General features: G+C 74.2%; 45 protein-coding genes and 1 pseudogene (1 of these 46 cut by a window edge). 22 read left to right on the top strand and 24 right to left on the bottom strand.

The window, feature by feature from the left end:
• Positions 1–208: 208 nt before the first annotated feature.
• Positions 209–1,054, bottom strand: a complete 846-nt coding sequence (locus ACZ5OX_RS28610) for a hypothetical protein (protein WP_465634072.1) — start codon at positions 1,052–1,054, stop codon at positions 209–211.
• Positions 1,041–1,565 carry a SigE family RNA polymerase sigma factor gene (locus tag ACZ5OX_RS28615; RefSeq protein WP_465634074.1) on the bottom strand — a complete coding sequence of 175 codons (525 nt, stop codon included), beginning with the start codon at positions 1,563–1,565 and terminating at the stop codon, positions 1,041–1,043. The genes ACZ5OX_RS28610 and ACZ5OX_RS28615 overlap by 14 nt, the downstream gene beginning before the upstream one ends.
• A gap of 292 nt (positions 1,566–1,857) precedes the next feature.
• On the opposite strand from ACZ5OX_RS28615, the gene ACZ5OX_RS28620 reads away from it, so the two are divergent.
• Together ACZ5OX_RS28620 and ACZ5OX_RS28625 are read left to right on the top strand one after the other, a co-directional pair.
• On the top strand, positions 1,858–2,670 hold the full coding sequence (locus ACZ5OX_RS28620; RefSeq protein ID WP_465634076.1) for a maleylpyruvate isomerase family mycothiol-dependent enzyme: 813 nt from the start codon (positions 1,858–1,860) through the stop codon (positions 2,668–2,670).
• 218 nt (positions 2,671–2,888) lie between these two features.
• Positions 2,889–3,653, top strand: a complete 765-nt coding sequence (locus ACZ5OX_RS28625) for an aspartate/glutamate racemase family protein (protein WP_465634077.1) — start codon at positions 2,889–2,891, stop codon at positions 3,651–3,653.
• Positions 3,654–3,833: 180 nt separating this feature from the next.
• On the opposite strand, the gene ACZ5OX_RS28630 is transcribed toward ACZ5OX_RS28625, so the two are convergent.
• Positions 3,834–5,444, bottom strand: coding sequence for an FG-GAP-like repeat-containing protein (locus ACZ5OX_RS28630; RefSeq protein WP_465634079.1), 1,611 nt, complete (start codon positions 5,442–5,444; stop codon positions 3,834–3,836).
• Between the two features lie 159 nt (positions 5,445–5,603).
• A complete protein-coding gene (locus ACZ5OX_RS28635) occupies positions 5,604–7,577 on the bottom strand; it encodes an FG-GAP-like repeat-containing protein (RefSeq protein ID WP_465634081.1) in 1,974 nt (657 codons plus the stop codon).
• 440 nt (positions 7,578–8,017) lie between these two features.
• Between ACZ5OX_RS28635 and ACZ5OX_RS28640 the strand changes: the two genes are divergently transcribed.
• From ACZ5OX_RS28640 to ACZ5OX_RS28670, 7 genes are all read left to right on the top strand, one after another.
• Positions 8,018–11,521: a hypothetical protein gene (locus ACZ5OX_RS28640; protein ID WP_465634083.1), complete on the top strand. Its 3,504-nt coding sequence runs from the start codon at positions 8,018–8,020 to the stop codon at positions 11,519–11,521.
• Positions 11,522–11,710: 189 nt separating this feature from the next.
• Positions 11,711–12,322 carry a hypothetical protein gene (locus ACZ5OX_RS28645; protein WP_465634085.1) on the top strand — a complete coding sequence of 204 codons (612 nt, stop codon included), beginning with the start codon at positions 11,711–11,713 and terminating at the stop codon, positions 12,320–12,322.
• Between the two features lie 171 nt (positions 12,323–12,493).
• Entirely contained in the window at positions 12,494–13,894 is a 1,401-nt protein-coding gene (locus ACZ5OX_RS28650; RefSeq protein ID WP_465634086.1) for an eCIS core domain-containing protein, read from the top strand.
• Between the two features lie 119 nt (positions 13,895–14,013).
• Positions 14,014–15,129, top strand: coding sequence for a winged helix DNA-binding domain-containing protein (locus tag ACZ5OX_RS28655; RefSeq protein ID WP_465634088.1), 1,116 nt, complete (start codon positions 14,014–14,016; stop codon positions 15,127–15,129).
• Between the two features lie 218 nt (positions 15,130–15,347).
• Positions 15,348–15,509 carry a hypothetical protein gene (locus tag ACZ5OX_RS28660; protein WP_465634089.1) on the top strand — a complete coding sequence of 54 codons (162 nt, stop codon included), beginning with the start codon at positions 15,348–15,350 and terminating at the stop codon, positions 15,507–15,509.
• Between the two features lie 98 nt (positions 15,510–15,607).
• A complete protein-coding gene (locus tag ACZ5OX_RS28665) occupies positions 15,608–16,060 on the top strand; it encodes a hypothetical protein (protein WP_465634091.1) in 453 nt (150 codons plus the stop codon).
• Positions 16,061–16,301: 241 nt separating this feature from the next.
• A complete protein-coding gene (locus ACZ5OX_RS28670) occupies positions 16,302–16,874 on the top strand; it encodes a hypothetical protein (RefSeq protein WP_465634093.1) in 573 nt (190 codons plus the stop codon).
• A 131-nt stretch (positions 16,875–17,005) separates the two neighbouring features.
• Here ACZ5OX_RS28670 and ACZ5OX_RS28675 read toward each other — a convergent pair whose 3' ends face one another.
• Positions 17,006–17,371: a hypothetical protein gene (locus ACZ5OX_RS28675; RefSeq protein WP_465634094.1), complete on the bottom strand. Its 366-nt coding sequence runs from the start codon at positions 17,369–17,371 to the stop codon at positions 17,006–17,008.
• A gap of 230 nt (positions 17,372–17,601) precedes the next feature.
• Between ACZ5OX_RS28675 and ACZ5OX_RS28680 the strand changes: the two genes are divergently transcribed.
• Positions 17,602–18,171, top strand: coding sequence for an RNA polymerase sigma factor (locus tag ACZ5OX_RS28680; RefSeq protein ID WP_392883261.1), 570 nt, complete (start codon positions 17,602–17,604; stop codon positions 18,169–18,171).
• Positions 18,168–19,145, top strand: a complete 978-nt coding sequence (locus ACZ5OX_RS28685) for an Ada metal-binding domain-containing protein (RefSeq protein ID WP_465634096.1) — start codon at positions 18,168–18,170, stop codon at positions 19,143–19,145. The genes ACZ5OX_RS28680 and ACZ5OX_RS28685 overlap by 4 nt, the downstream gene beginning before the upstream one ends.
• A 47-nt stretch (positions 19,146–19,192) precedes the next feature.
• On the opposite strand, the gene ACZ5OX_RS28690 is transcribed toward ACZ5OX_RS28685, so the two are convergent.
• The 7 genes from ACZ5OX_RS28690 to ACZ5OX_RS28720 all read right to left on the bottom strand — a co-directional run bounded on the left by ACZ5OX_RS28690 (position 19,193) and on the right by ACZ5OX_RS28720 (position 27,305).
• Positions 19,193–20,656 (bottom strand): FAD-binding oxidoreductase, encoded by a 1,464-nt coding sequence (locus ACZ5OX_RS28690; protein ID WP_465634098.1) that lies wholly within the window; start codon positions 20,654–20,656, stop codon positions 19,193–19,195.
• Between the two features lie 165 nt (positions 20,657–20,821).
• Positions 20,822–21,493: a LysE family translocator gene (locus ACZ5OX_RS28695; RefSeq protein ID WP_465634099.1), complete on the bottom strand. Its 672-nt coding sequence runs from the start codon at positions 21,491–21,493 to the stop codon at positions 20,822–20,824.
• A complete protein-coding gene (locus ACZ5OX_RS28700; protein ID WP_465634101.1) occupies positions 21,490–22,887 on the bottom strand; it encodes an ATP-grasp domain-containing protein in 1,398 nt (465 codons plus the stop codon). Before ACZ5OX_RS28700 ends, ACZ5OX_RS28695 begins: the two co-directional genes overlap by 4 nt.
• 39 nt (positions 22,888–22,926) lie before the next feature.
• On the bottom strand, positions 22,927–23,262 hold the full coding sequence (locus ACZ5OX_RS28705; protein WP_392883254.1) for a Rieske 2Fe-2S domain-containing protein: 336 nt from the start codon (positions 23,260–23,262) through the stop codon (positions 22,927–22,929).
• Positions 23,250–24,671, bottom strand: a complete 1,422-nt coding sequence (locus ACZ5OX_RS28710) for an iron-containing redox enzyme family protein (protein WP_465634102.1) — start codon at positions 24,669–24,671, stop codon at positions 23,250–23,252. The genes ACZ5OX_RS28705 and ACZ5OX_RS28710 overlap by 13 nt, the downstream gene beginning before the upstream one ends.
• Before the next feature lie 117 nt (positions 24,672–24,788).
• Entirely contained in the window at positions 24,789–25,826 is a 1,038-nt protein-coding gene (locus tag ACZ5OX_RS28715) for a methyltransferase domain-containing protein (RefSeq protein WP_465634104.1), read from the bottom strand.
• A gap of 339 nt (positions 25,827–26,165) precedes the next feature.
• The gene (locus ACZ5OX_RS28720) at positions 26,166–27,305 is read right to left on the bottom strand and encodes an IS701 family transposase (RefSeq protein ID WP_465634106.1); all 1,140 of its coding nucleotides are present in this window, start codon (positions 27,303–27,305) and stop codon (positions 26,166–26,168) included.
• 287 nt (positions 27,306–27,592) lie between these two features.
• Here ACZ5OX_RS28720 and ACZ5OX_RS28725 point away from each other — a divergent pair, with 287 nt between their 5' ends.
• From ACZ5OX_RS28725 to ACZ5OX_RS28740, 4 genes are all read left to right on the top strand, one after another.
• On the top strand, positions 27,593–29,068 hold the full coding sequence (locus ACZ5OX_RS28725) for an amidase (RefSeq protein WP_465634107.1): 1,476 nt from the start codon (positions 27,593–27,595) through the stop codon (positions 29,066–29,068).
• A 137-nt stretch (positions 29,069–29,205) separates the two neighbouring features.
• Positions 29,206–30,738, top strand: coding sequence for an MFS transporter (locus ACZ5OX_RS28730; protein ID WP_465634109.1), 1,533 nt, complete (start codon positions 29,206–29,208; stop codon positions 30,736–30,738).
• A 53-nt stretch (positions 30,739–30,791) separates the two neighbouring features.
• Positions 30,792–31,457, top strand: coding sequence for an HAD family hydrolase (locus ACZ5OX_RS28735; RefSeq protein WP_465634111.1), 666 nt, complete (start codon positions 30,792–30,794; stop codon positions 31,455–31,457).
• A gap of 75 nt (positions 31,458–31,532) precedes the next feature.
• On the top strand, positions 31,533–32,735 hold the full coding sequence (locus tag ACZ5OX_RS28740; RefSeq protein WP_465634112.1) for a glycosyltransferase family 2 protein: 1,203 nt from the start codon (positions 31,533–31,535) through the stop codon (positions 32,733–32,735).
• A 100-nt stretch (positions 32,736–32,835) separates the two neighbouring features.
• On the opposite strand, the gene ACZ5OX_RS28745 is transcribed toward ACZ5OX_RS28740, so the two are convergent.
• Complete coding sequence (locus tag ACZ5OX_RS28745) at positions 32,836–34,314, bottom strand: purine-cytosine permease family protein (RefSeq protein ID WP_449791238.1); 1,479 nt, start codon at positions 34,312–34,314, stop codon at positions 32,836–32,838.
• A 208-nt stretch (positions 34,315–34,522) separates the two neighbouring features.
• Positions 34,523–36,046: a S8 family serine peptidase gene (locus ACZ5OX_RS28750; protein ID WP_465634114.1), complete on the bottom strand. Its 1,524-nt coding sequence runs from the start codon at positions 36,044–36,046 to the stop codon at positions 34,523–34,525.
• A 460-nt stretch (positions 36,047–36,506) separates the two neighbouring features.
• On the opposite strand from ACZ5OX_RS28750, the gene ACZ5OX_RS28755 reads away from it, so the two are divergent.
• Positions 36,507–36,827, top strand: a complete 321-nt coding sequence (locus tag ACZ5OX_RS28755) for a hypothetical protein (RefSeq protein WP_465634115.1) — start codon at positions 36,507–36,509, stop codon at positions 36,825–36,827.
• Between the two features lie 203 nt (positions 36,828–37,030).
• Here the strand turns inward: ACZ5OX_RS28755 and ACZ5OX_RS28760 are convergent, their stop codons facing one another.
• From ACZ5OX_RS28760 to ACZ5OX_RS28770, 3 genes are all read right to left on the bottom strand, one after another.
• Entirely contained in the window at positions 37,031–37,528 is a 498-nt protein-coding gene (locus ACZ5OX_RS28760) for a phosphoribosyltransferase (RefSeq protein ID WP_465634116.1), read from the bottom strand.
• A gap of 234 nt (positions 37,529–37,762) precedes the next feature.
• Positions 37,763–38,497 carry an alpha/beta fold hydrolase gene (locus ACZ5OX_RS28765; protein WP_465634118.1) on the bottom strand — a complete coding sequence of 245 codons (735 nt, stop codon included), beginning with the start codon at positions 38,495–38,497 and terminating at the stop codon, positions 37,763–37,765.
• A 162-nt stretch (positions 38,498–38,659) separates the two neighbouring features.
• Complete coding sequence (locus tag ACZ5OX_RS28770; protein WP_465634119.1) at positions 38,660–39,424, bottom strand: sporulation protein; 765 nt, start codon at positions 39,422–39,424, stop codon at positions 38,660–38,662.
• 1,035 nt (positions 39,425–40,459) lie between these two features.
• Between ACZ5OX_RS28770 and ACZ5OX_RS28775 the strand changes: the two genes are divergently transcribed.
• Positions 40,460–42,439, top strand: coding sequence for an eCIS core domain-containing protein (locus tag ACZ5OX_RS28775; protein WP_465634120.1), 1,980 nt, complete (start codon positions 40,460–40,462; stop codon positions 42,437–42,439).
• 587 nt (positions 42,440–43,026) lie between these two features.
• Here ACZ5OX_RS28775 and ACZ5OX_RS28780 read toward each other — a convergent pair.
• Positions 43,027–43,641 (bottom strand): annotated as a pseudogene (locus ACZ5OX_RS28780) (TnsA-like heteromeric transposase endonuclease subunit); the annotation flags it as partial.
• A gap of 361 nt (positions 43,642–44,002) precedes the next feature.
• Here ACZ5OX_RS28780 and ACZ5OX_RS28785 point away from each other — a divergent pair.
• The 5 genes from ACZ5OX_RS28785 to ACZ5OX_RS28805 are packed head-to-tail and all read left to right on the top strand — an operon-like array spanning position 44,003 to position 50,109.
• Positions 44,003–44,338: a helix-turn-helix domain-containing protein gene (locus ACZ5OX_RS28785; protein WP_465634122.1), complete on the top strand. Its 336-nt coding sequence runs from the start codon at positions 44,003–44,005 to the stop codon at positions 44,336–44,338.
• A gap of 7 nt (positions 44,339–44,345) precedes the next feature.
• The gene (locus ACZ5OX_RS28790) at positions 44,346–46,562 is read left to right on the top strand and encodes a hypothetical protein (protein ID WP_465634123.1); all 2,217 of its coding nucleotides are present in this window, start codon (positions 44,346–44,348) and stop codon (positions 46,560–46,562) included.
• A complete protein-coding gene (locus ACZ5OX_RS28795; RefSeq protein ID WP_465634125.1) occupies positions 46,559–47,266 on the top strand; it encodes a helix-turn-helix domain containing protein in 708 nt (235 codons plus the stop codon). The genes ACZ5OX_RS28790 and ACZ5OX_RS28795 overlap by 4 nt, the downstream gene beginning before the upstream one ends.
• Positions 47,263–47,700, top strand: a complete 438-nt coding sequence (locus ACZ5OX_RS28800) for a helix-turn-helix domain-containing protein (RefSeq protein ID WP_465634127.1) — start codon at positions 47,263–47,265, stop codon at positions 47,698–47,700. Before ACZ5OX_RS28795 ends, ACZ5OX_RS28800 begins: the two co-directional genes overlap by 4 nt.
• Positions 47,701–47,739: 39 nt before the next feature.
• Positions 47,740–50,109, top strand: a complete 2,370-nt coding sequence (locus tag ACZ5OX_RS28805) for a helicase associated domain-containing protein (RefSeq protein WP_465634129.1) — start codon at positions 47,740–47,742, stop codon at positions 50,107–50,109.
• 206 nt (positions 50,110–50,315) lie between these two features.
• On the opposite strand, the gene ACZ5OX_RS28810 is transcribed toward ACZ5OX_RS28805, so the two are convergent.
• The 6 genes from ACZ5OX_RS28810 to ACZ5OX_RS28835 all read right to left on the bottom strand — a co-directional run.
• Positions 50,316–50,696: a hypothetical protein gene (locus ACZ5OX_RS28810; RefSeq protein WP_465634131.1), complete on the bottom strand. Its 381-nt coding sequence runs from the start codon at positions 50,694–50,696 to the stop codon at positions 50,316–50,318.
• Positions 50,697–51,000: 304 nt separating this feature from the next.
• Positions 51,001–52,629 (bottom strand): thiopeptide-type bacteriocin biosynthesis protein, encoded by a 1,629-nt coding sequence (locus ACZ5OX_RS28815; protein WP_465634133.1) that lies wholly within the window; start codon positions 52,627–52,629, stop codon positions 51,001–51,003.
• Positions 52,630–52,685: 56 nt separating this feature from the next.
• On the bottom strand, positions 52,686–54,614 hold the full coding sequence (locus ACZ5OX_RS28820; RefSeq protein WP_465634135.1) for a TOMM precursor leader peptide-binding protein: 1,929 nt from the start codon (positions 54,612–54,614) through the stop codon (positions 52,686–52,688).
• Positions 54,611–56,305, bottom strand: a complete 1,695-nt coding sequence (locus ACZ5OX_RS28825; RefSeq protein WP_465634136.1) for a hypothetical protein — start codon at positions 56,303–56,305, stop codon at positions 54,611–54,613. The genes ACZ5OX_RS28820 and ACZ5OX_RS28825 overlap by 4 nt, the downstream gene beginning before the upstream one ends.
• Entirely contained in the window at positions 56,302–57,480 is a 1,179-nt protein-coding gene (locus tag ACZ5OX_RS28830; RefSeq protein WP_465634138.1) for a lantibiotic dehydratase C-terminal domain-containing protein, read from the bottom strand. Before ACZ5OX_RS28830 ends, ACZ5OX_RS28825 begins: the two co-directional genes overlap by 4 nt.
• Positions 57,473–57,671, bottom strand: the 3' end of a protein-coding gene (locus ACZ5OX_RS28835; protein ID WP_465634139.1) for a lantibiotic dehydratase. 2,438 nt of this gene lie beyond the right edge of the window; only the last 199 of its 2,637 coding nucleotides appear in the window; the start codon falls outside the window, past its right edge — the gene reads right to left on this strand; it ends in the stop codon at positions 57,473–57,475. The genes ACZ5OX_RS28830 and ACZ5OX_RS28835 overlap by 8 nt, the downstream gene beginning before the upstream one ends.

Genomic DNA, 57,671 nt, shown 5'->3' on the forward strand with positions numbered 1-57,671 from the left:
GTTGGGGTTGGGATGGTATGCCGAGCGGCGGGGGGGGGGGGGGGGGGGGGGGGTTGGGCCCCCCCCCCCCCCCCCCGCAGCCATGCCCGCTGTGCCCACCGGGGCCCCGGGACGGGCACCCGCCCGCCCGCACCGGCGGTTGTCAGGCCGGCCCGGCGCCCCGCGTCCGTGCGCGAGGGGCCGGGCCGTCCTGCCGCGGGTCCGCCCCCTACGGCGTCGGCGCCGGGCTCACGGCGGTGGCGGTCGGGGGCCGGCCGGCCGGAGCGGACCGGATGGTGTCGAACACCTGCCGCACCTGCCGCAGCGTCGACTCGGACGGCTGCCGCAGACAGGCCGTCACCTCGACCACGACCGGGGAGCCGGCGCGGTCGACGGCGCGCAGGCCGCCCAGCTCGCGGGTGCCGCCGAGCGCGGCGCACTCCTGCTCGAGGTAGCCCGACTCGTTGAGCCCGGACGGGCTCGGGCCGAGCTTCTCGGCCAGCCCCCGGTCGTCCTCCCTCAGCCGGAACCCGACGACCGCGCCATCCACGGGCAGCAGCCAGGGGATCGGACAGTAGGTGGCGCCCGGGGTGCACGACGGCCCCAGCGGCTGGGTGCCGAGGTAGCCGAACTTGTCCTGCGGCGCGGCGGCCGGCAGGGCCAGGACGTGCCAGTTCACCGGCAGGGCGACGACCATCTCCGGCAACCGCGGGAAGTAGAACGTCGGCCCGGGAAGGACGGACGGAGTCCCCGTCGGCGCCTGGACGGGCGGCACCGCGGGCGCCGGGGCGGACACGGAGCCCGCGGGCCCCAGCCCCACCCCCCGCACCGGGCCCGGCGCGAGCGCGGGCGCCGCGGCCAGGACGGCCGCGGCCAGGCCGACGGTGAGACCGGCCGCGAGCCCGGCCGCCCGCCGGCGGCGCCTGGACCGCTCGACCCGGGCGAGCACACGCTCCACCCGGTCCTGCGGAGAGGCCAGGGCCGGGACGGCCCGGTGGAGCATGACCCGCAGCTCCTCCTCGTCGTGCCCGCCGTCGCCCGGCCCGAACGGGTCGAGCAGCTCAGTTCCGGTCACGAGGTCCCCCGTCCAGCAGGAGTTCCCGGGCAGGCAGCCGTCCGCGCAGGGCGGCGAGCGCCCGGTGCGTCTGGCTCTTGACGGTGCCCGTGCTGCAGCGCAGCACCTCGGCGGTCTCCTCGACGCTCAGGTCCTCGAAGAAACGGAGCACCACCACGGCCCGCTGGCGCGGCGGCAGCGACCGTACCGCCTCGGCCACCACCTGGCCGAGCACCACCCCCTCGTACGGGTCCTCCTCCGGCTGCGGCTCGGGCATCTCCCCGTGCGGCAGCTCCCCGGTCCAGCGACGCCGCCACCAGGAGACGTGACAGTTCACCAGGACCTTCCGCAGGTACGCCTCGGGCCGGTCGGGCGCGATGCGCGCCCACTTGGGCCACACCTTGGCGAGCGCCGTCTGCAGCAGGTCCTCGGCCTGGTGCGGGTCGCCGGTCAGCAACCAGGCCGTCCGCAGCAGCTTCGGCCCGCAGGCGGCGACGAACTCCTCGAAGTCCGGAGGTATCGCGTTCGTCATCCTGCCGTCGTCCCCGCCATGGTGCCCGTGCCGTCCCCGTCTGCCGTGGCGGCCGGTCCGGCCGCAGTGTCGTTCTTCCTCTCACGGCAGCTCGACGCGATGGGAGGCCGTTCGGGTTGCCTGCGGACGCGGACTCGCGAACCGGCCCGGCCCTCCGCCCCCGGAACCGGCCCGGCCCTCCGCCCCGGAACCGCCCGCTCCCCGCCCGGGCAGGAGCCGCCGGAACGCATGTCCTCCAGGCCCTGTCAACATCACTGGACACCGGTGCGCAACTCGACCAGTCTTCACCACCATGACGTTCCCCCAGCACTCTCCCGGTGCCGTGCGCACCACGCTGCTCGAGGCGGTCACCGCGGTCGGCGACGAGGCCGTCCCCCTGCTCGCCGGCTGCCGCGGCGACACCCGGATCCCCGGCGCCCAGTGGACGGTCGCCGAGGCGGCCGCCCACCTGGCGATGGCCAACGAACTGATGGCCGCCCTGGCCGCCGGCGAGGAACGGCCGTACGGCGACGGCACCCCGGGCGCGCTGGCCGCGGCGAACGCCGCCTCACTGGCCGAGCGGACCGAACGCGACCCCGCCGTACTCGCGGAACAGATCGCCCGGCAGGCAGGGGAGTTCGCCACGGCGGCCGGCCCGCGCACCGGCACCGAACCGATGCTCACCCCACTCGGCCCGATGGACCTCGACACCCTCGGCGCCTACCTGCTGACCCACATGCTGGCCCACCTCTACGACATCGCCGTCGCCCTCGGCCGGCCACACCCGATCGACCGGCGGCGCGTCGCCCTGACGATGCCGTTCCTGCGCACGGCCATGCCCCTGGTGACGGACGCCCGCACCGCCGCCGGCCACAGCGCCTGCTACCGGCTGCGGCTGCGCGGCCAGGGCGGGTTCACGGTGACCTTCACCGACGGCACCGTCGTGGTGGGCCAGGAACCGCCGCGCCGCCCGGACTGCACGATCCTCATCGAACCGGTGGCGTTCTTCCTGCTCGCCCTGGGCCGCTGCTCCACCACCGGCGCCATCGCCCGCGGCAAGGTGCTCGCCTGGGGCCGCCGACCCTGGCTGGCCCCGTCCTTCCCCGGCCTCTTCACCGCCCCCTGAGCCGCCGCCCCGACGGCGTCCCGGGCTGCTCCCTGCCCCCGCTCTTCCCGTACGTCCCCGGGCCGTCCTCGCGGCCCCTCCCGCAGGTGCTCCAGCAGGGCCGGCCAGTAGGGGGGAGCGGTGGAGGCGAGGGCCGTGCCGCGGGTGCGCAGCCCGCACCCGCACACCACCTCACCCGGCCGGTCGGGCGTTCGACCGTGGCCGTTAGCATCGCGCGCATGCTGGCGCTGCTCCACACCTCGTCCGTCCACGTCCCGGTCTTCGACGCGCTGCGCGACCGCGACCACCCCGGGCTGCCCCTGCGGCACGTCGTGTCCGAGGAACTGCTGGCCGGGGCCCGGGCCGGCGGGCCCGAGTCCGTCGCGGGGGACATCGACCGGGTGCTCGCCGCGGCGGTCGCCGAGGGGGCGGCGGCGGTGTTGTGCACCTGCTCGACGATCGGCGGGGTCGCGGAGGCCCGGGCCGAGGTGTTGGGGGTGCCCGTGCTGCGCGTCGACCGCCCGATGGCGGCGGCCGCCGTCGCCGCCGCGCCCGGCGGGGGCGGGACCACGACGCGCGTCGTGGTGATCGCCGCCCTGGCCGGCACCGTGGGCCCGACGGTGGCTCTCGTCGAGGAGGAGGCCGCCCGGTCCGGCCGGCCGGTCACGGTGACGGCCACGGTGGTCGAGGGCGCCTGGGACCGGTTCGAGAGCGGTGACAACGCCGGCTACCTGTCCGCGATCGCCGCCGCCGTCGACGCCGTGGACGGGGCGGACGTCATCGTCCTCGCCCAGGCGTCCATGGCGGCGGCCGCGCAGCGGACCACGACCGCCACACCGGTCCTGTCGAGCCCGGCCCCGGGCCTGCGCGCCGCTGCTGCTGTCGCCGCGTCACGCCGCCGGCCGGGTCAGCCGGCGGTCCGCTCGGCGGTGGCCGGCAGCGCGGTCGCGACGTCGACGACCGCGTCGGCCGGGGGAGGGGTGAAGGTGAGCGCCTTCCCGTAGTCGCGGTAGGTGAAGTCGAACGGCTCCGCGTTCCGGCCCGAGCGGAGCCGGGTGACGTACGGCGTCCCGGTCCCGCTGACCTCGGCCTGGGCGCCGCCGAGAGCCGCCGGTGGCTCCGAGCCGGCATCCGTCACGTTCGCCGCCCGGGGCCCGGGCGGCGAACGGTGTGGCGGAGCGCCGTTACGCGCCGCCGGCGATCCGGCCGAGGTCGGCCCAGCCGCCGGCGCTGTCGCCCCCGCGGTAGGCGTAGGCGGTGACGGCGCCGCCGGCGTCCGTCAGGAGGTAGTCGGCGTGGGTGTCGCCGTCGAAGTCGACGAGGGCGACCTGCTCCTGGCGGTCGGTGACGCCGGTGGCGATCCGGCCGGTGGGCAGCCAGCCGCCGTGGCGGTCGCCGCCGTGGTTGAGCCAGGCGCCGACGGAGCCGTCGGGGTTGATCAGGAGGTAGTCGGCCTTGCCGTCGCCGTCGAGGTCGGCGAGCCGCACCCGGCTGCGGTCGGTGGTGACGCCGGTGGCGACCTGGCCGATGCCGTACCAGCCGCCCGCGCCGGCCGGGTCGCCGCCGCGGTTCAGCCAGACCTTGACGGCGCCGCTGTCCTCGATGACCAGGTAGTCGGTGCGGCCGTCGCCGTCGAAGTCGGCGAAGCGGACCTGGTCCTGGCGGTTGGTGACGCCGGTGGCGACCCGTCCGAGGGGTTCCCAGGGGGCGACCTGGTCGCCGCCGTGGTTGAGCCAGACGTTCACGGAGCCGTCGGGGTTGATCAGGAGGTAGTCGGCCTTGCCGTCGCCGTTGAAGTCGGCGAGCCGCACCCGGCTGCGGTCGGTGGTGACGCCGGTGGCGACCTGGCCGATGCCCTGCCAGCCGCCCGCGCCGGCCGGGTCGCCGCCGTGGTTCAGCCAGACCTTGACGGCGCCGTTGTCCTCGACCGTCACGTAGTCGGGCTTGCCGTCGCCGTCGAAGTCCGCCCACCGCACGCGCCCGCTGCCGCCCACCTCGTTGCCGGCCCGGGGGGCCGCGGGGCGGGACGCCCAGCCGTCGGCGACGGCCTGGTCCAGCGCCCGGTGGAAGACCTCGGCCATCTTGCGGTAGCCGCCGTCGTTGGGGTGCAGCCGGTCCGGGAGGTCGGTCGCGGCGTCGAGGTCCGCCGGGTCCACGTACCGGAAGTGCCGGCCGGCGGCCCCGCCGGCCGGGCTCTGGCCCCGGTCCTGGAGCGCGGCGAACTCGCGGTTGAACACGGCGGTCTTCTGCTCCAGACCGGGGGTGGCGGTCAGCAGGCCCTGCACGACGACGGTCACGCCCGGCCTGTCGGCGAAGATGCGGTCGACCAGGTCGGACAGCCGCTGGGCGGCCTGCACCGGGTCGGCGTTCGCGTCCCACTTCAGGTCGTTGATGCCGAGGTGCAGGAGGACGACGTCGGGGTCGGCGGCGGACAGCCAGCGGTCGATGTCCGCGCGGACCTGGGCGATCCGGTAGCCGCTGTGCCCCTCGTGGTCGGGATCCGCGACGGCGCCGGAGGAGGAGGTGCCGACCAGGTCGACGGTGTACGGGGACTGCTGGGCGGTCAGGTCCCACAGGGGTGCGCGGTAGCCCGCGCCGGTGGTGCTGCCCGCCCCGTCGGTGATCGAGTCACCGAGCGGCATGACCTTGATCGGGGTCGGGGCCGGAGCCGGGGTCGCAGCGGTGGCGGAGGCCACGGCGGCAGGCGCGGCCGGGGTCCCGGCCGAGGCCGAGGCCGCGGTCGGAGTCAGGGCGGCGGTGAGGGCGGCCAGGGCGATCAGGGAGGCACGTTTCACGTGGGTGTCCGTTCTTGGGGAGGCGAGGGGAACACGGGACGGGCCCGAGCGGCCGCCGCGCACGGCGGTCGCTCGGGCCCGTCCACGCGGATGGTGGATCCGGTGGCGGAACGGCCGGGGATCCGGGGCCCGGGCCCGGGTTCAGCCCCGGGCCGGGGCTCAGGCGCCGGAGGCGATCCGGCCGAGGAAGTCCCAGCCGCCGTGCCCGTCGCCGCCCTTGTTGGCGTACGCGCTGGTGCTGCCGTCGCCGGCGTTCCAGAGGTAGTCGGCGCGGCCGTCACCGGTGAAGTCCGTCAGGAAGACGGCGTTGTTGTCCGTCGTCAGACCGGCGGCGACGCGGCCGACGGGCTCCCAGGGGGCGACCTGGTCGCCGCCGCGGTTGAGCCAGACGTTCACGGAGCCGTCGGCGCCCACGACGATGTAGTCGGCCTTGCCGTCGCCGTTGAAGTCGGCGAGCCGCACCCGGGAGCGGTCGGCGGTGACGCCGGTGGCGACCTGGCCGATGCCCTGCCAGCCGTTGGGGCCGGCGAGGTCGCCGCCGCGGTTCAGCCAGACCTTGACGGCGCCGCTGTCCTCGATGACCAGGTAGTCGGCGCGGCCGTCGCCGTCGAAGTCGGCGAAGCGGACCTGGTCCTGGCGGTTGGTGACACCGGTGGCGACGCGGCCGACGGGCTCCCAGGCGCGGACCTGGTCGCCGCCGTGGTTGAGCCAGACGTTCACGGAGCCGTCGGGGTTGACGACGATGTAGTCGGCCTTGCCGTCGCCGTTGAAGTCGGCGAGCCGCACCCGGGAGCGATCGGTGGTGACGCCGGTGGCGACCTGGCCGATGCCCTGCCAGCCGCCCGCGCCGGCCGGGTCGCCGCCGCGGTTCAGCCAGACCTTGACGGCGCCGTTGTCCTCGACCGTCACGTAGTCGGGCTTGCCGTCGCCGTCGAAGTCCGTGAAGCGCAGACGGCCGGTGCCGGCCTCGTTCACGGCGGCGGAACGCCGGTCCCGCAGGGCCGTGATCCACGGTCCGAGGTCGTCCACCCGGGTCTCGTAGGCGCCGGTGCGGGTCTCGGCGGAGGTGAGGCAACCACCCTGCCAGGAGCGGCTGGTGACGGCGACGACCTCGGCCTTGCCGGCCGACTCGCGGACGGCGGGACCGCCGGCGTCGCCCAGGCAGACGGTGGCGTCGGCGGGGGCCTTGGCCGCCACGTCGATGCCGGTGGCCTCGACGGTGCCGACGCCGAACGCCGCCGTGTGGGGAGCGGCGGGGACCCACTCCGTGCGGGTGCGGCCGTAGCCGGTGACCTTCAGCTCCTCGCCCTGGACCGGGGCGATGGCGGCCACGGCGACCGGGGTGATGCCGTAGGCGGGCAGGTCCAGACGGGCCATCACCAGGTCGCGGTCGGCGCGCGGCACCAGCTCGACGACGTCGGTGGTGTGGCCGCCGGTGCCGTTGAGGTCCCCGCGCCCGACCGTCACGGTGGTGCGCTTCTTCGGGGCGCCCGCCGGGACGGCGAGGGACTGGGCGGGGTCGTCGGCGAAGCAGCTCGCGGCGGTGAGCACCCAGCGCGGGTCGACCAGCGTGCCGGTGCAGCCGCGGCCGCCGATGTCGAGCTTGGCCACGTAAGGGCGGTCCGACAGGCCGGAGTTGGACGAGACCGGCCCGGTGGCGGTGATGTCCAGCAGGGTGTGGGGGCGGCTCTGGGGGTCGGCGGCCTCGCCGACCGCCGTCCACAGGCTCTTGTCGACCTTGAACGAGGTGGTGGTGCCGTCGACGGACATCGACACGGACACGTCGCGCACGCCGTCGCTCTGGATGCCGTGCACCCGCGGCACCTCGAGGCTGAGGCGCCCGACGGTGCCGGTCATCCGGAAGCAGATGTCGTCCCGGGTGCGCGCCATGATCCGCAGCAGGCCGCCGCCACCGGCCGAGCAGGTGGTGAGCGTGATGTTGCCGTTGCCGGACTTCAGGCGGATGCCCGACTCGGCCAGGATGCGGTCCGCGCCCGGGTAGGAGTAGTCCTCGACGGTGAACGGTGCGGTACCGGTGGTCGACGCGTGGGCGACCGGGACGCCGGCGGTTCCGGCGAGAAGCGTGAGACCGGCCGTCGCGGCGGCGGCCAGGATTCGAGAAGAGGCCCTCATTCGGGCTCCTCACCCCCCATGGATGTGGTCTTTTCCGTCATGAAGTGTCCCGCCGGTGCGAAGACCCGCGGGAACCCGGACGGACGCCGTGCACGGGCACACGCATTCCAGGACCTGCCATCCCCCCACCGAACTGACGGGGACATTGATATCACCATCGGAGGCGGCCGCCGACCCCGAGATGTCCACGATGCAATGAATTGCGAACCAGGAGCGGAAAGTAATGCCCTGATCTCCCGTCAGCCAAGGAGCGGTATCCAAAGTTTCCGTCCGACGTGCCATCATGTGCGGTCGGACGGGCCGAACCGATCGGTCCTTCTACCGAACTGACGTGTTTTCGAGGGGATATGACACAGCAGATACCTGGGGGGCGCTGGAAGGCCGCATCCCCCCTACGGCCACGCAAGGGACTGGCGGCCCGCCTCCTGGCGGCCGCCACCGTGATCGTTCTCACCACCGGATCGCTCTCCGGCACCGCCACCGCGACGGACGGCACACCCGGCCCGAGCCCGCGGGCCCAGGCCGTCGCCGCGTGGAGGACCGGCGGCGACTCCGTACGGGCCGCCGCCGAGATCGCCCTGGCCGGCACCGACGGCGACATCGCCGCCTTCCTGGACACCGGGCGCAGGATCGCCACCGAGCAGGACGAGCGGCTCGCCGTCCTCCAGCTGCTGAACGTCAGCGGGCCCGGCGTGCGCGAGGCCGCGCAGACCGCGCTCGCCGGAACGCCGCAGGACGTGCACGCCTTCCTGGCGACCGGCTGGAACGCGCCGCTGGCCGACGACCGCAAGGTCAGCGTGCTGCGCGCGATGAACACCGGCGGCACCGCGGTGCAGGAGGCCGGGCAGAAGGCCCTCAACGACGGCTCACCCGAGGCCGTCGCCCAGTTCCTCTCCGTCGACCTGCAGAAGGCGCAGGAGGAGGACAACCGGGTCCAGACCCTGCGGCTGATGAACTTCGGCGGCCCGCAGGTGAAGAGCGCGGGCAGCGCCGCCCTGAGCGCCGGCGCCGGCGCCGTACGGGAGTTCCTGCGGGAGGGCCAGTACGCGGCCCGCGCCCAGGACCAGGAGGCCATGACGGTCGGCCAGCTCGTCGAGACCGCCCGCCAGGCCGGCCAGGAGGCCGCCAAGGAGACCGCCGCCGCGAAGGAGGCCTCGGGCCGCGCGGTCGACGCCGCGCGCCTGGCCAAGGAGGCGGCCCAGAAGGCGGCCGCCGAGACCGCCGCCGCCCAGGGCTCCGCCCAGAAGGCGACCGCCGCCGCCCACCGCGCCGCCGACGCCGCCGAGAGCGCGGCGAACGCCGCCCGCACCGCGATCAACGCCGCCAACGCGGCCAGCAGCGCGGCCCGCACCGCCTCCGCCGCGGCGTCCGCCGCCGCGTCCGCCGCGGCCGCCGCCGGGCGGGCGGCGGCCCGCGCCTACGAGGCCGCCTCCGCCGCCGCGAAGGACGAGTCGCAGGCCGCCGCCGCCCGGGACGCCGCGAAGACCGCCCGGGACGCCGCGCAGGGCGCCACCACGGCCGCCGAGTCCGTGTACCGGGCCGTCGGCGCCCTGACCGAGGCCCTCACCTCGGTCGGCCAGGCCGTCGACGCCGGCCTCCACGCCGCCGCCGCCGCCCAGGCCGCCGCCGACGCGGGCGGCAACAGCGCGGTGGCCCAGGCCGAGGCCCAGCGGGCGAACGCGGCCGCCGCCAAGGCCCGCCGCCTGTCCGCCACCGCCAGCGCCGCCGCCGGCACCGCCAAGACGATGGCGACGCAGGCCCTGACGGCGGCCCAGCAGGCGCGCGCCGCCGCCACCGAGTCCGCCGGACACGCCACCGCCGCCGCCCAGGCCGCCGAGGACGCGGCCAACCACGCCGGTCAGGCCGGCAACTGGGCCAACCTCGCCACCGAGCACGCCAACGCTGCCGTCAAGGCCGCGGAGCGGGCCACCAGCGCCGCCAACCAGGCCGACCAGGTGGAGAAGACCGCCCGGGAGGCCGAGAAGGCCGCCCTGGAGAGCAACCGCGACCTCGCCATCGTGGCCGCCGAGGAGCTCAAGCAGCAGTACACCGAGCAGCAGGCCGCCCAGGCGACCGAGCGCGCCGAGGCCCAGCGCCAGGACGAGGAGACCAAGCAGCTCCTGGCCGAGGCCGCCGCGCCCGGCACCGAGCCCGCGACCGCCCTCGCCAAGGCCCGCAAGGCCGCCGTCCACCTGATGGCGACCGGCTCGCCGTGGACCGAGCGCACCGCCGAGGCCGCCCTGTCCGGCACCGACGCCGACGTCCGGCAGTGGCTCGCCACCGGACGCCAGGAGGCGGCGGCCCAGGACGACTACACGAAGATCGCCAACCTCGCCACGACCGGCACCCCCGCCCTCAAGGCGGCCGCCCTCGCCGCCCTCGACACCCCCGCGGACCAGCGGGCGGCGTTCCTGGAGACCGGCCAGCACACCGTGCTCAAGGACGACTACCGGGTCCAGGTCCTCGCCCTGATGAACGCCGGCGGCAAGGCCGTCAAGGAGGCCGGCTCGGCCGCCCTCGACGCCGGCACCACCGAGGCCCTGCGCGCCTTCGTCGCCACCGGCCAGTACCGGGCGCGCGAGGAGGACGACAAGGTCGAGGCGCTGCGGCTCAGCGTCCAGGGCGGACCGCGGGTCCGCGCCGCGGCCCAGGTCGCGCTCTCCGGTCCCGCCCCGCTGCTGCGCGGCTTCGTCGCCGTCACCCAGTACGTGGCGGCCCAGCGCGACCAGACCGACGCCGTCCACGTCGCCAGCGTCCAGCGCCTGGTCGCCGAGGGCAAGGCGATCGCCGCGACCGCCAGCCGCAACGCCGCCGAGGCCGCCGCCGCCGCGGCCACCGCGCGCGGCGCCGCCGCCGAGGCCGCGGGCTACGCCCGGCAGGCCAGCGACTCCGCGGCCGCCGCCCAGACCGCCGCCGGCCAGGCCTCGGCCGCGGCCTCCGCCGCCGACGCCTCGGCCCGCCAGGCCGCCGCCTCGGCCGCCACGGCGAAGAACGCGGCCGCCTCGGCCGGCACCTCGGCCGCCCAGGCGACCCAGTCCGCCCACCGCGCCGCCAACTCCGCCACCGCGGCCGCCGCTTCGGCCCGCGCCGCCTACGCGTCGGCCGACCAGGCGTACAACTCGGCCGTCGCCGCCGGCCAGAGCGCCGCCGAGGCGCTCGCCGCCGCCGGCCAGGCGCTGTCCCACGCCATGGACCTGGCCCGGCAGGAGGCCCAGGCGAACGCCACCGCCCCGGCCGAGCCCGGCGACCCGGGCGGCTCGGACGACGGGTACGAGCCGGAGCACCCGGACGAGGAACTGGTCATGGAGGGCGGCATCTCCGCCGCCGACGCCGCCACCCTCGCGCTGGACATCGCCGGCATCTTCGACCCCACCCCGATCAGCGACGGGGCCTCGGGCGTCCTCAGCCTCTTCCGCGGCGACTGGACCGGCGCGGGCCTGTCCGCCGTCGGCTTCATCCCGTACCTGGGTGACGCCGCGAGCAAGCCCGCGAAGATCGCCAAGCTGCTGGCCAAGAACGAGAAGATCGCCAAGCGGGCGACCGACATGAAGTGGGTGGAATGGGCCGCCCAGAGCCTCAAGCACATGTCGGTGACCAAGCTCGGCGACGGCGTGGCCACGCTCAACTCCCTCGCCCGCGACGCCGAGAAGGCGTACAAGACGAACACCAAGCTGCGGGCCGCGGCGATCAAGCACAACCTGCCGACCGACCTCGAGGGCCCCGTGCCGTTCGTCCCGCCGAAGGGCTGGATGGGCAAGCCGGAACGCGGCGGCGGTTTCAAGGACGCCTACGGCAACCTCTGGAAGAAGGCGACGGACGGCAAGGACGAATGGGACGTCCAGGTGAAGAAGGGAACGAAGTTCTCCATCTTCTCCAGCGGCAAGAACCAGGGGAAGGACTTCGAGCACGCCAACATCGCCCCGGACGGATACGTGACGCACTGAATACGGTGAACCGCCCCGGGCGGTAACGCCTTTCGGCCCGGCCCCGATGGAGAAAACGACCATCGGGGCCGGCGCCGCCCCTGATCCCGCGAAATCCCTCAACAATGCCCCGCCGTCAGTGAATTGACCGGAACAACCGGCCGAATTCCCCGCCACCACCGACCGCACCACCCTGGAGACGACCTCGCCATGGCCCTGGCCCCCCACCGCCTCGTCTGGATGAACCTCTGGCTGGAGGCCCCCGCCGAGCGGGACGCCGCGCTCACCCGCGAAGTCGCCGCCGCCCTGGCCCCGTTCGGCCGCGTCACGGTCACCTCCCGGGGCCCGTACCCGCGCACCCCCGAACTGCTCGGCTACGACGTCGAGCTGGTGCCCACCTCCGCCACCGCCGACTGCCTGCGCGCCCTGGGCCTGAGCCCCGACGAGGACGGCGACTGGCCCGCCTGGGAACGCACCGGCGCCGACACCTTCCTGCACCCCGCCGTCCGCGGCGCCCAGGTCGGCGAGGAGGAGGCCGCGACACCACCGCCGTTCGAGAACGGCGACGTGGTGACCGTCCTCGACAGCCCGACCGCCCGCGAGGAGGGCCTGGTGGGCGTCCAGGCCGTCGTCCACAACTCCTTCTACCTCCCCGACGAGCCCGACCCGCTGCTGCGCCGCTGGCACCACCAGGTGATGCCCGAGGGCCGGGAGACCCTGGAGCCCTTCGAGAGCACCGACCTGCGCCCCACCGGCCGCCGCACCGCCGTCTCGGACGTCCCCGACCCCGTGCACATCGCCCACGCCGGCCCGCAGGCCTGAACCGGCCCCCGCTCGACCGGCCCCCGCTCGACCGGCCCGCGGCCCGGACCGGCCCGGGCGCGCTGCCTGGACGGGCAGCGCATCGTGCCCGTCCACCCCCTTACCCGCGAGCGCCGCCCCGGGTATGCAGGGAGGGCACAGCGAAACGGCCACTCCTACGAGCGGAGTCCCATGCACGCGCACGAGCCGGCGAAGCAGGACAGGCAGCCGCAACCCGCCACCAGGGCCGCGGCCACGCGGGCGGGACGGACCCCGGACGGGCGGGCACCCGGGGAACTCCTCGAACTGCAGCGCACCGCCGGCAACGCGGCCGTCGTCCGGATGCTCCAGCGCAACCGCCACCGGCAGGGCGACGCCGAGCCGGTGCAACTGTCCGCGGTGCACGACGTGCTGCGCGCGCCGGGCAAGCCGCTGGACGGGACGCTGCGCCGGGAGATGGAGTCCCGCCTCGGCGCCGACTTCTCCGACGTCCGCCTGCACACCGGCTCCGCGGCCCGCGCCTCCGCCGCCGAGGTGGGCGCCCGCGCCTACACCTCCGGCAGCCATGTCGTCATCGGCGACGGCGGCGGCGACAAGCACACCCTCGCCCACGAACTGACGCACGTCATCCAGCAGCGCCAGGGCCCGGTGGCCGGTACCGACAACGGGTCGGGACTGAGCATCTCCCACCCCGGGGACCGCTTCGAGCGCGAGGCCGAGGCCAACGCGCACCGGGTGATGAGCCGCAGACCCGAACCGGGCGACCGGGACACCCGCGGCGACCGGGACACCCACGGCGCGGCGCGCGGCAACGGCGCGACGGCCGTCCAGCGCTTCGCCGAGGTCGACACCGAGGAACTGGGGCCCGTACGGGTCTCGCAGAGCGGCCTCTACCTCATGACCGTCGAAGCCGGCGCGGACACCACCGTCCTCTGGGTCGCGGAGGGCGCCCCGGCGCCCCGGTACTGCAAGCCGACCGGGCAGAGCGGGCAGATCGCGGGGCGCACGTACGCGCAGTACGAGCCGTCGACGGCCTTCCTCGCGGACTGCGCCCACACCGCCGAGGAGATCATGCACCAGCAGCGGCTGGCCCTGGGGCAGGACGCCAGCGAATTCGCCCGGGGCGGCCACCAGTTCGGCCTGGGCGACCAGGAGAACGCCCAGGGCGCCACGGCCTACGCGAACGCCCGGCCCGGCGGCCCGAACGCGAACGGCGAGGAACGGCCCAACCCCGGCCAGGCGTTCGCCATCGTGGAGACCGCGTGGCACGGGGACCACGAGCAGCCCGCCAACACCAGCGGCTGGCCCTACCACGTGGCCGCCGTCGTCGCCGTCGACGGCGACGACCACATCACCGTGGAACAGGCCGCCGACGGCAACGACGCCAAGGCCCGCCAGGGACACGAGGGCATCATCGACATGTACACCGCCGGCACCGACCCGACCACCGGACAGGCACTGCCGCACAGCTTCCACGGACGGAACACCGGCGGCCCGGTGCAGCACTTCTCGGCCGGCGCGATCACCGTCATCCTCCAGCCGATCAACGTGGGCGGCCTCAGGGGCGAGACCGGCCACCGCAAGCTCGTCTGAAACCCGACCGACTCCTCCGACCCCGAACACCCCTTTCCCACCAGGCCACTTGCCCCCGAAGGCGCCCCGCCCGGCGCGGTGTAGGGTGAGGAACCCGTTGGCTGGGAAAGGGGGGCGACATGAAGGTCGACCGGGAGCAGGTGACCGCCTGGCGGATGCGGCGCCAGTACCTCGACCCGCGGACCGGCGCCAGCGCGGGCGAGATCGTCAGCAGGCTCGCCGGCGTCCAGGCCCAGGTCCGGAGCGCGGCCGAACTCGCCGTCGCCCTACGGCAGTCCACCCCCGACCCCACCGGCGTCGACCAGGCCGTCACCGACCGCACCCTCCTGAAGACCTGGGCCGTACGCGGCACCCTCCACCTGCTGCGCCCCGCCGAGGCCGGCGCCTACCTGTCGCTCATGGCGGACCTGGGCACCTGGCTCAAGCCCTCCTGGCAGAAGGCCTCCGGCGTCAGCCCGGAGCAGATCGACGCGCTGACCGACGAGGTCTCCGGCATCCTCGACGGGGGAGCGGCCCTCACCCGCGACGAACTGGTCACCCGCCTCGTCGCCGACCGGCGCTTCAGGAGCATGGAGGAACGGCTGCGCTCCGGCTGGGGCTCCGTCCTCAAGCCGCTCGCCTGGCGCGGCGTGCTGTGCCACGGCCCCAGCCGGGGCAACAAGGTCACCTTCGTCAAGCCGGCCAGCCGGTTCGCCGACTGGAAGGGCGTGCCCGCGCCCGAGGAGGCCGCGCCCGTGGTGATCGCCTCCTATCTCGGCGCCCACGGCCCCGCCACGCCCGAGGTGTTCGACCGCTGGCTGTGCCTCAACAGCACCAGCAAGCCGAAGCTGCGCCGGTGGTTCGAGGGCATGGGCGAGCGGCTGACCGAGGTCGAGTTCGAGGGCCGCAAGGCGTTCATCCTCACCGAGCACGCGGAGGAACTCGCCGCCACCACCCCGTCCGAGGGGGTGCGCCTGCTCGGCGGCTTCGACCAGTACGTCCTGGGCCCCGGCACCAAGGACGAACTGCTCCTCGCGCCGCGGCACCGCGCCCTGGTGAGCCGCCAGTCCGGGTGGATCTCCCCGACCGTCGTGGTCGACGGCCGGATCGTCGGCGTCTGGGAGACCACCGGCCAGGACCTGGTGGTCACCCCGTTCCCGGACAGCGCGGCCCTTCCCCTGAAGGCGCTCGAAGAGGAAGCGGCCCACCTCGCCCACGCGAGCGGCACGGGCCCGCTGACGGTCCGCATCGCCTGACCGCACCGGCGTCGACGACCACCTCGTAGGCCTCGTCCACGACCTGGCGCACCGCGTACCCGGCACCCCCGCCCACATCGCAGCCTCGCGCCCCCCTGCGATGGCACCCGAGAGCGCCCAGGCGGCATCCCCGAACACACATGTCGGCGAACGTGCTTGCGCGGACTGCTTTTTGATGCCGTACCGGTGGCTTCCAGCTCGATTCTTCGACGCGCTGGGTGGAGCGTCGACGGGCCCCGTCCTTCTTCAGCCCGCGAAGCTGGATCCTCCAGAAGAAGAAGGGGTCACTGATCGAACCGGCACCGGTGTTCGTCGGGGAGACGATAGCTGTCATCGTTCCGGCGGTGCTGAATTTCGTCTTCAAGCCGTTCAGCTTCTAGATTGATCCGACGGTGGATTCCGATCCACTGAACCAACCCGTCGGGGCGCCGTCCGAATCGGGCGGCGCCCCGACGCACCAGACACGTGGAAATGGAAAATGCACAAGAGGCACAATCCCTGGGCGCTCGTCTACTTCCTGATCGGGCTCGTGCTCTTGCTGGTCGCTGTCGCGGGAGCGGCCAATGTCACCAGGGCCGACGACCTCATCGTCATCCTCGGTTTCGCCGTTCCAGGCCTGGTGTTGACGGTCCGTGCCCCGATCTACGGCGTCGCCTTCGGGGACGCCGGTGTGAAGTACTCCGGACTGCTCAAGTCACGCTCCTACACCTGGCCCGAGATCCAGGAGGTGAGGCCCGCCGTCGTCACCGGAACACTGTTCTCCTCCGACGTCCCGGAACTGCTCCTGGCCTCGGGAAAGATCGACCAGCTGCCGATGCTGGCGGGCTACGGGTGGGGGAACACGCCCAATCAGCGGGTGGAAAAGCTCGTGGCCGAACTGGAGAAGGCGCGTTCGTCCGCCGCCTCCCGCCACGGTGACCACACCCCGTAGCGGGCCGGCCGGAAGCCCTCGGCCACCGTGAAGCCCCGACCCGCCCGGGTCGGGGCTTCACGGCTTGCGGTCGCTCTGCGTCCGCCCGGCGGTCGCCGGGCCGCGAAGCGAGATGACGCGGACATGTCCTAGATTTCTCGGATACCCCGCCCCGAACGCCTCGCACAGAATCGGCGAAGAGCGCCCCCGGCGAGCACGGGTGCTCGACAACTCGCCCATCTGAGCCAGGAGTTGATCACGCATGGCACGCTCCTTCAAGCGCACCGGAACCGCCCTCGCGGCGGCGGCGATCGCGCTGTCCCTGTCCGGCGCGGCCACGGCCGTCGCCCAGCCCGCGGCGTCCGGAACCTCGAACCGGCACTGCGTGGTGAACGCGGACGGCGCCCAGACGAAGTGTTTCGGCACCTACCGCGAGGCCATCGGCTACGCCACCGGCGGGCACGTCACCGACGCCCCGCTGAGCGCCGCCGCGGCCGCCCGTGACAGCGCGTTCGCCGAGGAGCTGAACAGCTCGGCCGGCCTGTCCAACCTGGTCGTCCTGGGAACGATCTACCAGGACTTCTTCTTCGAGGGCCAGTCGGTGACCTACACCGGCCCGCACGCCTGCTACAACGGCAACAGCGCCGACTACTCCTTCGACATCGCCGCCCCGCTCCAGGACCACGTCTACTCGCTGCGCCCGTACGCCAACTGCTGGTTCAACCTGTTCACCGGCACCCAGGCCGGCGGCTACGCCAGCCCCAGCTACAAGGGCGAGACCGTGTCGGTGGACGAGGCCTGGCGCACGCACTCCAAGTCGCTGACCCTCGGCTGAACCACGCTCTGACACCCGCCCACCCGGCGGGATCCGCCGGCGGGCGGCCGGCCACGTGCCGGCCGCCCGCCGCCGTGAGGCCGACCCGTGAGGCCGACCCGGGCGGCAGACCCGATCCGCCACGCCGGCGCCTACGGCTGGATCACGAAGTACGCCACCATGCCCGCCGTCAGGCACAGGAACAGCTGCACCAGCAGACCCGCGGGGATCGGCACCTCGTCCGGGTCACCCGCCTTCTGCGCCGCGAGGTGCCGGCGCGACAGCTTCCCGAGGTGCCCGGCCGTCCCCAGCGCCAGCGACAGCACGGCCAGCGCGTACATGGACAGCGCCGAGGCCAGGCCCGTGCCCCTGAGGTGACCGATCAGGAAGAGCGCTCCGGACAGCGGCGCCAGGGACACCATGATCCGGTACTTCCGGATCGGCTGCGGCGGCACCGCCAGCGCCCAGAACAGCACCGTCACCAGCGCGACGATCCACCACCAGGTGGACACGCTCAACCCCAATGGTGTCATCGCCCCACACCCCATCCCACGTCACGGACGTTCGCGCACGCCCACCCCGGCCACGCTAGCCACCCCCGCCCCCGCACCGCGCCGACAGGACCCGGCAAGATCCACACCGGTTCCCTGCACGCTCCCGGCAAGGCGCGGCGAGGCCCCGGCCGGACGGCCCGCCCCCCGGTGCAACCGCCGCGCCGCCGGCGGTGTTCTCAGAGACGATGGACGAGATGCCTCCTCCGCTCACCGAGCTGCTCGCGGCAGACCTCGACCGTGGGTTCGCCGAACTCGTGCGCACCCACGGCGGCGCCGTGTACTCGGTGCTGCTGCGCCTGAACGGGGCGTCGCGCGACGTGGAAGACCTGGTGCAGGACACCTTCCTGCGGGCGTACACGGCGCTGCGCGACTACCCGCCGGCGCGGCGGCAGGCCCTGCAGCCGAAGGCCTGGCTGCTGGCGATCGGCACGAACGTGTGGCGCAACCACGTCCGCACCCTGACCCGGCGGCCCGCCGCCGCGGAAGGGGTGGACGTCCGGGAACTGCCCCTGGTGGACGGCAAACCCGGACCCGAACAGCGGGCGGAGCACGCGGACGAACGGGGGAGATTGGTGGCCGCGCTCGCCGAACTGCCCGAACACCACCGGCTGCCGGTGGTCCTGCGGCACGTCGGAGAGCTGAGCTACGCGGAGATCGCGGAGCTGGTGGAATGCCCGGTAGGCACCGTCAAGGCCCAGGTGTCACGGGGGCTGGCCGCACTGCGCAGCCAACCCCGGCTGGCGGTAGAGGAGGTGAGAGGATGAGCGGACACCCGCACGCGGCCCCGAACGGCCGGGACCCGTACGGCCGGGACCCGTACGGCCGGGACCCGCACGACGCGGCACCCGACGCGGTACGGCGCACGGTCAACGGCACGGCCACGCCCAAGGCGTCCACCGCACGGACCACGGACATCCCACCGCCCGGCGGCCACACCGTGCCCGACAACGACGGCGACAGCCACACCGTGCCCGGCCTCGACGCCCTGCACGTACCGATGCCCGCCGACCTGGCGATCCGGATCCTGCAACGCGCCGGCGTCGCCGACCGCGAGTACGACCGGTACACCGTGGTCGACGGCCCGGTCACCGCCCTGTTCGTCGCCCACGGACGCGGCGCCGTCGTCGCGGCCGCACCCGTCGACTGGTACCCCGGCGCGGAGGCCTTCGAGGAAGCCCACCTGCGCCGCACCGGCCGCACCGCGCTGCCCGCCGGCAAACCGCTGCCCGGCGTCGTCGGCGCGCTGCGCACCGGGCGGGACCGCATGCTGCGCTACGACTACGGCTCCCTGCCGCAGGCGCAGCGCAGCGTCCTGGAGGCGGTGCGCGCCATCCCGCGCGGTCAACTGCGGCCCCCGCGCTGGCTGGGCCGCGAGGCGGGGCTGCCGGAGGCGGACGAGGCGGACCTGCTGGCGGCGGTGCGCGCCAACCCCGTTCCGGTGCTGATCCCGGTGCACCGGCTCGGCGACGAGGACGGCCGGCCCCTCGACTGCGGCCTGCCCGCCGACCTGGTCGAGCGGCTGCGCGCGCACGAGGGCATCGACGGGGAGCGCCTGCACCGGTTCGCCGCGGACGGCACCCACTTCCTGGGCAGCGACACCACCCGGATCTTCTGCTACCCGACCTGCGCCGACGCCCGCCGCATCACCGACCGGCACCGGGTGCCGTTCGGCTCGGCCGCCGACGCCCGGGCGGCCGGCTACCGGGCCTGCCGCAGCTGCCGACCCCTGCCGGCCTGACCTCCCCTCACCTTCGCGAAGGCCCCCGGGGAGCCGGTGCCGCCCGTTCACAGGGCCTGCGGGAAGTCCAGCAGCCGGTCCGGGTCGTAGCGCGCCCGCAGCCGTTCCAGCCGGGGCAGGTTGGCGCCGTAGTACGCCCGCCGCCAGTCGGCCAGCCGCGGGTCGCGGTAGTTCTGGTAGGCGTGGCCGGAGGCGTACGGGCGCAGCGCCTCGCGGGCCTCGCCGACCCAGCGGACGGCGGCGTCGGCGGCGTCCGCGGTGGCCTTGGCGTCCTTGGCGGCCTCGGCGGCGTCGGAGGGGCCGCTGGCGGGCCACCAGGCGTAGCACTGGGCCAGGAAGCGCGCGTCGCGGTGCACGAAGGCGGTGGCGTCGGCGGGCACCCGGTTGACGGCGCCGCCCAGGACGTTGAAGGAGATCGAGGCGCACACGCCGTCGGGCACGCGCCGTAGCACCGCGAGGGTCTCCCGGACGGTCTGCGGGCCGAGCCCGCGGTCGAAGAAGTGCGAGGCCGCGGCGAAGGCGACGCGCTGCTCGTCCGGGCGCCCGATGACGGCCTCGCCGCCGGCGTTCGCCCGTACGGCGGCCAGGTACGACCGGCGGACGGCCTGCCGTTCGCGGGCGGGTCCGGCGGCGGCGACCAGCCCGTCCAGCCACCGCTCGGCCTCCTCCTCCCCGCCGCCGCCGAGCAGGAACCCGGCGACCTCGGCGACCGGGCCGCCCGGGCGGGTCTCCAGCAGGAAGTGCGACCAGAGGCGGTCGGGGGCGGTGAACGCCCGGTCCTGCCAGTGCTCCAGGACGGTGCCCGCCTCCCGGTAGGGCCAGGAAGCCCGGAACGCGGTCAGGTCGGCGGCCGGGTGGGTGCGCATCCGCAGCGAGGTGACCACGCCGAAGTTGCCGTTGCCCGCGCCGCGCAGGGCCCACAGCAGGTCGGGTTCGGTCCGCTCGTCGCAGCGCACCGTCCGGCCGTCGGGGAGCACCACCTCGGCGCCGACCAGGCTGTCGCAGGTCAGCCCGTACGCGCGGCTGACCACCCCGTGGCCGCCGCCGAGGGCCAGCCCGGCCAGGGCGACGGTCGGGCAGCTGCCGGCGGGCACCGTCACGCCGTGCCGGGCCAGTTCCTCGTAGACGGTGATCAGCGGGGTGCCCGCGCCGATCTCGGCGTGGCCGCCGTCCTCCACCCGGACGCCGGACAGCCGGGACACGTCGACCACCAGCGGCATCCGGCTGGACCAGGCCCCGTAGCAGTGGCCGCCGCCGCGCACCGTGAGCCGCAGGCCGTACCGGCGGGCGAACCGCACGCACCGGGCGACGTCCTCGGGCCCGGCGCAGTACGCGACCGCCCCGGGGCGGGCCCGGTCGGCGTACCGCAGGTTGCGCGGCAGCCGCGCCGCCTCGTACCCGGCGTCGCCGGGCAGCACCAACTCGCCGTCCAGGCTTGCCCCGAGGGCCCGCCACCGCGGCCCGGAGGCCGGCCCCGGCCGCCGATCCGCGCCGCCGCCCTGGCTGTCCATCTCCACCTGCCCCTCGGAAGCCGGCCCGTCCTCAGCCCGCCGGCCTGCCCGTCCTCGCCGCGGTCCTTCGCCACCGTCCGTCGTGACCGTCCGTCATGACCGGAAGCCGCGCGGACGCCCGGAAAACACCCTCCCGGACACCTACCCGGACATCCTCCCGGCAGGTCATCGAAGGAGCAGCCCGGCGGCGAGGCCCAGCAGGACCAGCCCCACCACCGCGCCGCCGACCCGCTCCGCGAGCGGCGGGAACGCGGCCCGGCCGTTCGCCCCGCGCGCCGTCACGAGCCGCACGCCCACCTCGGTGAGCAGCAGCAGCCACAGCGCCCCGATCGACAGGTACACCGCCGCCAGCAGCGGCAGCGCCCCGGCCGACGGGCTGCCGCCCGGCAGGAACTGCGGGAGGAACACCGTCAGGAACAGGCCGACCTTCGGGTTGCCCGCCGTGGAGAGGAAGCCGAGCAGCAGGTGCCGCGGCAGCCGGTCGACGCCCGCCCCCTCAGCCTCCTCCGTCCGCGCCCCGGCCGGGCGGGCGCGCAGGGCCTCCCACAGGGCGCGGCCGCCCGTCACGGCCAGCACGAGCGCGCCCGCCGCCTGCCAGGCGTGGAGCAGTCCGGGCCGAAGCGCCACGACCGCCATGGCGCCGGTGACCGCCAGCACCGCGTACCCGGCGCCGGCGAGCAGCATGCCCGCGGCGGCGGCCAGCACCGGCGGGCGGCGGCGGGTGCGGCTGACCAGGCGCAGCACCAGCATGCTGTCCGGGCCCGGGCTGCACACCACCGCCGCGCAGCTGGCCAGGAAGGCCGGGCTGGCGGCGACGGCGAGGGCGCCCGGGGTCATCGGGCGGCGTGGCCCGGTGCCGCCGCCGGCGCGGCGCCGGCGGATCCGCCAGAGCCCGAGGAGCCCGAGGAGCCGGGCGAGCCCGAGGAGCCAGGCGAGCCCGGGGAGCCCGAGGAACCGGGCGAGTCGGCGGAGTCCGGCGTGACGACGAGGGCGGCCTCCATGGCCCGGACGGCGGCCACGTCCCGTTCGACCTGCGCGGGATCCGGGTGCGCGAGCACCGCGAAGCCGAGGGTGAGGGTGCCCAGCAGGTCGCGGGTGACCTCCAGGTGGTCGCCGTCCCGGAGCCTGACCGCCGAGTGGTGGTACGACGCCAGCTCCGCGATCCCGTCCAGGACGGCGGTGTTGGACACCGTGCCGGAGCGGCGGGCGATCAGGAAGACCACGGTCATGTGCCGCAGCAGCCGGTAGCCCTTGGGGGCGCTCTCCTCGCGGGCGAACCAGCGCACCGCGCGGTGCACCTGGCTGTCGCCGGTGGCGGTCAGGTTGAACGCGGGGTGGCCGCCGCCGTGCGGGCGGGAGTTGATCTCGATGAGGCGCGGGCCCTCGTCGGTCAGCATGATCTCGATGTGCGCGGCGCCGTGCCGCAGGCCCACCGCGTCGAGCACGGCCTCGGCGTAGCGGGTCAGCGCGGGCACCGCGGGGTCGTCGGGGGAGACCCAGGTGAGGCTGTCGTAGACGGCCATCTGCTCGCCGTTGTCGATCTTGCTGTAGCGGCAGATGTCGGCCACGGTGTGCCGGCCCCGGTGGCTGAAGGTGTCGACCACGAACTCGGTGCCCCGGGCGTACTCCTGCACCACCATCCGGTCGTTGAGGTTGTGCCACTGGTTGATCCGGCCCAGCTGGGCGTCGAACGGCACCCGCCAGTCCGCGCCGGCCGGCACCCGGGTGACCCCGTCGGTGCTGCCGCTCTTGGGCGGCTTGACCACCAGGTCGCGGCCGGCCAAGCCCTCCCGGTCGATCCAGGCCCGGACGGCCGCCGGGTCGTCGGTGCAGATCTGGCGGATCGTCGGGACCCCGGCGGCGCGCAGCGCCTGCGCCATGGCGCCCTTGTCGCGGCGCGCCGCCGACAGCTGCGGGGTGTTGGCCTGTTCCGGGAGCAGCCGCTCGGTGAGCCGGTCGGTGAGCTCGACGCCGCTCTCGGCTCCCGCCAGCACGCAGCGCGGTGACAGCGGACGCAGCTGCGCCACCAGCCGTTCGAGGTCGCCGTCGAAGGCGAGCAGCTGCCGGTAGCGGGTGGCGTCCCAGGAGTCCGCGTAGGCCGCGGGCACCTCGGGCAGCGAGCTGACCGCGACCGAGGGGATGCCGAACTCGGCGAACCGGGGCGCGTACTGGGCGCCGGAGGAGAACGGGTCGACGATGACGGCGACCTGGGGGGAGGACGGGGCGTTCACGGGAGCGTCCTGTCTCCGGGGGCGGCCCCCGGGGGTGGTTCAGGCTCCGGCGGCGAGGGCCGGGGACAGCGGAAGGTGACAGAGTTCGGCGGCGGCGTCCGCCGGTCCCGGCAGCACCGCGGTGACGGTGTCGCCGGAGCGGACGGCCGGCACCTGGCGGCGCAGCCGGCTGAGCGAGGAGCCCCGCTCGTGCCACGGGCACACCAGCCGCCGTCCGGTGGGGTCGGGGGTGCCCAGGTTCAGCGGGCCGCCCCGGTGCGGGCAGGAGGCGGGCAGCACCGATCCGCCCGCCTCGGTGCGGATGTACACGTAGGGCAGGCCGGCGACGCGGGCGCAGTTGTCCGCGCCGCCGGCCTTGAACGTCACGACAGGCATGCGCGGTAGTCCCCGACGGAGAAGATCTGGTAGACGCACTCCTCGGACTCGATGATCGCGCCGTGCAGGCGGTTGCGCTGGATCACGGTGCCCTCGCCGGCCTCCAGGATCCGGTAGGAGTTGAAGCCGCTGACGAAGCGCATCGTGCCGCTGACGATGTGGCAGAGCTCGTCGCCCTCGTGGCTGTGGGTGTTGGACAGCTCGCCGAAGGGCTCGACGATGTCCGCGACCGGCGGGGTGATCCGGCCCTCGGTGATGGCCGCGTAGACGGGCTCGTGCAGGTCCTTGTAGCGGTCCGCGTCGTCCATCCAGGCGATCTGGGTGGCGAAGTCGTCGTCGGCGATGGCGCTCAGCAGGCGGAACTCCTCGATGCCGCGCACGATTTCGGGGATGATCTGCTCGCCGTGGCGCTCGACGAGGGGCTTGACCAGCTTCTCCAGCGCCATCCGGCCGTGGTGCTGGTCGATGTGGACGTGCTCGGAGAAGTAGCGGGCGTCCGCGGTGCCCTCGAACACGTCGGCGAGCAGGTTCTCCGCGCGGCGGCAGAAGTCCACCAGGGTGCTCTCGGTGTAGAACAGTGCGCCGACGTAGCGGAAGAAGTGCTCGTGGTTCTTTCCGAGGTAGTGGAAGTAGTTGTTCAGGGCGAGGCTGGAGACCAGGTAGTACTGCCAGTAGCGGTGTACGTCGGAGCCGAGTCCGACGGATTCCAGGGTGGCCTCGAAAAGGGTGCTGTGCTTGGTGTCGTGAACGCCGTAGCCGTATTCGTCGATGAGGATCTTGAACCATTCCGACTGCTCGGCGCCGTAATATCCGAGGACGTTCCGGGCCATCGGCGAGGCCTCGGACAGGAAGTCCGGGGCGAACTGGATCAGCCACATCCTGGCCGCGCGCTTCGGGTCGGAGGAATCGCGGACGGCCTTCTCGGCGGGGGAGGCCCCGCCCTGGGCGTGGACGTCGAGGTCCTCCAGGTAGGCGAGCAGGCTCTCGGTGGTCCAGTCGCCGCTGACCTCCACCTCCTGGTCGAGGAAGCCGAAGGCGAAGCGTTCCAGCGCGGGGCGGATCAGCTCGCCGCGGGCCCGGTTGCCGGGGCTGTAGTAGTGGCGCAGGTCCTCCGCCTGGTCGCCGAGGCCGGCCTTGGGGAAGAACACCAGGTCGGCCTCGTAGATGCTGGTCAGCAGGCGCTGGGCGGCGAGGCTGCTGTACTCCAGGATCCGGTCGCGGCCCGCCACCCGGTCGAAGTCCAGGTAGGGCAGCACCTGTGGGCGCAGCTGGCGGCGGTAGGGGCGGTCGGAGTTCTCCCACTCCTCGTTGTCCTTGTAGAGCGGATTGGCGGCGTAGGCCAGGACCGCCTCGCGCAGCGCGTCGCCGTGCAGCTCGAACGGTTCGTAGGGGACGGGTGTGTGCGACATGTCTGGTCTGCCTTCCGCGGGTGGTGTGGGGGCGGGCCGGGCGGGGTCGTGCACGGGTGCGGGGGAGCGCGGGTGCGGCGGAGCGTCAGGCGGGGGAGCGCGGTGGGGGGGGGTGGGTCAGGTGAGGAAGAGGCGGGTGTCGCTCCAGGCGAGGTCGAGCTCCAGCGTGGAGCCGGCCTGCGCCTCGACGGGGTGGGCCAGCGGCAGCAGCGCCTGCATCCAGTGCGAGCCGACGTTGTCGGGCGAGTTGCGCAGGGTCACGCCGCCGCCGAGTTCCAGCTCGAACCAGGCGACCAGGGCGTGCACGGTGCCCGACTCGCGCACCGGGAGGGCGAGTTTGCCGCCGCCGGGGCCGAGCGGGTCCGCGGCGAAGTCGAAGGAGGCCAGTTCGACCGTCTCCGACAGGACGCGGTGGGGCCAGGTGTGCAGCCGGATCGGGAAGTGCCCCGGTGTGGCGAAGGCGTTCAGCCGGGACACGTCGAAGCCGCCGGCCCGGTTCACCCGGTTCAGGTTCACCGCGTTCTCGCTCTGCACCAGCGCCCCCAGCAGGCGGGCCCGCTCGGGGAGCATCACCCCGTCCGGGGCGAGCAGTTCGCGGCGCGCGTGCCGGATCGAGGGCAGGATGCCCTCGCCGATCAGGCCGCAGTCCACGATCTCGGAGATCACCGCGTCGACCCGGCGCGGCAGTTCCCGGCCGACCGCCAGCTCGTCGGAGCGGCAGGCGAGCACGGTCACCCGGTCGGCGAAGCCCTCGTCGGCCAGGACCTGCCGGGCCACCTCCGCCATCAGCGGGTTCGCCTCGCAGCTGTAGACGTGGGCGGCGCCGGCCCGGACGGCCATCATGGCCAGCAGGCCGGTGCCCGCGCCGATGTCCAGCACGGTGCCGTCCTGCGGGACGATCCGCTCCAGGGCGGTGGCCAGCGCGTCGTTGCGCTCGTGGTCGTTGAGCATGGCGAAGTGCCAGCGCGGCACCGCCTCCCGGGCGAACTCCCGGAACTCGGGGAACTCCGGGGACAGGGCGTCGGGGGAGGCCAGCAGCCGGGCCGTGGCCTCCGCGATCCGGTTCAGCTCCTGGGCCCGGGCACGCAGGCCCGCCAGGGCCAGCCGGACCTCTCCCTCAGCCGTCTGGCTGGTGACACTCGTCAAATGGGGCATGTCGTTCCGCAGGCTCCCCGGTAGGAATGGCTTATCGAAACACGGTGCATGCACGGATGAACGGCAACACGGGTGAACGGCAACACGGATGAACGGCAACACGGGTGAACGGCAACGCGGATGAACGGACGGTGCGGGCCGATGGGAAACGCCCGTTTCCTCGGCGAATTCGCGGGGGAATTCGCCGGGGCTCCGCGGCGTCCGAGCGGAATTGCGCTCCCGGCATCGGATGTGTTCTGCTGACGGAAAACGAGGGCGGGCCCGCGATTTCTTGCGTGCGCACATCGCCCTCGGCCGAAACGATTAGAACACCACCTGAGTCGGAGCGGCAAGCAGGTGTTAAAAGGAGCGGTACTTGCGCTTCCGGTCGGCCCTTTCGGGCTGGTGGGCCGTCACCGCCTCCAGGTGCAGGACGGCCGCCGTCATCGCCAGCGTGGTGTGCCGGTACCAGGCCACCCAGGTGCGCACCTGGTGGCTGCTCAACCCGGCCCGGGTGTCGGCCTCGTGGACCGCCCGGGCGGCCGCCGCGCCCGCCGCCGCCATCGCCCGCGCGGCGGGGACGTCCGGCGCCGTGGTCGGCGCGTGCAGCAGGAAGCGCGAGGTGTGCCCGGACGGCAGCCGGCGGGCCAGCAGGGTCAGCCGGAAACCCGGTGCCGGATGGCCGTACACCGGGCCCAGGGTACGGCCCAGCAGTTGCCAGGCCTCCTCCCTGCCCGGCTCCGCGCGCACCGCCGAGGCGTCCGACTCGCTCTGCGGATAGGGGAGTTGGGGAAGCTCGACGCAGAACGGCAGCCGCCGCCGGCACAGCCACTGGCGCAGCTGCGGATCGGCGAAGTCCGGGCCGCCGAACACCCAGCCGATCGGCATCGCCGCCGCCAGGGCGCGTTCCAGCATCTCCTGGCCGAGGTCGGCCATGCTGCGCGGGTGCACCCGTTCCGGCGGCACGCCGGCCCGGGCGCAGCGCGCGGGGTCGGCGGTCCACTGCGAGGGCAGGTACAGCTCGCGGTCGATCACCGCGGCCCGGTTGCGCGACACGTAGCACAGCAGCGCCGCGGCCTGGATGTTGCGGTCCCGGTTGGCGGCCCGCGCCCCGGCCGGGGCGACCGCGACCGCGCCGGTGCCCGCCCGGGCCGTCTCGTGCCGGCTCAGCACCGCGCACGGGCCCGACGCCCCGAGCAGCGGCACCACGTGCGCGCGGATGCTGTCGCGCAGCCGGTCGGCGTCCCACACCGTGCGGGTGAGCAGCCGCTGGGTGCTCCAGGCGCTGTCGGCGCCGGACCGGGCGGCGATCTGCGCGGCGCTGCCCCGGCCGGGGGAGGTCAGCAGCGCGTGGACGTACGCCAGCGCCCGGTCCCGCGCCTCGGCCCGGGTGAAGTGCTCGCCCAGCAGCCGCAGCAGGTCCGGGTCCGGGTCCGGGTACGGGTACGGGGTGGCGGGGCCACCGGGGCGGGCGAGGGGGGAACGGGACATGACGGCCATACCGGATCTCCGATAGGTCTAGACCTGTCTATTCCGTGGCGAGACTAGCCGAGCATCGGGCGCGGGGTAAGTGGTTGATCGTGTACCCGACACCGGGGTACACGCGCGCGACGGCCCGCCGGCCCCACCGACCCCACCGAACCCACCCGCCCCGCACCCCGCACCACCGCCTCCCACCCCGCCCCGCACCCCGCCGCGGACGCCGTGCAACCCGGACGCCCGGCCCGGTGTTCCCCCTCACGCCCGGCTCCTGGAGCCCAACCGACGAACCCCGTGCGAGGCGTGAGATGACCGAAAGCACCGAACTGAGCGCCACCCGACTCGCCGAGGCGATCCGCCGACGGGAGATCTCCCCGGTCGAGGCGGTCCAGGCGGCACTGGAACGGATCGAGAAGACCAACCCCGCCGTCAACGCCTTCGTGACCGTCTGCGGCGAACGCGCCCTCGAACAGGCCGCCGCCGCCGAACGCGCCGTCACCTCCGGCGCCGAACTCGGCCCGCTGCACGGCGTCCCCATCGGCGTGAAGGACCTCGACCCCGTCGCCGGCGTCCGCATGGCCCGCGGCTCCCTGGTCTTCGCCGAGGACGTCCCGCAGGAGACCATCCTCTGCGTTGAACGCCTCGAACAGGCCGGCGCGATCGTCGTCGGCAAGACCAACACCCCCGAGTTCGGCTTCAAGGCCACCACCGACAGCGCCCTGTTCGGCCCCGCCTCCACGCCCTTCAACCGCGCCATGAACGCCGGCGGCTCCTCCGGCGGCAGCGCCGCCGCCGTCGCCTCCGGCATGGTCCCGCTCGCCCAGGGCTCCGACGCCGGCGGCTCGCTGCGCGTACCCGCCGCCTTCTGCGGCGTCTTCACCCTGATGCCCACCTTCGGCCGGGTCGCCGTCCCCGCCAAGCCCAACGCCTTCCGCCGCTACAACCCGATGGTCTGCTACGCCACCCTCGCCCGCACCGTCGCCGACGCCGCCCTCGGCGTCGACCTGATGTCCGGCGAGCACCCGTACGACCCGTACTCCTACCCCGCCCCCGACAAGCTCGTCGACGCCCTCCACGGCGACCTCACCGGCCTCACCGTCGCCTACAGCCCCGACCTCGGCGGCTACCCCGTCGAACCCGAGGTCGAAGCCCTCGTCCGCGCCGCCCTGCCCGCCCTGCGCGACGCCGGCGCCACCGTCGAGGAGATCGACTTCACCCTGCCGCTGCCGCACGCCGACCTCACCGCCATGTGGCGCCGCTACCTGTCCGTCGCCCACGCCGAATCCGCCGCCATCTCCCGCGACAACGGCCTCGACCTGCTCGGCACCTACGCCGGCTCCATCGACCAGGCCTACCTGGACTCCGTACGCGTCGGCGAATCCCTCAGCGCCGTCGACTTCCGCCTCGAAGACCTCGACCGCACCCGCGTCCTCTACGCCTTCGAGAACCTCTTCGACCGCTACGACCTGATCGTCAGCCCCGTCAACGCCGTCACCGGCATCCCCAACTCCGCCGGCCGCGACACCGTCGGCCCCGACACCGTCCACGGGCAGCGCGTCGACCCGTTCGTCGGCTGGTCCCTCACCAGCCCGTTCAACCTGATCGCCAGCCCCGCCGCCTCCGTCCCCGTCGGCCGCGCCCGCAACGGCGTTCCCGTCGGCCTGCAACTCGCCGCCCGCCGCCGCAACGACGCCCTCGTCATCCGCGCCGCCGCCGCCCTGGAAGACCGCCTCCCCTGGGCCGCCACCTACCAGGACCTCGACCTGGACGCCACCACCGCCTGACCCGAGGCCACCACCCCCCGCCACCACCGGCCGGACCGGACGCAACCCGACCGGCCCGGCCGGTGTTCCACCACCAGGACCACCCCCCGGCCGACGAACCGGCCCACCCGCCGGGGGAGCGACGAAGGGGAGACACCGTGCAAGCCACCACCCGGCAACCCGCCGGCCGGCGGACCGGACCCAGCGGCACCGCGCTGCTGGTCCTGCTGATCGGACAGTCGATGGCCAACATCGACCTGGCCATCGTCAACCTGGCCGTACCCGCCGTCAGCGCCGACCTCCACGTCAGCGGCTCCGCACTCACCCTGATGGTCACCGCCTACGCGCTGTGCTCCGCCGTCCTCCTCGCCCCCGCCGCCCGACTCGGCGAACGCCTCGGCGTACGCCGCGTCTACCTCTCCGGCCTCGCCCTGTTCACCCTCGCCTCCCTCGCCTGCGGACTCGCCACCAGCGCCCCCGTCCTCATCGCCGGACGCTGCCTGCAAGGCGCCGCCTGCTCCCTGATGATCTCCCAGGTCCTCATGGGCATCCACCGCTGGTACACCGGCCCCGCCCGCGCCCGCGCCCTCGGCTGGAACGCCGTCACCCTCTCCGGCGGCGCCGCCCTCGGCCAGATCCTCGGCGGCACCATCGTCTCCGCCGACATCCTCGGCACCGGCTGGCGCGCCGTCTTCCTGCTCAACGTGCCCATCGGCGCCCTCATCCTGCTGCTCGGCGTCGTCCTGCTCCCGCACGACCGACCCGCCACCACCCCCCGCCGCGGCGACAACGACATCCCCGGCACCCTGCTGCTCGCCGCCGCCTCCCTCACCGTCCTCATCCCGCTCAGCCTCACCCGACCCGCCTGGATCTGGCTCCTGTTGCCCGCCGCCCTCCCGCTCGCCGTCCGACTGGTCCGCACCGAACAGCGCGTCATCGCCCGCGGCGCCACCCCCGCGCTCGACCTGCGCCCCCTGTCCACCCCCACCGTCCGCTGGGCCCTCACCACCTCCTCCGGCTGCACCCTCACCTACATCTCCATGCTCTACCTGCTCTCCCTCCACCTCCAGGACCACCTGCACCTGCCGGCCTGGCAGGCCGGACTCGTCCCGCTCGGCTGGGTCCTCGCCTTCGGCCTCGCCGGCCCCGTCATCGGCCGCGCCCCACACCGCCTCACCCGGCGACTGCCCTTCATCGGCTGCACCCTGCTCACCACCGCCTACGCCCTCGCCCCCGTCGTCCCCGCCGGCGAGGGCACCGCCATCTGGCCGCTCACCGCCGTCCTGTGCATCGGCGGCTTCGGCCTCGGCCTCACCAACACCTCCGTGCTCAACCTGCTCACCACCGCCGTCCCGCCCCGCCACGCCGCGACGCTCAGCGGCACCGTCAACACCCTCTCCACCGTCGTCGGCGTCACCGGCGTCGCCCTCTTCGGCGCCCTCTACCCCTGGCTCAGCCGCAGCACCTGGGCCGGACCCACCACCGCCTACACCCTCGCCAGCGCCGGACTCGCCCTCATCACCGCGTTCTGCGGCTACGCCGCCCTGCGCGCCGTCGCCGCCGCACCCGACCCGGCCGACACACCCGACACACCGGAGCCTGCCGCCGCACCCGACCCGGCCGACGCAACCGACCCGGCCGCCCCGGTGTTCACCACCGGGGAACGCCCCGGCGCGCCCACCACCGGCTGAACCCCGCACACCACCACCGCACCACGAACACCCGACCCAGAGGACGACCCGCCATGACCGAACTCCACCACCTCCACGCCAAGGCCGCCCTGTTCGACCTCGACGGCACCCTGGTGGCCACCGAACACCGCAGCCGCGCCGCCTGGACCCGCCTGTTCACCACCCACCACGTGCCCTGCGACGACACCGTCCTCGCCACCTTCGTCGGCCGGCGCGGCAAGGAAGCCCTCGCCGACCACGTCCACCACTTCCCCGGCCACAGCGTCGACGAACTCTTCGACGAGGCCTGCGGCTACCTCATGGGCCCCGACAGCCCGCCGCCCTTCGCCGTCCCCGGCGCCGCCGAACTCCTCGCCGACCTCCACACCCGCGGCGTCCCCCTCGCCGTCGTCACCTCCGGCCTGCGCGCCCACGCCACCGAGATGCTCGACCACGTCGGCGGCGCCGACCTCTTCCAGGTCATCGTCACCGCCGAGGACGTCAGCGCCGGCAAGCCCGACCCCCAGGGCTACCTCGCCGCCTGCCGCGCCCTCGGCGTCCACCCCGCCGACGGCCTCGCCTTCGAGGACGCCCCGGCCGGCGTCAGCGCCGCCAAGAGCGCCGGACTGCGCTGCGTCGCCCTCACCACCACCCACGGCGCGGGCGACTTCACCCACGCCGACCTGGTCGTCCCCGACCTCACCCCGCTGCGCTGGACCCCCACCGCCGACGCCCACTGACCCCGCCCCGCCCGCCGCCCCGACCACGTCCACCACCACACCAGCCCGACACCGCCGGGGAGACACGACACCGCCATGCCCGCCGCCCGCCCCTTCGCCCCCGACGCCCTCGCAGCCGCGACCACCAGCAGCCTGATCCTCGTCCACGACCCGCTCTCCCGCGCCGTCGCCCCCGACTACTGGGACTGGTCCGCCGACGCCCACCACGGCGCCGCGCACGCGCTCACCGCCATCGACGACGACCGCGTCCGCACCAGCACCGCCCGCCTCGCCGACGACCCCGCCGACGCCACCGCCGCCGCCCACCTCACCGCCGCCCTCACCGACCTGCTGCGCCGCCCCGAGGGCACGGATGCGGCCCTCGACGCGCTGCGCGCCGCCGCGGCCCGCACCGAGTCGCTGTCCCGGCTGATCGTCCAGCCGGGCCCGCCCGCGGCGCCGGCCCCCGCAGCGGCCCCCGACACCGCCGAGCTGCTGGCCGCGCTCGCCCGCAAGCCGCACCGGGCCGCCCACCCCGTCGACGCGGCGGTGGTCATCCCCTTCCGCGCCCCCGACGACGCCACCGGCCGGGTCCGCAACCTGGCCGCCGTCCTCAACGCGCTCGCCGACCAGTCCCACCCGCGCGAGCGCTACCGCGTCGTGGTGGTCGAGAGCGACGAACGCCCGCGCTGGCGCGAGCTGTTCGCCGACGCCTGCGACACCTACCTGTTCGCGCCCGACCCCGGCCGGTTCAACAAGTCCTGGACCGTCAACGTCGGCGTGGTCCACGGTGCCAGGCCGGCCGAGCTGGTCTGCGTCCTGGACGGCGACATCCTCGTCGACCGCGACTTCGTCGCCCGGGCCGTCGAGCGCTTCCAGCGGCCCGGCACCCAGGCCCACTGGCCGTTCGAGGACATGCTCTTCCTCGACCCCGCCTCCAGCGCCCGGGCGGTGCGCACCCGCTGCCTCGACGCGGCCCCCGACCCCGGCCCGGACCGGCTGCGCGGGGTCCACCTGCGCCGGCCGCCGGGCGGCTGCGTCTGGCTGCGCGAGGACCTCTTCACCCGCATCGGCGGCATGGACGAGCGCTTCTGCGGCTGGGGCGGCGAGGACCAGGACTTCGTGTGGCGCGCCGAACGCTACGGCCCGATGGACCGCCACCGCGACCCCGTCGTGCACCTCCACCACGACCGGGCCGCGCACCGCGGCGACGACGGCACCCCCTTCTACGAGGAGGTCGAACGCGCCGGCTTCTGCAGCTGGCCCTGCGACTCCGACTTCGGCCGCCTCGACCGCTGACCGCCCGCCGTCCGTCCGCTGCCGGCGGGCCCGGGAACGACACCGCCCCGCCGGCTCGATCGAGCCGGCGGGGCGGGGGAGTGCGGGGCGCGCCGTGCGGTCAGACGGTGACCCGGTCGGTCCGCTCCGCCGGGGCGTCGGCGCCCTGCCGGCCGGCGGCGGGGGTGTTCTCCCGGGGGGTGGGGAGCACGGCCATGATCACGCCGGAGATCACGATGGTCGCCGCCCAGGCGAGCCCGTACTTGCCGACGAAGGTGCCGGAGAGCGGGCCGGCGAACCAGTCGCACTTGGTGAAGGCGAGGCCGAACAGCAGCGCGACGACCCAGGACACCATCGCCTGCCAGCAGAAGCCGCCCTTGTACCAGTACCGGCTGCCGCTGGTGGTGTCCATCAGCGCGGCGGCGTCGTAGCGCACCGCACGCGAGCGGCGACGGAACATGTCCACCGCGTAGACGCCGATCCAGGCCGAGAAGGAGACGGCGAGCAGGATCAGGAAGGTGATGAAGGAGCCCAGGAAGCTCTTGGCGACCAGCATCAGCAGCAGGCCGCCGACCAGCGAGATCACGGCGTTGATGCTGACGGCCATGGCGCGCGGCAGCTTGACGCCCATGGTCTGGGCGGTGAAGCCGGCCGAGTACATGGACAGGCTGTTGATCAGCAGCATGCCCACGATCGCGGTCAGCAGGTAGGGCACGGCCAGCCAGGTCGGCAGCAGGTCGCCGAGGAAGGAGACCGGGTCGGCGGCGTCGGCCAGGCCGGGGGAGGCCACCGCCATCACGGCGCCCATCAGCACCATCGGCACCATCACCAGGCCGGCGCCGGAGACCGTCACGCCGGCGATCTTGCGGCCGGAGGCGGCGTGCGGCAGGTAGCGGGTGAAGTCCGGGCCGGTGGGCACCCAGCTGATGCCGCCGGCGGCGATGGTCCCGATGCCGGCGATCATCATCGCGGTGGTGCCCGCGGGCTTGGCGAAGACCTCGCTCCAGTGGATGGTCGCGACCAGGTAGCCCAGCACCAGGACGCTGAAGACGCCGAAGAGGTACGTCGACCAGGTGTTGCAGACGTTCAGCGCCTTGCGGCCCATGCCGGAAACCAGGAAGGTGCAGGCGACGAAGGCGAAGAGCGTGATGACGATCAGCGCGGTGTTGCTCTTGACGCCGAAGAGCAGGTCGAGGACGGTCAGCACCGCGTACGCGCCGGTGACGGCGTTGATCGTCTCCCAGCCGAACCGGGCGATCCACAGGATCGCGCCGGGGAACAGGTTCCCGCGCACCCCGAAGGTGGCCCGCGAGAGCGTCGCGCCCGGCGCCCCGCCCCACTTCCCGGAGACCGACAGCACGCCGACCATGCCGAAGGAGGCGAGTGCGGCGCACGCGGCGACGACCAGGACCTGCCAGAAGTTCAACCGGTTGAACACCACCAGGGCCGCACCCATGGTGAGCAGCAGGACGCTGATGTTCGCCGCGACCCAGGTCGGGAAGAGCTCGCGGACTCTGCCCCGGCGCTCGTGGTCCGGAACGGGTTCGATACCGCGGGTCTCTATCGCGCCGTCGACGTCGACGGTGGACAGGTTGTCCATGAGGGTGGCTCCGTGCGTGTGAAGCGGGAGAAGAAAACAGACAAATAGAACATTTATGGAACTCTTCGCGCGTAGCGCGGGAGTTCGGCCATCCTACGTTGTCCAGTTCCCCGACCCCGAAAGCCCCCGGCACACCACCCGCTACGGTGCGTGACCGCGAGCGCTCGCGGTACCCGGCCGGGACACCCCGGCCGGGTACGCCCTGCGCCTACTCGACCGCGCGCAGCGCGTCGACGACGCCGAAGCCGTAGAAGCCGTTGACGCGCCCGCCACCCGCGCAGACGGCGTCCACGACGCCGTCGCCGTTCCAGTCGTACGGGTCGGCCGGGCACCCCGGATTGTCGGCCTGGGCCTTGAGCAGCGCCTGCAACTGGGCCGGGGTCGCCTGCGGGTGGGCGGACTTCAGCAGCGCGGCCACCCCGGCGACGTGCGGCGTGGCCATGGACGTGCCCTGCTCGTAGCCGTACTGGTTGTTCGGCAGCGTCGACAGGATGCCGCCCGACCCCGACGGTGTGTCCGAGGCCACGTACTGGTCGCCGCCCGGCGCCGCGACGTCGATCACACCGAGGCCGTAGTTGGAGTAGTACGCCTTCGCGCCCTTGGCGCCGGTCGCGCTGACCGTGACGACGCCCGGCAGCTGCGCGGGCAGGTCCCAGCACCTGTGCGGGTCGACCGTCCGGTTCACGGGGGTGGAGTCGTTGGGGCTGCCGGCGTCGGTGAAGCCCCCGGAGGCCAGGTCGTGCCTGGCGTTGCCGGCCCCGGCGACGTTGAGGGTGCCCTTGCGCTGCGCGTAGAGCTGGGCGCGGTCGACCGCGTCGACGACGGCCTTCTGGTCGGGGTCGTCCAGGCAGTTGTACTGCCACGGGTCCACGTAGTAGCTGTTGTTGGTGATCTGCACACCGTGGTCGGCGGCGAACACGAAGGCGCAGACGACGCTCTCGGCGTAGATCAGCTGGCGGCCGGTGGGCTGGGAGACCGTGATGCCGGAGACCTTCACGCCGGGTGCCACGCCCGCGACGCCGACGCCGTTGCGGGCCGCGGCGATCGTGCCCGCCACGTGCGTGCCGTGGAAGTACTCCGGGTCCGCCGGCCGCCAGGAGCCGTACGTGGTGTCGGCCCTGCCACTGGCGCAGTTCGCGGACTGCGCGGGGGAGAAGTTCGCGGCGAGGTCGGGGTGGGTGTCGTCGACGCCGGTGTCGATCACCGCGACCGTGACGTCCCGGCTGCCGGGGTTGACCTTCGCGGCCCTGTCCGCGCCGATCGCCCGCAGGTCCCACTGCTCGGCCTCGAGGGGCTCGCCGCCGTCGGACGCCTTCGCGATCCTCGCGGCCTCGGCCTCGGAGAGGCGGCGCACCGCGCCCTCCTCGGTCGTGCCCACCACGCTCAGCGCCGCGGTCCGGGTGGCCCCCGCCGACTCCACTCCGCGCACCGCGCGCATCCGCCTGCCGAAGTCGGGGTCCGCCGAGTGGGCGACGATCACGCCGATCGCGTCGTACGTGACGACGATGCTGCCGCCGGCCGCGGTGACGGCCCGCCGCACCTGCGCGATCGTGTGCCGGTCGGTCCCGGTGTTGACGACGTACGCCAGGGCGGGCGCGTCCCCGGCCCGCGCGGCGGAGGGTATTCGGGGCGTCGCCGAGGCCGACGCGGGGAGGAACCCGAGCGAGGCGGTCAGCGACAGCACGACCGGTACGGCCAGGCCGAGCCGGGGCAGGGAACGTCGTCGAGCCATGTGGTCTCCACATCATCCGGGGGCAGGGCCCAGCCTCGTCCAGCGGCGCCTGCCGCGACTATCCGAAAAGTCCCCCGCGCCGGCGCACCGAAACGGCTTGCCCTTCACCCGCCCGTCACCCGTCTCCTCGGACCTTCCGGCCCTGCCGGCCCCGGAGGCCGTGGATTCGCCCCGGGCCACAGCGCAGCGCGATGTCCTGCGACACGACCGCCTTGGACGGCTACGCGCCCTACGCCACCGAGGAGTTGGAGTGCCACCGGGGTGAGTGCCGCGGGCGACGACGCCGAGGGGCCCGAACACCACCGACCTCCCCGGAACGCCGTGGTTCGGCCTGGTCCGAATCACGTTGAGCCCGGCCGGGGGCGCGGCGAACCTGATTGCGCGACGCACCCGGGAGCCATGTCTCGCGGAGAACCGACTTCCGAGGCTCCAGGGCGCGGACCGCGTCGAAAGGAACACCATGCGAGCAACGAAGTCCCGGATCCTCGCGGGCTCGGCCGCCCTCGTGCTGGCAGGCCTGGGCGGCGCCGTGCCGGCCCAGGCCGCTTCGGCGCCGCTGGCCGCCGGTGGCACGGCGCCGGCCTGCATCGACCGCAGCAGCGTCACGAACATGGCCGGCGGTGGGATCGCGGGCTATGTGTACAACAACTGCGGCAGGACGATGAACGTCCGGATCATCGTCAACTACTGGCGGGACACCTCGTGCCAGTCGATCCCGAACAGGCAGAGCAGGTACTTCCACACCGTCGGCGGGACCTACGACCGGACCGCGGTCTGCTGAGAACCGGATGACGGCCGGCCCGAACAGCGGTTGACACCGGCCGGGGCACGGCAACGTGCCCCGGCCACCCGACCGCCGCCCGGCAGGCCGCCCGTCGCAGCCGCGCCCGAAGTCCCGTCGGCGACCGGCCCGTTCACATCACGGTGCCGCCCGGCCCGAGGGCGGCGGTCATGCCGCGTGCTCCCCGCGCCCGCCGCCTCCGATCAGGCGTCGAGCACCTGCCCGGCGCGCCTGACGACCGGTCCCTGCGTCGACCACGGGAACTCGATCCAGTCGTCGGTCCTCTTCCACACGTACTCGCACTTCACGAGGGAGTGCGACTTCTCGTAGATGACGGCCGACCGGACCTCGGCGACATGGTCGAGGCAGAAGTCGTGCACCAGCCTCAATGTCTTGCCGGTGTCGGCGACATCGTCGGTGATCAGGACCTTCTTGTCGGTGAAGTCGATCGCGGCGGGAACGGGCGCCAGCATGACGGGCATTTCGAGAGTCGTGCCCACGCCCGTGTAGAACTCGACGTTCACCAGGTGGATGTTCTTGCAGTCCAGCGCGTAGGCGAGACCGCCCGCCACGAACACCCCGCCGCGGGCGATGCTCAGGACGAGGTCGGGCTCGTAGCCGTCGTCGGCGATCGTCTGCGCGAGTTCGCGCACCGCCCGTCCGAAGGTCTGGTAATCCAAGGTCTCGCGCACATCAGTCACGGCGACCAGTGTCCTGGGCCGCCGCCCGGGCGGCGAGCACCGGCACGCCCAGGGCCGGAAGTGTGGCGTTTCCCACGCCGGCCGCACGCCGCCGCACACCGCGCAGCCCCCGTACCGACCGTACCCGGTCGGCGAACCGGCGCCCGTACGGCCGGGGAGAACCGGACGAGCCGCGGCCGGAGCGGCCGGGCACGGGCGGGTGCTCGTCGGCCCGGACGCCGGCTGCCCCGTCGGTCAGGATCCGGCTGGCGCCTGGACCCCTCCGCCAGCGGTCACCCCCTCGGAGGCCGCGATCCGGCCCAGCAGGGCGGCGAGTCGCCGGGGCATCGAGAGGAACGGCGAGTGGCCGCTCGCCAGCCGGTGGACGGTGCCGGCCCGGGTGGTGAGCTCGTGCTGCCGGGCCGGGTCGAGCGCCTGGTCGTGCTCACAGACGACGTAGCTGGAGGGTACGGTGCGCCATCCCGCCGTGGTCACCGGCTCGGTGAGGGAACGGATGCTCTGCGGCCGCAGCCGGGCCACGGCCCGCTCCGCCTCGGCTTCGGGAACGTCGGCGAACAGAATGCGCCGCGCGTCCGGGTAGGGCGGGGCCTGGCCGCTGCCGTCGTCCGGCGGGGGCGTGCCGAGAAAGGTGAACATGCTCTCGCCCGCGTCCAGTTGGAACCCCGCCACGTACACCACCCGAACCACGTCGGCGGCATCCGCTATGGCCTCCGTCGCAGGCACCCCACCGTAGGAGTGGGCGACCACCACCACCGGTCCGCCGATGCGCCGCAGGCCGTCCCGGATGGCCTGCGCGTCATCCAGCATGCCGACCGACCGGCCGGCCGGGGAGTTGGCACTGGGCAGGTCGACGGCGTGTGACCGCCAACCGCCGCCCTCGAGCGCCTCGCGCACCGGGTCCCAGCACCAAGCCCCGTGCCAGGCCCCGTGAACCAGCAGGAAAGCCGGCCGGTCGGCGTCAACTCCCATGTGCAGCACCTCCGTTGCCCATCGATCATGTCCAGCGCTCCCGACGATACCTCCGGGACCGCGCCGATCGCGGCGGACGGGCTGCCGCACAGCCGCCTTGCCGACCGATGACCGATGACCCGGCGCCCCGGTCCAACCGGACACCGGGTCCGCGGCGCGCGGTCAGTGACCCAGCACGCCGCGGATCCAGCCGTCCACGGTGCCCGTCAGGTCGTGCTGCCCGGCCGCATGGTCCAGCACGAACGTGCGCACCGAGTCGCCGCCACGGAACATGCCGCGCTTGTCGAACTCCAGCACCACCTCGACCCGGTGCGGGTCGGTGACGAAGGACAGCTCGATCTCGTTGCAACGCCGGGCGAACTGCGGCGCCGCCTTGTACTCGATCTCCTGGTAGAACGGCAGCGTCTGGCCCGTGCCGTGGATCCGGCCGGCTTCCAGATCGGCCCGCTGGAAGTGGAAACCGAGCGCCTCCAGCGCCTCCAGCACCCGTTGCTGCACCGGCAGCGGCTGCACCGCGAGCGGATCGGTGTCCCCGCGGTCCAGTTGGCCGGCGATGTCCACGTCGGTGCGGACCCCGAGCACCATGCCCGCCAGGTGGTGACCCCCGATCGCGGTCAGCGGTGTCTCCCACGGCACGGGCAGGGCGAACGGGACGGCCCGCTGCTCCTCGGCGGCCAGCCGCAGCGGGCCGCAGACCTGCGCCCGGGCGAACTCCTTGACGGTGTGGCTCTCGCCGTCCTCGTGCTCGACCTCGACCCGGGCGGCCAGGCAGAGCGTGATGCCGTTGATGTCGGCGTCCCGGCTGCCGCCGACCAGGTTGACCTGGCCGTGCACGGTGCCGCCGGGATGGACGGCCGGGGTGGACAGCACTGTGTCGACGGTGGGTCCACCGACGCCCAGGGCGCCGAGAAGCCGCTTGAACACCATCCGAGGGCACTCCTCACAGAACCGGGGGACCGAGCGCACCGATCCTACTTTGCCTGCGCTTTGCCACCGACCGGCCGCCTCCGGCCACCGACCGGCCGCCTCCGGCCGCCGACCGGCCGCATCCGACAGCACCTCGGCCTCCGTGAAGACCGGGTCATCGGCAGCAGGCATGGCCTCGTCCGGCTCCGCCGGCGGACTCCTGTCCGGCGAATCGGTCACCGGATGATGACACTCCGTCATGCCCGCGGAATCCGAGGGCGTACGCGACGTTGTCCTGTGGCAGATGATCTTGACTGTTTGCCAAATGATCTCGATCGGAGTTGCCGAGTCCCGCCCGCTATGCCAGGTAGCGCTTGACCGGTTGGCGTAGGGGAAGAGGAGGGCGTTTGCGTCGCTGGTGATTACCCTGCGGCGGCGGCCATCCGCAAACGAGGGCTGACGCGGCGAACAAGCTGCAGCGGGACTCCCTGGCGGACTGCCCACGCCAACGCCCGCCGCTTCGCCTCCTTCGCGGCGGGCTGCGTCAAGGTCGCCGAACCGACCCCTGAGCGCGCCGAGTTCATCGACGTCGTCACCCTCGATCCGGCGGAGTTCCGCAGCCGCGTGCTCCGCCACGGTGAGTTGACCGACACCGCCGCCGCCTATCTCGCCCTGGATGTGCTGAGCCTCCGGTGACCTCGGTGCGGGCGGGGCCGGCGCCTCACGCTCATGAATGTGCCCGCACCCCCAGCGCGCACCCACGCTCCAAACCGAACCCAGTGGGTGCCCGCTAGTCCCCCCGTTGTGCCCGTCGGGTTGGCGAGGACTGTCCGTACGGCCCTGTTCCCGACCGTCCTGCACGCGATATCCAAGAGGCTTGCGGTTCATCCACCACGTCCCCACCAGTAGGGGCGTCGGCGACCCGAGGGGGCACAAATGCCACACAAACGGGAAAACAGGCGCAAAGCCACCCCTGAGCCGGCCGTAGCACGCACTCCCGCGCCGCTGTCGGGCTCCGCCGTGCCGGGGGTGGCCTCCCCACAGGGGATCCTGGCCTTGCAGGCGTCCATCGGCAATGCCGCCGTCGGGCAGATGATGCGCCAAGCCGGCCTGCTCCACAGCCAGCAGCAGCACCAGCACGGCGCCGGCTGCGGCCGCCAGCAGCCGGGCATCGAGCCGGCGGTGCAGCGCTCCGCCGTCCACGACGTCCTGCGCACCGGCGGCCGTCCCATGGACACCGCCACCCGCACCGACATGGAGACTCGTCTCGGCGCCGACTTCACCGATGTGCGCATCCACGACGACAGCGCCGCCAAGGCCTCCGCCGCCGAACTGGGCGCCCGCGCCTACACCAGCGGCAACCACGTCGTCATCGGTGACGGTGGCCGCGACCGGCACACCCTCGCCCACGAACTCACCCACGTCATCCAGCAGCGCCAAGGCTCCGTCGCCGGCACCGACCACGGCGACGGACTGCGTGTCTCCGACCCCTCCGACCGCTTCGAACGTGCGGCTGAAGCCAACGCCCGACGGGTGATGTCCGGCCCTGCGAACGCCGCCGCCGGTCCCACCTCCGCCCAGGCCACGGCAGTGGACCACGGCGGCCAGGTCCAGCGTGCGCCCGAACCCGATGCGGTCGCCGTGCAACGGGCCCCGGGCATCGGACTTCTGCGAGACCATGACCCCGCACCGCACGACACCTCTCCGCTGCGGGACTGGGCCACTCTGCACAGTGCCGCGCAGCAACCGGACCACCTCACTGCGGTGGACGTCCACCAGATCCTGCTGACCTACCAGAAGCTGTCCGACGGCTGGAGCAGTGGCATGGGCGAGGTGCAGCAGGCACTCAGCAACAAGTTCGGCGAGGCCGAGAACGTTCCGGAGAGCAGCGTCCGGTTCGGTCCGGTCGAGGTGGTGAGGGGAGTGCCCCGAGGTACCTGGATGCGGGCCAATCCGCTGACCCTGAGGGGTGCCGCCGGTTCCGATGCGACCGCGGGCACCTACGCCGGACTCGGCGGAGCGGTGGAAGGGCACCTCCTCAACGCCCACCTCCACGGACCAGCCACCCAGGTGAACCTCGCGCCCTTCTCGAAGAAGCTCAACACTGTGCACAGCCGTCTGGTCGAAGAACCGCTCAAGAAGATGATCTACAACGATCGTGGCACCTTCTTCTACTCGGTACGGGTAGAAGGCGATCAGACGGACCCCCTTCCCGCAGCGATCGTCTGTCACGTCATCGAGCTCAACGACGACGGCTCGCACATGGAGGACGGATACCAGCAGGAGGTTCGAATCGACCAGAAGGGAAGGGCGACCGGCACCCAGACGGGTACCGGATCGGAAGACGAGCAACTCGATTTCGACCATGCCCACGAGAACGGGGAGGACACCGGACTCGCCGCCATGTGGAACCAGTTGCGATTCCCATGGAGCCGGGACTACGGACAGGCGGTCAAGGTAGTCTTGGAGACGGCGCACCAGGCCGTCAGCGCGTGGGAAACACGCCACCACGGCGCCTCCTCGCTCGCCCATATGCCCGTTACGGCCGTAACGTTCACGAGCGGTGCCTTCCACGACGTCGACGAGGACGGGGAGATGGTCGACGTCGAGATGGGAATCGCCATGGACGCCAACCCACTCACCATGCGGCCCCCGACCGGGCAAGCAGGGTTCGAGCCGGAAGGCGGCGCCTGGGGCCTGGGCGCTGTTCGCGGCCACCTCCTCAACCACCATCTCCATGGTCCCGCGGAACCGCACAATCTCGTCCCGATGAGCAATAGCCTCAATCAGCAGTTCGAGCGGACCGTTGAAAGCGTCGTCAAGCGCATGGTGCTCGAAGAAGGGAGGGTCCTGCGGTTCAGGGTGGAGATGGCCGGCGCGGACGAGCAGTTCGGCTTCGAAGGCGTGCCGGAGACGCTGCACTACCAGGTGCAGGAGTATCACTTGAACCCGCAGACCGGGGAGTGGCAGCTGAACCCCACCCCGCTGCTCCAAGGCAGTCTTTCCAACTCGACCGACGTGGACTACCGCGACTGACCGCACCGTACCCCAGCAGGGTGGCGTGGCGTCGGTGGGCCGTGGTCGCTCGATGCGCCCCGAGCCGGCGCCCATCGGGAATTTCTGCTCCAGGCCCGTGACGCCCCCCCCGGAGCCGATCCCGATCGGGCGGCCGGCGCACCCTCACCGCCCGCCCGCTCCGACGTCGCAGCCTGCTCCACTGTCGGGGAAGCTGACAACACCGGCAGCCCCCGTGTGCACGTTGTGCGGAGGCTGCCGGCTGGTTGCTACCCGAGCTGTCTGCTCCGGTTGGGCCACGATGCTCGGCATGTCTACTCGTGCAGAGCTTCGGCGCGATCGCGCAGGCCTACGAACGGTTCCGGCCGGGCCACCCTGAGGAACTCGCCGACGTGGCCTCGACTGGGCCGGCAGCGGCGTGCGGACCGGCAGGTCGACCACGGCGAAGTCCGGATCGCCCGTCAGTTCCGCGACCGGCACCTCCACCGGCCCCCCGCCGATGTCCGTCAGAGTCACCGTCTTCGAGGTGACGCCCACGACCGCCCGCACCTGCCCGGCGAAGCGCACCCACGCGCCGACCGCGATCCCGGCCGGCCGCTGTATCCCGCTCAACGCGCCCGCCTTTCGGCATTGACCAGCGTGGTCGACGACAGCGGCGCGCTCGCCAGGTCGGCGGCCAGGTCGCCGGTCCAGAGCAGGTGGAACAGCACTGGCAGCACCACCAGCGGATCGCCCGCCCGCGCCGCCCCGGCCCGCAGCGGCGCCGGCTCGCCGAACACGTCGAGCAGCCGCCCGGTGACCTCCGGGTTCGCGCAGCGGCGCCGGCGGTAGCGCGACAGCCAGCGCACGTTCTCCATCAGCACCGGATCCGGCTCGCCGACGCGGACGAACTCCCACCCGACCGCCCGGCAAGCCCGCTCCGTCGCGTCGAAGGCCTCGGCGTCCGTCCGCTCGATCCGGTCGCCGGCCCGTACGTCCACGACCTGGCCCCGGCCGTCGGCCAGCCGCACGAAGTAGTCCGGCGCATGCCGGCGCCGCCGTTTCCCGTCGTGCCAGTGCAGCCAGAACGGCTGCGAGGCGATCGCCACGACCGTCGGCTCGCGGTCCAGCAGGATCAGCCGATCCCGCTCCAGCCACGACTCGTAGCCCACGTGGTCGCCCACCGTCGCGGAGAAGTACCAGCCCGCGAAGCCCTGCCCGTCCTTCGCCCAGCGGAACTCGCGTACCGGCTCAGCGGACTAGAACCGCCGGTTCCAAGCCTGCTCGAGAGGCAGCCGACGACGCTCACCAGCGTCGACGAAGTCCAACTCGAACGCCAACAGCACCGCATCGTCGTACGCCAGCGCGGCAACAGCCACCGGGTCCCCACCACCGATCAAGATCAAGTGGCAGAAACCTATCGCCCGTCAAGATCATCTGGCGAACAGTCAAGATCATTTGTCGCAGGACGGTACGCGCCGTGCAGGCGCCGCGGCTCCAGCGCGTCCGGCGAAGTCCATGAGGTCATTGTGTTACCGACATGCGGCGAAAAGTGATGCGTATCAAGAGGTGATCTATGCTGCCTGTCTCGTCAGGAGGTGTGTGATGTCCGAGATCTACGCGGCAGTGGACGCGCTGCTGGCCAAGGCCCGGGACGGCGGCGACCTGCCGGAACCGGCCGAGCGGGAACGGCTGCGCAAGGCCGCCGGCCTGACCCAGGTCGAGGTCGCCGAGGCCTTGAAGACCCGGCGCGAGACGTTCGCCAAGTGGGAGAACGGCGCCGCTCAGCCGCGGGCCCCCAAGCGCGGTGCCTACGCCTTCCTGCTCGCGGGCCTGGCCGACATCCACGGCACCCGGGGCCCGGACGGCTGGCTCACTCTCGCCCGACAGGCCCGCCCCCTCGACACCGGCACCAGCACCGACGCCACCGAAGGGAAGTGACACCCTGATGGACCGCAAGACGTACACCGCCGAGCTCGCCGGTCTGCGCGAGCTGCGTACCGGGATCACGGCCGCCGAGAAGCAGGTCGCGGCCGCGCAGAAGGAGCTGGACAAGCTCACCGCCCAGCGGGCGCGCCGGGTCGCCGGGCTCGCGGGGTACGAGGGCGCCCAGGCGCCGGCCATCGCGAAGGCCTCCGGGCTGTCGGTGGGCGACGTCGTGCGGATCGCGCCGCTGCTGGACCCGACCCCGGCCGCCGTCCGCGCCGCCAAGGCCGACGACCAGGACACCGCCGCTGCCGCTGCGCCCGCCCCGGCGCCCGTGGCCGAGCCGGTCGTTGAGCCCGCCGCTGCGGTCGCCCCGGTGCTGACCCGCCCGGCCCCCGTCGTCGAGCAGTCGGCCCCGGCCGCCCCGGTGGTCCAGGCGCCGACCGAAGTCGAGGACCAGGCCGCCGTCGAGCAGCCCGTCCCGGCTGCGCCCGCCGCTGCGCCGGTCGTCCCGACGGCTCCGGTCGCTCCGGTCGCTGCCGGGCCGCGTGAGCTGCCCACCCTCCCGGAAGGCCCGGCCGGTGCCCGGTTCGAGGCCGTCACCACCGGGCTGGTCTCCAAGCGCCCCAACTTCACCCAGCAGGCCCGCGCCACGGTGTTCCTGGACGCCGCGACCGGCGACCTCGCGGTGCGCGACCGCGTGGTGCGCCTCGACCTCGGCGCCCGCACCCCCGGCGAGATCCTGGACGCCGTCCTCACCACCGCGCCCGGCACCGAGCGGATCTACATCACCGCCGGCGCCCCCTGGCACGATGGCGCCGAGCGGTACAGCACGCTCAAGGACGCCGTCGCCGCCTGGCTGAACACCCCGTCGCAGCGGTGGACGACCGCCGTCGGCTCCGGCCGGGACAAGCTGGCCGGACACTTCGTCCACCAGCGCCAGCCGGTCGGCCGCTACGCCCCCGCGAGCGCGCCGGACAGCGGGACGACCGAGATCCGGAGCATGGGGGAGTGGTTCGACCCGGACGGCGCCGACGTCGTCACCTGCCGCCAGGCGTTCGCGCTGCTGTGGCAGGCGCTGCGCCGCCACTGGGACGACGCCGTGTTGATGGGCTCCCCGTCGCAGACCGGCCGGGACCTGTGGTCGCGCACCATCCCCACCACCGGGAAGTGGGCGGGCGGCTACCCGGTCCTCAGCGAGGAACTCCGGAGCCTCCTGCACGCGACCGGCGGCCAGGGCCGCACCGAGCTGATCCTTCCCCCGCGCGTGCCGGAGCAGCTGCCCGCGCTGGTGGAGTACGACCGCACCTTCGCCTACGCCAAGCACCTGTGGAAGTCCCCGGTCGGCACCCCACGCCGCATCACCGCGGCCGCGTTCGCGGCGATGACCGAGCAGGAGCAGACCAAGGCCCTGATGTCCTGCTCGCACTGGAACGTACGCGTGACCGTCCCGGACGGGTGGAACCACGTCGGCCTGCTCCCCGCCCCGGTCACCGGTGACCGCGCCTGGGTCTACCCGTCCGAGCCCGGCGCGACGTTCACCACGTGGGCGGGCGGCGCCGAGATCCACCTCGCGCTGTCCAACCACATCGCGCCGTGGCGGATCGAGATCCTCGGCGGCCTGCTCTTCGAGGACGGCAAGCCCCTGGACGAGTGGGGCAAACGGCTGAAGGCGGCCTGGGCGGACCTGACCAACCTCTCGAAGCTGCACGCGGACGAGCGGCAGCGGCAGGCCGCCTACCTCGCCTCCCGCGCCGTCCGGTCGGTGCTGCTGTTCGGCCTGGGCGGCTTCGCCCAGCGCCCGCGCCTGGTCTCCGGCACCACCCCGGTCGGCGAGGCGCTCCCGGCCGGGGTCGAGATCCTCGGGCAGGACGGCGAGGTGGTGACCTGGCAGCGACAGGCCGGCTTCTCCCGCGACCCGTACGCGCACCCGGAGTGGGCGGCCTACGTGTGGTCGGGCGCCCGCGCTGCGCTGCTGGACATGAAGTACCGCCAGGGCAAGGACGTCATCGCCCACGCCGGCGCCCTCCACGCGAAGCCCGGCACAGTCGTGTACTTCGGCACCGACGGCATCGCCCTGACCGAGCGCCAGCCCTGGCCCTACCGGGGCGAGCCCGGCGACTACCTCCTCAAGGGCCACCTCACCGGCCCCATCGAGCACCCGACCAGCCAGGAGCAGTACCTCAAGCTGCGCGGCCTGGGCCGCGCCGAACTCGCACAGACGGGGGCTGACCAGTGAGCCCGGCCGACCCGGACAACCCGAACGAGGCCGCGAGGCTGACCCAGGAGCTGATCGACCACGGCTACACCAAGCGCCAGGTCGCCAGGATGCTCGGCCGCGACGCCTCGCTCGTCTCCCAGTTCTTCACCAAGGGCAAGGGCGCGGCGTTCGTGAACGCGCTGCGCCAGGTCGTGCGCGCGGTGCGCGGCGGCGAACGCGACACCGAGACACTCGGCGCCGTCGCCCAGGAGAACATGGAGCGGCGCCGCACCAAGACCGGACAGAAGGCCCGAGTGCGCGGTAAGGACGTCGTGGGCGAGGCGGGCGGCAGCATGGCCGGCCGCGCCGGGAAGCAGGCCATCAAGTCCGGCGCCTCCCACCTCGCGCCCGTGGTCCACGCCACTGGCCAGGCCGGCGGCCGCCTCGCCTTCACCGTCCGGATGAAAGCCGACCAGTACGTCTACAGCGCGGGCTCGGAGAAGGACTCCGGCGGCATCCGCCGCGGCTTCGTCCCCCGCTCCGACGGCACGGAGGAACGCACCTACGGCTCCGCGAGCACGGGCGGGTTCGACGCCGCCGAATGGTCCCAGCGCGTCGCCGACGCCCACGGCGACGTCACCGAGGCCATGAAGGAGTGGCTGGTGGAGACCGGCCGCGCCGTCGAGGACGCCGACATCGCCTACCTGGAAGTCCGCGGCTGGATCCCCGAGGAGCGCCGATGAGCGCCGAACACACCCGCCGCCCCGGCACCACCAGGCAAGAAGAGCTGCGCGTCCAAGCCGTCACGCTGAAGGACAGCGGCCACACCATCAGCCAGATCGCTTCGAACCTGCGGATCTCCCCGAGCACCGCACACCGGCTGCTCTCCCGAGCCGCCCGGCATGCCACCGCGACGGCCGAGGACCGCCTCGACTGGTTCACGGGCCCCGACGAGATGCTCGCCGTGCTGCGCCGCGCCGCTCAGCAGTGCCGCGTGGTGCTTGACCCGGTTGTTCGCCCGAGCGAGAAGGAGGCCCAGAAACTGACCGACGCCCTGGCGGACATCCTCCTCACCGAGGGCGGCTTCGACAGCGAGTGGACGATCACGCCGTTTGGCGGCCTTGTGGAGAGCCTCATCGACGCCCTCCATCGCTACGCCTACCCCGACGAGCACTGACCCCAGCACCCGTCCGGCACACGAAGGAGAGCCACCGCCGTGGAGACCACCGCCGCCACCGCCGAGCAGACCGTGCCGGTCGCTCCGCGCGCCCAGCCCGAGCCGCCGCTCCCGGCCCGGCCGCTCGGCACCGCCGTGAACCCGCTGCCGCTGCACTGGTTCCAGAAGGACGCGGTGGCCGCCGCGGTGCGCGAGGTGAAGGACGGCGGCCGCGCGACCGTCATCGCGGCGACCGGCTCCGGCAAGACCCTCATCGCGGCCGGCTGCGCCCGGCGTCTGGCCGCTCGGGGCCGGGTGCTGGTGCTGGTGCCGACGATCGAGCTGCTGGAGCAGACCGCCGAAGCCTGGTCCCTGCGGGGCGGGCGCCGGGGCCTGGCGGTGGCGGCCTGCTCGCGGGAGGAGGCGCTGGAGAGCGCGGAGGCCGGCGGCCGCGTCCACGCCCGGGTGACCACGCAGGCCGCCCGGATCGCCGACCTGGTCGCCGCCGAGAAGGCCGGCGAGCCGGTCACCGTGTACGCGACCTACGCCAGCCTGGAGCGCATCGTCCAGGCCCACCGCGACTTCGGCCTCCCGGCCTGGGACCTGGTCGTCATCGACGAGGCCCACCGCACCGCCGGCGCGGAGGGCAAGGCCTGGGCGGCCGTCCACGACGACGCCCAGGTCCCCGCCGCGCGCCGGCTGTACTTCACCGCCACGCCCAGGATCGCGGACGACCGGCGCGCGAAGGACGGCCTGGCCGACCTCGCCGACACCGACGGAGAGGGCGCGGAGAAGCTGCCCGCCCTCTGCTCCATGGACGACGAGACGATCTACGGCAGAACCGTCTTCACCTGGACCCTCGGCCAGGGCATCGAACACGGCTACCTCGCCGACTACCGCGTCCTGGTCCCCGTCGTCACCGACGAAGAGCTGCGCGACCTCCTCAACCTCCCGGCCGTCGCCGACCTCCGCTCCCAGCGCACCAACGAGGAACTCCTGCGCCTGGCCCTGCAGATCGCGGTGCTGCGCGCCGTCGCCGACCTCGGCCTGCGGCGCGTCATCACCTTCCACTCCCGGGTAACCGCGGCGCGGGAGTTCGCGAACACCCTGCTGGACGCCTCCCAGCTGCTGGAGGACAAGGACCGTCCGGAGCGGATCTGGGCGAAGGCGGTGGCCGGCACCGACCGGCTCAGGGACCGCCGCGCCGCGTTCACCGAGTTCAAGGCCCACACCGGCGAGGACGGCGAGGAGTGCGGGATCCTCTGCAACGCTCGGCTCCTGTCGGAAGGAATCGACGTCCGAGCCGTGGACGCGGTGTGCTTCGCGGACCCGAAGTCCTCGGTCATCGACATCGTCCAGGCCGTCGGCCGGGCGCTGCGCCAGTCCTACCGCCAGGGCAAGGTGTCCTGGGTCGTCATCCCGGTGTACCTCCCGACGCCGGAGGCCGGCGACGACACGGCGGCCGCCGACCCGGCCGAGGTCCACGACGCCGGAGAGGCCGTGAAGGCCGAGGCCGACGCCGAGATCGAGGCCGGCTCCTTCCGCACCATCTGGCGCGTCCTGCGCGCCCTGGCGGCCCACGACGCCCGGGTGGTCGGCCGGATCACCGAGCTGCGCGCCCACCGGACCCAGCCGGCCCTGCTCGCCACCACGGCCTCGCCGGAAGAGGAAGGCGCGGCCGCCGAGGCCGGAGAGGCCGGACAGGGGGAGCCGCCGGCGGTGGCGGAGTCGCCGGTGGACTGGCTGCGGATCGATGCCCGCCGCCACGCGGCGCGGATCCTGCAGACGGTGAAGCTGCGCGCGTTCAACCCGCGCGCGCTCGAGTGGCAGCGCATGCACGCGGTCGCCGCCGTGTTCCACCTCCAGCACGGCCACCTCGACCCGACCGACAAGACGAAGCACGCCGAGTTGATCTCCTGGCTCACCCGCCAGCGCCACCTCCACGGCCAGGGCCTGCTGGATGCGGCCCGCGTCAGCGAGCTGGACGCGCTCGGCATGATCTGGTCGAAGAACGCCAACGCCTGGGAACGCGGCTACGCCTACGCCGCCGCGTTCCACCACCAGCACGGCCACCTCGCGATCCCCGCCACGGCGAAGCTGGACGACTACGCCGTGGGCGCGTGGATGCGCCGCCAGCGCAAGGCCGCGGGCCTCACCACGGCCCAGGTCGCCAAGCTCGACGCCCTCGACGAGCTGTGGCGCCTCGAACCGGACTGGAACCGCTCCTACCGCCGCCTGCTCGCCTACCTCGCCGCCGGCGGCACCCTCACCGGCCCCGTCAACCGCACCGGCGGCGAAGCCGACCCGACGTTCCGGCCCGGCACCTGGCTGCGCAAGCAGGCGGGGGCCCGCACCGACGGCAAGCTGACCGAGCAGCAGAGCGCACTCCTGGACGCGCTCACCCGGCACGCCGAGACCGTCACCGGCTGAACCGACCGCACCGGCACCACCGCTTCCGATCCCGGAGGCCACCACGGAATGACCGACGCCAACGGGGAAGGTCACATGGCTCACTCCGCGACGAACCTGCCAAGCGCTGTTCGGGGGCACCGCTACCTGCTGCCCGCGGACACCCACCGGATCGCGGCCCAGGCCGTCACGGACCTCGCCGAGGCTGTTCCCGAGGCACCGGCCGGTCAGCGGCCGCTTTCGGACCGGCCGGGTTCCTGCGGGTCCACACCCGTGCGGGCCTTCTGCGAATAGCCGCCGGCCGGACGCCCGGACGGGCCCTTGGTCCCGTGGTCGCGCCGGTGCTCCGAGGGGCCCTGCTCCTCACCGCGCGGGCCTGTGCTCTGCACGGTCTGCCCGGGCACCCCCTGCTCCTCCTCCTTCGAGGGCTCGCGCCCCTCACCGGGCTCCGGAGCGTACTTCTCGGGATGGAAGGAGCGGTGCGCGCTGTCGTTGCGCTGCTGCTCCTGCGCGTCGATGTCGCCGGACCAGCCGTGCTGTTCGCCGTCGAAGCGACTGGCCTGGCCCTCGTCCATGGACGTGTGCCGGGCGGGCTTGCTGGAAGTCATCACCGGTCTCCTTCCACATGTGGTTGCTGTCGGTTCGGCGTCTGTCCGGCTTCCGGCGTCTGACACCCCGGCCCCGTCGGCGAGCCGGAGCGGGTCGCCCGGTCGCGATGCCGTGACAGGTGCCCTGGGACGGTGCCCGGCCGCGCAGGATTTCGGGGGTGTCGGGCTGGTGGAGCCGGTTGCCGCCGGCGGGGATGGACGGGTCGGGCAGGTAGCGGCGCCGTCGGCGAGAACCAGGCCGCCGCCGACGCGACCCGGTGCGGCCCGGGCGGCGCCCGACGGCGACGCCGCGCCCGAGAGCGCGTCAGGCCGTCGCCGGGCGGCCCAGCGGCAGCAGGTACTGGATCGGCTCGTCCAGGTCGTCGAGGCCGAGGAGTTCGTGGGCGAGGTCGTCGTAGAGGCCGCCGAGGGGGGTGGTGCCGAGGCCGAAGGCGGCGGCGGTGAGGAGGAGGTTCTGGGCCAGGTGCCCGGTCTCGACGAGCCCGAGGCGCAGCGCACGCAGGCCGTAGCGGCGGCGCAGGTGGGCGAGGTCCAGGTGCAGGGCGAGGACGGCGGGGGCCTCGTCGACGGCGATGTGCTGCGGGTCCGAGTCGGGGAGGGTGAGGTAGTAGGACAGTGCTCGGAGCTGGTCCGGATCGGGCGCCGGGCCGATCGGGCGCAGGGAGCGCAGCGCCGGCACGCACTGGTAGGTGCCGGAGGGCAGGCCGTCGACGGCGAGGGCGACCAGTCGGACCCGGGCGGCGTGCATGGCGCCCGCGCTGGGGTAGGGGCGGTGGCCCGAGCCGCCGTCCGGCGCGTACGCGGACCAGAGCAGGCCGCCCAGTTGACCGGCGGTGAGCGGACCGGTCAGCCGGCCCCGCGTGGAGCGGCGCGTGCGCAGCGCGTCGGCGAGGGTGACGGTCGGCAGCGGGTCGGCGGACAGGGGCAGGTCGCCGGGCCACGGCCGCGGGGGCTCGGCGGGCGGCACGTCCGGCAGCGCGGTGTCCTCGGGGCGTCCGACCTGGAACTTGCTGTCCTCCAGGTACTGGAGGTCCGGGGCGCGCCGGTCGTCGGGGAAGAAGGTGAAGGGCCGGTCGGTCTCCAGGAGCGTTCGGCCGGCGAGCCGGCAGACGGCCCGCTCCTCGTCGGGCCCGATCCCCAGGCGGTTGAACAGCATGTGCAGCTGTGAGGCCCACACCCAGCGCAGCCGCTCCTCGGCCCCGTCCGGCGCGGTGGCCCGCATCCGGGCGTCGGCGTCGGCGACGGCGGCCGACCAGTCGGTGAGCCAGGACGTGGCCGTCCCGGCGTCGAGTGCCTTCCGCAGGGCTCCGGCCCTGTGCGCGAGGGCCTGCCGCTGCCGGGCGAACACCGCGTTCACCTTGCTGTGCACCGCGAGCCCGGGCAGCGGCCGGAAGTCCGTCACCCAGCGCCAGGAGGCGGAGTGGCGCCGCAGCCAGCGGGCGGCGGCCAACTCGTCGAGTCCCAGGGCGTGGGCGGTGGTGTGCGCCAGGTCCAGGGCGAGGGGCAGCCGGGCGCCGGGGGAGGCGTCGAGGGAGCGCAGGGCGTGGACGGCCGTGCGGGTGGAGCGGGTGAAGAGTTCCTCGGCGATCGGCAGCAGCGCGGGACCGCCGTAGCGTTCGGTCTCGGGTTCGTACGGGACGGCGGTGACCTCCCCGTGGCGGGCCGTCCACGGGCCGTCGGGCGGAGTGTGCAGGGACGCGAGCCGGGTGAGCTCGCCGGCCAGGGCGCCGGGGTGCGCGTGCGCCCCCCTGAAGCGCACGCGCAGGTGCGGCCCGCCCTCGCCGTAGCGGATGAAGAACCAGTCCTCGCCCGCGAGTTCGTCCATCAGCGGCGCGAGGTCCGCCGTGACGAAGGCGTCGGTCCCGTGTGCGGGCAGCGGCAGGGTGAGGTGCAGGCTGTGCCAGGGGGCGGCCGGTGGCTGTCGGGTCGTCATCGCGTCCTTCCCGGACGGCAGGGGGGAATCGGGGCGGAACGGGGCGGGCCGAGGGGCTACGGGAACGGGTGCGGGTGCAGCGGCAGTTCGTCGTGGCGCAGCGGGCGCGGGGTGCGGCCGAGGCGGTACGGGACGTCCAGCAGGCGCGGCAGGCCGTGGGTGCGCCGGTTGGCCTCGCCGAAGGTCATCGGGAGCGTTCCGGGAACGATCACCTTGACGCAGTACAGTCCGAGCCGGTCGCGTACCCCCGGTTCGTCCTGGCGGATCACCACCACTTCCAGGCCCTCCCCGGCGAGTCGGTCGACCGTGCGCCCCAGCAGTCCCGTGAGGTCGCTCACCGGCTCGGGGGCGGCGGGCCAGCGCTCCTGCCAGGGCACGGGGGGCGGGCCCGCGAACAGGAAGTCCAGGCGCGGCTGAGCCTCGGGCAGGGTGTTGAGGCCGACGTGGTCGTCCAGCACGGCCACCAGCTCCGGCCGCTCCAGCATCGCCCGCAGGCGCCGCGGGTCGCGTGCGCCGCCGGGGGCGGTGGAGCGGCGGGGGGCGTCCTGGACGTTGGTGACCACCTCGGCGACGGCGGAGCGGATCGCCGTCCTCGGGTCGTGGTGGGCGCCGGCGGCGAGCAGGACGCGCGGGGCGTCGGGCTGCGTGCCCCGGTAGCGGCAGACGGCGATCACGGCGGGGATGCCGAGGTCGTCGGTGGCGTCGAGCAGGGTGAGCCGGTAGCCGAGCAGGTGGGCGCGGTCGGCGAGGTCGGCCGTCTCCCGGTCCTCGGTGGGGACGGCGACGGCGGGCAGTGGGGTGCGCGCGTACCAGGCCATCAGGAAGGCGTCGCGTTCGGCGACCTCGAACAGGCCGTAGAGCGCGGCTTCCTGAGGGCTGTTGCCCAGCCCGCAGCCGTTGGAGGTCTCGTGCGCCACGCGGGGGCGGTCGCGGCCCGGCGGGTCCCAGTAGGCGAGGTGCTCGGGGACGGCGATCGGGCGGTCGTGGGTGAGGGACCATCCGTGCACCCAGTCGAGCACCAGGTCCGGGGTGTACGGGACGGTGGTGCGCGCGGGGTGGTCGCCGGGGTCGGGCAGGCCGAGCCGGACGGGGTCGAGGACGGCTCCGGGCCCGTGCTCGGCCACCAGGTCGGCGTAGGAGGACCGCAGGGTGCCGCGGCGGCCGAGCGGGCGCATCCCCGCGAGGCGCTCCACGCTCTCGAACAGGGCCACGCGCTCGCTGGAGCGGAAGTCCACCGCCCGCCCGTATCCGCCGTCGTCCTCCAGGCGGCCGTCGGTGACCAGGGCGGTGGTGAGGGCGAAGGCCGAGTCCTCGGTGCGGTAGAGGCTGCGGACCGGGCCGAAGCGTTCGTCGTGGAGTTCGGCCCGCAGCCGCTCGGCGGTCGTACGGCCGTTGGCGCCGCGCAGTACCGCGGGGTCGGGTAGGGGGAGCGGCTCGGAGGGCAGGCGGGCGGCGTCGGGCGTGTCCTCGGGCAGCGGGTGGCAGACGGGGCAGCCGCCGACCGGGCGGACCCGGTGGGTGGACCAGGTGGCGCGGTCGCCGTGGACCAGGTGGACGGTGGCGTGGCTCGCGGCCTCGGGGGACCCGTCGCCGCCCGGCCCGTCGCCGCCCGGCCCGTCGCCGCCCGGCCCGGCGGCGGCCTCGGCCAGGTCGGCCGCGAGGGCGACCACCGCCTCGGAGAAGGCCGGGGTGCCGGTGCCCGCGAGGGCCAGGACCGGGCTCTGCCAGGGCACCCGGCCGCCGGCGGTGGCGAGGCGCTGGTACTCGGTGCAGCTGAGGCAGGCGGGCGAACCACGGTGGAGGACGGGCCCGATGACGGTCAGCGCGCCGTCCTCGCGCACGGGCACCAGGCGGACGGGGTGCGCCAGCGCGTGGCGGCTGAGGCGTTCGGCCAGGCCGAGGGTCCAGCTGGTGAGGTGGACGACGGCGGTGCCGCTCGTGAGCGCCAGGGCCTGGTCGGGGTCGAGAACGGGGAGGTCGGTCATCGGTCGTGTCCCGCGGGTACGACGACGGTGAAGCCGCAGCCCTCCAGGGCGTCGGCCAGGGGGCGGGCGGCGCGGGTGCCGGGCCTCCAGGGGGCGGTGCGCAGGCCGGTCAGGCGGTCCAGTGCGGCCCGCAGGTCCGGTTCCCGGTCGGCGAGTCCGGCGAGCCAGCGGATCGTCCAGCCCTCCTCCACCCAGGCGGGCAGCTGCTGCCCGGCGGCGGCCAGCGGGGCGACGGCGCCGCTGGGAGTGGTGAGGTGGGCGGCGGACAGGCCGAGGCCACGGACCGTCAGCCGGGTGAGGGCGCCCAGGGCGGCGACGGACACCGCGTCGGCGGGCCCGGCCTCGACGGCCCGGGCTCCTTCCACGGTGGCCAGGAAGGCGTGACCGGCGAGTCGGCGGACCGTGACGCCGGCGTCACGGCCGAGGCGCCGCGCCAGCGCCGCCACCCAGTGCGCGGCCTGGGGATGCTCCCGCCACACCGCCTCGGACAGCGCCTCACCGCCGCCGGGGACGGCGAGGGCGGCGCGCCGCAGGGCCCGGCCGAGGGCGTGCCCCGGGTCGGCGCCGACCGTCGCCGCGACTCCCGGATCGGCGGCCGCGAGGTGGAGTTCGGCGGATCGCAGGGCACCCGCCAGCCGCGCGAGGTCGGCGCGGGCGGCCCCGGCCACCAGGGCCCCGGACGGTGTGCGGCAGGCGGCCAGGGCGACGGGCGACTGCGGAAGTTCGCCGGGGGAGGGAGCGTCGAGCACGCCGAGCAGCGGGTCGCCGAGCGCGGCGGCGCGGCGCAGCGCCGTTTCGAGGTCCGCGGGCGGCTCGGCCGCGGGCCCGGGCGCCGCCGCCCAGGGGTGGTGCTCGGCGCGGGGCGGGCGGGCCCGGGCGACGAGGACGGAGGGCCGACCGGCGAGCAGCCGGGGGTCGTCGTCCGGGTCGCCCGGGTTCGGCAGCCCGGCGACGGCGCAGAGCAGGCGCTGGGCCGTCGCGGCGGCGAGCAGCAGCGGGAGCGTCCTCGGCGTGGAACCGCCGCCGCTCGGGCCGGGGCCGCCGCTCGGGCCGGGACCGCCGCTCGGGCCGGGACCGCCGCTCGGGCCGGGGCCGGAGCGCAGGCGGTCCGCGATCGCGGCGAGGTCCGCGCGGGTGCGGTCCGGATCGGCGGGCGCGGTGACGAAACCGCCGTCCGCTTCGCACTGCATGCCGACCGCCACGGGTGGATCACCCGCGACGACCAGCACCTGTCCGGCGGGCAGCGCGGCCCCGGTGACGACCGGTTCCGCCCCGCCCCGGGCCAGGGCGCGCGCCACCGCGCGGGCCGGTTCGCCGTCCGGGTCCGCCGAGGCCACGACCGGGCTCGCGGCGGCGAGCGCCCTCGCCGCGTCCCCCGGGCGTTCGGCCACCGAGCCCGGCCAGGGCGGCGGTTCCGCGCCGTCGGGGTGGTCGACCAGCAGGCCGTGCTCACGCAGGTGGGCGGTGACGGTCACCAGCGCCGCCTCCGTCCTCGGGCGCCCGGCCTCCGCCGCGGCCTGCGCACCGGCGCCGAGCCGCGTCGACAGGACTTCCCACAGCGCCGGCAGCGAGCGGCTGCCCTCCAGGGTGAGGCTGGTGCCGCGCCCGCGCAGGTGCAGCCCCTCCAGCAGCGGGGTCACCGCCACGCCCGGACGCAACCGGGTGCGCCCGGTGACCGGTTCGGCCGTCACGCCGCCCCCTCGACCCGGGCGATCATCTGGCCGAGGTAGTCCCGCCACCGGTGCCCGGTGAGCTCGGGCACGCTGCGCACGACGAGGTGGGCGGCCAGATAGCGTTCCACCGGGCGGACGCCGCAGACCGCGAAGAGCCGGTACAGGGCGTTGGTACTGGTCCGGTAGACCAGGTAGTCGGCGCGGTCGAACAGCGTCCCGGTGGGATCGCTGCGCGTCACCATCCGGTGGAACTCGCTGTAACGGGTGCGCAGTTCGAAGTCCCAGCGTTCGGCGGTGGCCCGGTCGCCGAGGGCGGCCGCGCGGGCCCGGTACTCCTCGCCGCGGCCGGACAGGTCCGCACCGGCCGCCAGCAGCCGCTCCGCCCGGTTCCAGGCCGTGGCCGACCAGTGCGCCCAGTCCTGCTCCCAGCCGCGCGCACCCCCGGCCGCGATGCGGCCGACCAGTTCCGTGGCCGCGGGACCGCCGCGCTCCCAGCGCTGCTCGAAGGCGGAGCGCAGCCGGCCGTCCGGGTCCTCGTGGGCGAGGAAGTCCTCCAGATGGGAGAGGAAGGAGTAGTGCCCGCCGACCAGCCCGTCCGTGTGCGTGCTCGCGTGCGCCGCCAGTGCCGTGACCACCAGCTGCACCCGGGCCTGAGCCGTGTCGCCGTGCTCCCCGAGGAACTCACAGGCCGACGTGATCGCGGGCAGCCCGAGCCGCATCAACTCGTCGCGCAGGGCGGCTGGTTCGGCTCCGAGCAGCGCGTGCACGGAGGCGGTCGCGGCCGGGTCGGAGGGCGTGACCCGGACGGTGTTGTCCGGCACCAGCGGGCCGTACGGCGGCGCGATCAGCTCGGCCCGCCCGGCGACGACGGCCTCGGCGAGCAGCTGCTCCTCCGTGCGGTCGGCGACGGACGGGTGCGCGGCCGACCACGCCCGCAGCTCCTCGGCGGACTCCCGCGCCACGACGGCCACCCGCTCGGCCGGTCCCTCCAGCCGCAACCGCAGGTGCGGCCCGAACCGCCAGTGCCGCTCGACGTGGGCGTTCAGCCCGCCCGCCGCCGCACGCCGCGCCAGCGGCAGGACGGCCTCACGAAGGGCGCGCGCCTTGTCGGGCTGGTAGTGGTACAGGGTCACGTCCACAGCGGTCGCGGCCGCGGGGTGGTCGGTCGGATCGTTCGTCATCGGCTCACTCATGGGGCGACTCCTCGGCTCCGCGCCGGTGGAGCGGGCGGGGGACGGGCAGGGGTGCGGGCGGGGCGGTGGCCGGGCGGCGGGCCGGACGGTAGGTCTCCGTGACGAGTTCGACCGTCCGGGTCGGTTCCGCCCGTCCGCCGATGGCGGGCAGGGCCTCCTCCAGCAGGACGCCGTCCGGGTGGCGGCCGAGC

The organism is Kitasatospora sp. NPDC032121, from assembly GCF_055580145.1.

Bases quoted from the DNA above. Each gene is read 5' to 3' on its own strand.
- ACZ5OX_RS28615 (WP_465634074.1), bottom strand. From the start codon at position 1,565: ATGACGAACGCGATACCTCCGGACTTCGAGGAGTTCGTCGCCGCCTGC.
- ACZ5OX_RS28620 (WP_465634076.1), top strand. From the start codon at position 1,858: ATGACGTTCCCCCAGCACTCTCCCGGTGCCGTGCGCACCACGCTGCTC.
- ACZ5OX_RS28625 (WP_465634077.1), top strand. From the start codon at position 2,889: ATGCTGGCGCTGCTCCACACCTCGTCCGTCCACGTCCCGGTCTTCGAC.
- ACZ5OX_RS28635 (WP_465634081.1), bottom strand. From the start codon at position 7,577: ATGAGGGCCTCTTCTCGAATCCTGGCCGCCGCCGCGACGGCCGGTCTC.
- ACZ5OX_RS28645 (WP_465634085.1), top strand. From the start codon at position 11,711: ATGGCCCTGGCCCCCCACCGCCTCGTCTGGATGAACCTCTGGCTGGAG.
- ACZ5OX_RS28650 (WP_465634086.1), top strand. From the start codon at position 12,494: ATGCACGCGCACGAGCCGGCGAAGCAGGACAGGCAGCCGCAACCCGCC.
- ACZ5OX_RS28655 (WP_465634088.1), top strand. From the start codon at position 14,014: ATGAAGGTCGACCGGGAGCAGGTGACCGCCTGGCGGATGCGGCGCCAG.
- ACZ5OX_RS28665 (WP_465634091.1), top strand. From the start codon at position 15,608: ATGCACAAGAGGCACAATCCCTGGGCGCTCGTCTACTTCCTGATCGGG.
- ACZ5OX_RS28670 (WP_465634093.1), top strand. From the start codon at position 16,302: ATGGCACGCTCCTTCAAGCGCACCGGAACCGCCCTCGCGGCGGCGGCG.
- ACZ5OX_RS28680 (WP_392883261.1), top strand. From the start codon at position 17,602: ATGCCTCCTCCGCTCACCGAGCTGCTCGCGGCAGACCTCGACCGTGGG.
- ACZ5OX_RS28685 (WP_465634096.1), top strand. From the start codon at position 18,168: ATGAGCGGACACCCGCACGCGGCCCCGAACGGCCGGGACCCGTACGGC.
- ACZ5OX_RS28690 (WP_465634098.1), bottom strand. From the start codon at position 20,656: ATGGACAGCCAGGGCGGCGGCGCGGATCGGCGGCCGGGGCCGGCCTCC.
- ACZ5OX_RS28695 (WP_465634099.1), bottom strand. From the start codon at position 21,493: ATGACCCCGGGCGCCCTCGCCGTCGCCGCCAGCCCGGCCTTCCTGGCC.
- ACZ5OX_RS28705 (WP_392883254.1), bottom strand. From the start codon at position 23,262: ATGCCTGTCGTGACGTTCAAGGCCGGCGGCGCGGACAACTGCGCCCGC.
- ACZ5OX_RS28710 (WP_465634102.1), bottom strand. From the start codon at position 24,671: ATGTCGCACACACCCGTCCCCTACGAACCGTTCGAGCTGCACGGCGAC.
- ACZ5OX_RS28715 (WP_465634104.1), bottom strand. From the start codon at position 25,826: ATGCCCCATTTGACGAGTGTCACCAGCCAGACGGCTGAGGGAGAGGTC.
- ACZ5OX_RS28720 (WP_465634106.1), bottom strand. From the start codon at position 27,305: ATGGCCGTCATGTCCCGTTCCCCCCTCGCCCGCCCCGGTGGCCCCGCC.
- ACZ5OX_RS28725 (WP_465634107.1), top strand. From the start codon at position 27,593: ATGACCGAAAGCACCGAACTGAGCGCCACCCGACTCGCCGAGGCGATC.
- ACZ5OX_RS28735 (WP_465634111.1), top strand. From the start codon at position 30,792: ATGACCGAACTCCACCACCTCCACGCCAAGGCCGCCCTGTTCGACCTC.
- ACZ5OX_RS28740 (WP_465634112.1), top strand. From the start codon at position 31,533: ATGCCCGCCGCCCGCCCCTTCGCCCCCGACGCCCTCGCAGCCGCGACC.
- ACZ5OX_RS28745 (WP_449791238.1), bottom strand. From the start codon at position 34,314: ATGGACAACCTGTCCACCGTCGACGTCGACGGCGCGATAGAGACCCGC.
- ACZ5OX_RS28750 (WP_465634114.1), bottom strand. From the start codon at position 36,046: ATGGCTCGACGACGTTCCCTGCCCCGGCTCGGCCTGGCCGTACCGGTC.
- ACZ5OX_RS28755 (WP_465634115.1), top strand. From the start codon at position 36,507: ATGCGAGCAACGAAGTCCCGGATCCTCGCGGGCTCGGCCGCCCTCGTG.
- ACZ5OX_RS28765 (WP_465634118.1), bottom strand. From the start codon at position 38,497: ATGGGAGTTGACGCCGACCGGCCGGCTTTCCTGCTGGTTCACGGGGCC.
- ACZ5OX_RS28770 (WP_465634119.1), bottom strand. From the start codon at position 39,424: ATGGTGTTCAAGCGGCTTCTCGGCGCCCTGGGCGTCGGTGGACCCACC.
- ACZ5OX_RS28785 (WP_465634122.1), top strand. From the start codon at position 44,003: ATGTCCGAGATCTACGCGGCAGTGGACGCGCTGCTGGCCAAGGCCCGG.
- ACZ5OX_RS28790 (WP_465634123.1), top strand. From the start codon at position 44,346: ATGGACCGCAAGACGTACACCGCCGAGCTCGCCGGTCTGCGCGAGCTG.
- ACZ5OX_RS28800 (WP_465634127.1), top strand. From the start codon at position 47,263: ATGAGCGCCGAACACACCCGCCGCCCCGGCACCACCAGGCAAGAAGAG.
- ACZ5OX_RS28810 (WP_465634131.1), bottom strand. From the start codon at position 50,696: ATGACTTCCAGCAAGCCCGCCCGGCACACGTCCATGGACGAGGGCCAG.
- ACZ5OX_RS28815 (WP_465634133.1), bottom strand. From the start codon at position 52,629: ATGACGACCCGACAGCCACCGGCCGCCCCCTGGCACAGCCTGCACCTC.
- ACZ5OX_RS28820 (WP_465634135.1), bottom strand. From the start codon at position 54,614: ATGACCGACCTCCCCGTTCTCGACCCCGACCAGGCCCTGGCGCTCACG.
- ACZ5OX_RS28830 (WP_465634138.1), bottom strand. From the start codon at position 57,480: ATGAGTGAGCCGATGACGAACGATCCGACCGACCACCCCGCGGCCGCG.